This window comes from Actinacidiphila sp. bgisy145 (assembly GCF_057708125.1).
In genome coordinates this window covers 57,672-114,632 of the sequence record NZ_JBYIRL010000023.1, presented here as the reverse complement: position 1 = coordinate 114,632, position 56,961 = coordinate 57,672, and the positions used below count along the sequence as shown (strand labels likewise).

Below are 56,961 nucleotides of genomic sequence, written 5' to 3'. Positions count from 1 at the left end.
AGCGCCGTCGTGGTGCCGCTGGTGGTGGACGGCCTGGTGGTGGGCGCGCTGTCGGTGTACGCGCGGCAGGTGTCGGCCGGACTGGTCCGCGCCGCGGGCGAGGTCGCGCACTGGGTGATCTCGCAGCTCGAACTCGCCGAGCTGGACCGCTCCCGGACCCGGGTGATCGAGGCCGAACTCAAGGCGCTGCGCGCCCAGATATCCCCGCACTTCGTCTACAACTCGCTCACCGCGATCGCGTCCTTCGTCCGCACCGACCCCGACCAGGCGCGCGAACTGCTGCTGGAGTTCGCCGAGTTGACCCGATACAGCCTGCGCAGGCACGGCCAGTTCAGCACGCTCGCGGAGGAGTTGCACTCCGTGGACAGCTATCTGCGCCTGGAGCGCGCCCGGTTCGGCGCCCGGCTGCGGGTGGATCTGCTGATCGCCCCCGAAGTCCTGCCCGTCGCCGTGCCGTTCCTGTGCCTCCAGCCGCTGGTGGAGAACGCGGTCCGGCACGGCCTCGGCCCGAAGGCCAGTTCGGGCCGGATCACGATCCGGGCCGAGGACGCCGGTACGGAGTGCCGGATCAGTGTGGAGGACGACGGCGTGGGCATGGACCCTGAGCAGGTGCGCGCGCAGCTCGCCGGAAAGGCCGGCGGGGACTCGCTGGGCCTGGCCAATGTGGACGAACGGCTGCGCACGGTCTACGGCGACGAGTACGGGCTGGTGGTGGAGACCGCACCGGGTGCGGGGACGAGGATCAACGTCAGGGTGCCCAAGTACCGGAACGGGGTGCACGCTTCGTGAGACCGCTACAGGTCCTCGCGGTGGACGACGAGCCGCCCGCGCTGGAGGAGCTGACCTATCTGCTGCGCGGCGACCACCGGGTGGGCCGGGTGCTGGCGGCCGGCGGCAGCGAGGAGGCGCTGCGGCTGCTGGAGGACGGCAGCACCGACGCCGTCTTCCTCGACATCCGCATGCCGGGCCTTTCCGGCCTGGAACTGATGCGGGTACTGGGCCGGTTCGCGCACCCGCCCGCGGTGGTGTTCGTCACCGCCTACGACGACTTCGCGGTCTCCGCGTTCGCCCTCAACGCCTGCGACTACCTGCTCAAACCGGTCGGCCCGCAGCGCCTGGCGGAGGCGGTGCGCCGGGTGGCCGCGCTGATCGGGAGCGGCGGCGCGCCGGGCGGCGCGGTGCCCGACGGCGCCGGGTACGCCCGTCCGGCGCCGGAGCGGCCCGCGCCGCCGGCCCCGCCCGAGGACCGGATACCCGTGGAGGCGGGCGGGGTCACCCGCTTCGTCTCCCGCGACGAGGTGTCCTATGTGGAGGCCCAGGGCGACTACGTCCGCCTGCACACCCGCGGCGGCGCGCCCCTGGTCCGCGTCCCGCTGTCCGTACTGGAGGAGCGCTGGGCGCCGCACGGCTTCCTGCGCATCCACCGGCGGTTCCTGGTGGCGCTGGGCCATGTCGAGGAACTGCGCTCGGACGCCGGGCACTGGACGGTACGGGTCGCCGGCGGCGAACTCCCGGTCAGCCGGCGGCACTCACGCGAGCTGCGCGAACTGCTGACGCGGTGGGCGCCGCGCCCCGGCCCGGGGTACGGCAACCCCGCGGCCGGCCCCGGGACTTCGGAGTCCGGCCAGGGTCACGGCTCGGGGCACGGCCCGGCGTCCGGCCAGGGTCACGGCTCGGGTCTCGGCCCGGGGTCCGGCTCCGGTCCCGGCGGCCGCAGGTGACCGGCGGCCACCAGCCTCCCGCGCCGCCGCCCCGCAGGACCGCGGTGTCCGGGCCGCGCAGGCACCGCCCCGGCGGCTGGTCCGCCCGTACCCGCGCCGCCGACCTGCACACGCAGCCCCGGCTCGGGCAGGTCTACGTACGCTCCCTCGTCCGCGACCAACTACGGCTCGCACTCGGCGTGTTCGCGGTGCTGGTGGTGGTGCTCGGCGGCCTGCCCGCGGCGTTCGCCCTGCTGCCCGGGCTGCGCACCGCCGAGGTCTTCGGCTTCCGCCTGGCCTGGCTGCTGCTCGGCGTGGTCGCCTACCCGGTGCTGGTCGGCATGGCCTGGTTCCACATCCGGCACGCCGAGCGGGTGGAACGCGACTTCACCGACCTGCTCAACGGCCCCGACCCGGCGGCGGCACCCGGCACCGCGCGAGGAACCGCGAACCCGCCTACCGCGCAGGAAGGTTCCGCCGGCGCGGCGCCCGCGGGCGGGGCCGAGAACAGCGGTGCCGGGTGAACCCCGTGCTCGGGCTGGTCGCGCTCGGCGCCGTCCTGGTGGCGACCGTCGCCGTCGGCGTCTACGGGCTGCGGCTGTCCCGCGCCACCTCCGACTTCTACGTGGCCTCCCGCGAGGTCTCCCCGCTGTGGAACGCCTCCGCGATCAGCGGCGAGTACCTGTCGGCGGCGTCCTTCCTGGGCGTCGCCGGACTGGTGATGGCCTACGGCGTGGACATGCTGGCGTACCCGGTCGGGTACGCGGCCGGCTACCTGGTCCTGCTGCTGCTGATCGCCGCCCCGCTGCGCCGCTCCGGCGCCTACACGCTGCCGGACTTCGCCGAGGAGCGGCTCGGCTCCACCGCGGTGCGCCGGGTGGCCGGGCTGCTCGTCGCGGTGATCGCCTGGCTGTACCTGGTGCCCCAACTCCAGGGCGCGGGGCTGACGTTGCAGACGGTGACCGGGGCTCCGCGGTGGGCGGGGGCGGTGGTGGTCGCGGGCGCGGTGGTCGTGGTGTCCGCGGCGGGCGGCATGCGCAGCGTCACCCTCGTGCAGGGCCTGCACTTCTGGCTGAAGCTGGTCGCGATCGCGGTGCCCGCGCTGTTCCTGGTGCTGGCCTGGCACAGCGCGGGGTCGCCGGCGCTCACCGGCGGCGACGTGCCGCGCTTCGCGCACCGTACGGTGGTCCGCGTCCAGGACCCGGTGCGCTTCGACGTCCGCGCCCCGGTGACGGTCGCGGTCGACGGTTCCCTGGACGGGCGCAGGTACGGCCCAGGGCGCGAACAGCGGTCCGGCGGGCGGGAGTCGGCGCCGCAGGCCGTACGGCTGGCGGCGGGCGAGCACTCCGCCGGGGCCGGCGTACGGCTCACCTTCCCCGCCGGGGTGCCGGTGCCGCACCAGGCGGGCCTGGCGCCCGCGACCGGCGCGGCGTGGGCCCGGCCGCTGTCCGGCGCGGGCGGCCGCGCCCATCCGCTGTACGCGGTCTACTCGATCCTGCTCGCCACCTTCCTCGGCACGATGGGGCTGCCGCACGTCCTCGTCCGCTTCTACACCAACCCCGACGGACGGGCCGCGCGCCGTACGACGCTGCTCGTACTGGTGCTGCTCAGCGTCTTCTACCTGCTGCCGCCGGTGTACGGGGCGCTCGGCCGGGTGTTCGCGCCCCAACTCCTGCTCACCGGCAGGACGGACACCGCGGTGCTGGTGCTGCCGCAGATCGTGCAGGGCGGCGAGGCGGGGCGGCTGCTGGCGGCGCTGGCGACGGCGGGCGCGTTCGCGGCGTTCGTCTCCACCGCGTCGGGGCTGACCGTGTCGGTGGCCGCGGTGGTCTCGCAGGACCTGCTGCGCGGGTCGGCGCGCGGATTCCGGTGGGCCTCGCTGGTCGCGGGGGTGCCGCCGCTGGTGATGGCCACGATGACGTCCGGGCTGCCGGTCGCCGACGCCATCGGGCTCGCCTTCGCGGTCGCCGCGTCCTCCTTCTGCCCGCTGCTGGTGCTGGGGATCTGGTGGCGCGGGCTCACCGATCGCGGCGCGCTGGCCGGGCTGGTGGCCGGCGGCGGGCTCGCCGCGGCGGCCGTCGTCGTCACCACCGTGCGCGGGCCGGGCCACGGTTGGGCCGCCGCGCTCCTGGAGGAACCCGCCGCCTGGACGGTGCCGATCGCCTTCGCGGTCATGGTCGCGGGCTCACTGCTCACCCGCGGCCGCGTCTCGGCCGCCGCCGTGGACCGGGTGATGCTGCGGATGCACCTGCCCGAAGAAGTCACAGGACCCGCACCGGAATAGCCGCCGGGCCCACCGCCAATTCCTGGCGCGGGGAAACAGGTGTGGGCGGCGTAAGTAAATAAAATCGAGGTGAGCAATAGGCAGGTGTGAGCGCCGCCACCTGCACCGATGGTTCCTTTCCTTCGATTAAAACTCCCCGCCGGCCAATTAAGGCAGATCTCAGCGGATCTGGTGGATTTCACGCTCGAATCCATCGTAGATTTCTGGTGTCGCCACCGAACGGGGCAACAGAAAACACCGGACGAAGATCCACTGAGGAGAAATCATGAGCTTCCGCAAGATCGTTCCCGCCAAGCACAAGTCCACTCCCGCGCCGAAGCCGGCCAAGCGCAAGACCCGCAAGCCCGCGCCGGCGCCGCGTCCGAAGCACGCGCGCAACTGACGTCGACGCCGGCGCCCCCACCGGCGCCGGCGAGGCGGGTTCCAGGGCTCAGGGCCCTCGGAACCCGCCTCGGCGTGTGCGGGGCCGGAAAACCGGACGAGGAAGCAGAGGAAGAAGAGGAGGGGACGGATGGACACGCTGCTGGACGGCCGGGTGCCGGGCGCCTCGGACCGGCGGGGCCCCGCGGACGCGCCGCACGGGCTGTACCCTGCGGACGCGTCGTACCCCGCACACACCGTGGACGCGGCGGGCGGCACGGACCACGGCACGGACCCGGCACCCGCAGGGGAATCCGCCGAGGCGCCGGCCCCGCCCGAAGCGCCGGAGCCGACCGGCCCCGGCACCTCCGTACGGGCCGCGGCCCGCCGCTTCTGGCCGCTGACGGCCGGCGACCGCCGCTGGATGGTGCTGGTCGGCGCCCTCTCCCTGTGCACCGCGCTCGGCGAGACCGCCGCCATCCTGCTCTTCGGCGAACTGACCGACGGCGCGCTGCGCGACGGCGACCTCGGCGGCTTCTGGACGCCCGCCGCCCAGTGGCTCGCCGTGGCCGTCGCGACCGCCCTGTGCGGCTACCTCGGCAACACCCTGTCCGCGCTGCTGGCCGAGCGCTTCGTGCTGCGGCTGCGCGCCACCGTCTTCCGGCACCTCCAGACCCTCCCCCCGCACTACTTCCAGCGCCACCGCCAGGGCGACCTGGTCGAACGCCTCACCGGAGACGTGGAAGCCGTGGAGCAGATGGCGGTCTCCGGCGTGCTGCAAGGCGCCTCCGCCGCCCTCAGCGCCCTGCTCTACGCCGCCGCCGCGCTGTGGCTGCGCTGGGACCTGGCGCTGGCCACCTTCCTGACCGCGCCGCTGTTCCTGTACGCCGCCAAGGGCCTGTCCGGGCGGATGAGTTCGGTCTCCCGGCAGGAGCGGCAGGCCGACGGCGCCCTCACCTCCGTGGTCGACGAGTCGCTGGACAACATGATGTTCACGCAGGCGTACAACCGCGAACGCGCCGAGGAGCGGCGGCTGGAGGGTGCGGCCCGCGCGTGGCTGCGCGCCGCCGTCCGGGGCGCCCGGCTCGACGAGTGCTACCAGCAGTCGATCGAGGTCATCGAGACGCTGTGCGTGCTGGGCATCATCGGCCTGGGCGCCTGGGAGATCTCCGCGGGCCGGATGTCGCTGGGGCAACTGCTGGCGTTCGCCGCGTTCATCGGCTACCTCTACCCGCCGATCCGCTCCCTGGGCGGCCTGACGCTGACCGCCACGGCCGCCTCCGCCGGGGCCGAGCGGCTGGCCGACATCCTCGACGCACGCCCGGCGGTGGGCGATCCCGCACTCCCGGCGCCCGCGGCCGTACCCGCGGCGGCCCGCGGCGCCGGGCGGCTGGACCTGCGCGGTGTGCGCTTCGGCCACCCCGGCGCCGCCGCGCCGGTGCTGCGCAACGTCTCCTGCACCGTCACCCCCGGCGAGTTCGTGGTCGTCACCGGCCCGAGCGGCGCGGGCAAGTCCACGCTGCTCGCCCTGCTCACCCGCTTCTACGACCCGGACGCGGGCACGATCCGGCTGGACGGCACCGACCTGCGGGACCTGCCGCTGGACCGGCTGCGGCAGGAGGTCACGCTGCTGCCGCAGCGCACCCACATCCTCAGCGGCAGCGTCCGCGAGAACATCGCCTGCGGCCGCCCCGGCGCCACCGACGAGGAGATCGAGCACGCGGCCCGCGCGGCCGGCGCCCACTCCTTCGTCGCCGCTCTCGACGACGGCTACTTCACCGCGCTCTCCCCCCGCACCACCCGGCTGTCCGGCGGCCAGCTCCAGCGCATCGCGATCGCCCGCGCCCTGCTGCGCGACACCCCCGTCCTCGTCCTCGACGAACCGACCACCGGGCTCGACGCCCAAGCCGTCCACCACCTGCTGCCCGCGCTGCGCCGCCTGTCGGCCGGCCGCACCACCCTCGTCGTCAGCCACGACATGTCCCTCGCCGCCCTCGCCGACCGCGTGCTCGTGCTGTCCGGCGGCGAGATCGCCGAGTCGGGCACCCACGCCCAACTCCTCGCCCTGAACGGCCGCTACGCCTCCCTCCAGCCCTGACGGCCGGCCTGCCGGGGGGCGGCCGTACGCGCGAAGGCGCGCGGCCGGGTGGTGAACCCGCGCAACCCCCGACCCGGGCGGCCCCGGGGGCCATACTGGCTGGGTCACGCGTGACGGGTGAGGGAGACGCGGTGCGCCTGGGTACGAAGGTCGGCGAACGCTACCGCCTGACGGACGGTCCGATCCGGGGCGGCTCGGGCGAGGTCTGGCTCGCCCACGACGAGGAACTGGGCCGGGACGTCGTCCTGAAGAGAGTCCTGGGCGACGACAGCCCCACCGCCTTCGACCGGCTGCGCGCCGAGGCCCGCGTGCTCGCCCGCTTCTCCCACCCCCACGTCGTGACGCTCCACGACGCCGTCCGCGTGGGGCGCCGCACCCGCGCCACCACCTACCTGGTGATGGAGTACGCCCCCGGCGGCAGCCTCGACCGCCGCCCGCCGCTGCCGCCCCGCCTCGCCGCCCACCTCGGCGCACAGGTCGCGGACGCGCTGATCGCCCTGCACGCGGAGGGCATCGTGCACGGCGACATCAAACCCGGCAACGTCGTGGCCACCGGCCCCCGCACCGTGAAGCTCGCCGACTTCGGCGCCGCCTACCGGGTCGGCGGCAAGGAGACGATCACCCCGAACAGCGCCATCGGCTACACCCCGCACTACGCGGCCCCCGAAGTGGTCCGCGGCCGGCCCGAGCCGGCCTCCGACGTGTTCTCGCTCGCCGCGGCGGTCCACGCCCTGGTCACCGGCGACGCGCCGCGGCCCCCGGGCGTGCCCGGCGACGGCGCGAGCGCCTACCGGGCGGGCCCGCACGCCCGGGGAGCCGTCGAAGTCGCCGCCGATGTCGGTGAGTTGCGTGCGCCCCTGACGGCGATGCTGCGCCGCGACCCGGGCGCGCGGCCGACCGCGGCCGAGGCGCGGGAGCTGCTGCGTACGGTGGCGGGCCCGGTCGCCGAACTGCCGGAGCTGCCTGACCCGTTGCCGTCGGCATCGCAGGACTCAGTGGCGGCCGAGAGCAGTTGGGCGCCCGTGCCGTTCCGCTCGGTGCGCCGCCTCGACCGCGGCCTGCTGCCGCAGGGGGCGGGCCGCTTCCTGCGGGCCCACCTGCGGCCGGTGACCGCCGTGGCGGCGGCGGTCGCCCTGCTGGCCGTGGCCGCCGGCGTGTGGGCGGCCACCGGCGGCTCGGGCGGAGCCTCGGCCGCGCCGGACCCCGCGCCCGGTACGGGCACCGCCACCGGGTCCGCGTCCGCCGCCCTCTTCGGCGACCAGCGCACCGCCGACCCCTGCGCGCTCGCGAAGCCCGCCGCGCTGGCCCGCTACGGCGACGCCGAACTCGACCCTGCCTACGGCAACTTCGACCGGTGCGACGTCATCGTGGACACCGGCGCCGGGCCACGGATCGACATCGAGGTGGAGTTCGCCGACGGCTCCGCCCAGCCGCCCGGCACCGTCCGCACCGACGGCCGGGTGCGCGTCGTGGCCGAACCCGCCGACGGCGGCGAGTGCGACCGTACGCTCCTGCTCGACGGCGCCACGTCCAACGGCAGCGGCGGCGACGGCCCAGACGGCACCGGCACCGGCACCGGGAGCGGGAGCGGCACCAGCGGCTCCGGGCAGGGCGCACGGCACCGCACCGGCAGCGCCCACGCCGTCGTGACCGCGAAGCCCGCCGACGACTCCACCCCCTCCGCCGCGGTCCTGTGCGGCATGGCCGACACCGCCACCACCGCCGCGGTCGCCGCCCTCAACGCCGTGCCGCCCGGCGGCCGGCTCCCGCGCCGCCAACCGCCGCTGCCCGACAGCTCGCTCGCCGCCACGGACGCCTGCACCCTGCTGCCCGCGACCGCCCTCGAAGTCGTCCCCGGCATCGACGCCGACCACCCGGACGTCTCCTACGGCAACTGGGGCTGCTCCTGGCGGAGCACCACCAGCGACCTCGACGTCGACCTCACCTTCGACCGGGGCGAGCCGCCCACCGCCGAGGACGGCACCGCCACCCGCCTCGGCGGCCACCGCGCCTTCGTCGAACCGCCGGACGACGGCAGCGTGGTGGTCGACGTGGTCCACCGCACCTACACCGGCAGCCAGGGCGACCACCTCGCCGAGACCTTCGAACTCGCGGTCAGCGGCTCGGGCGGCGGCGCGCGGCTGCGCACCATGGCCACCCGCCTCGCCACCGCGGCCGCCGCCCGCCTACCCGCCGGCTGACCCCTCCCCGACCCGCTTGCGGAGGGGTCCCGGACCACCCGGGCACACTCGGACAAAGAGGTGCGCCACGGCAGGCAAGGCGCGCGGGGGCCCCGGGGCCGCGCACCGGAGGGGAGCGCGCGGCCCACCCCCGACCCGGCTCGAGGAGGAGACAGTGACCAGCCCGGACAGCCTCGCGCGGGGCGCCGCGCCCGCCAGCCCCGGCACGCTCCACGCCCGCACCGTGACCGGCGGCCTGAAGGTGGCACCGCGCACCGGTCTGGTGATCAGGTTCGGCCGCGGCGAGCGGCCGGACGACGTGGACCTGCCGGTCGGCGAGGACGACCTGCGGGTCAGCCGCCGCCACGGCGAACTCACCTACCGCAAGCGCCAGTGGTGGCTGCGCAACACCGGCCGCCAGCTGGTCCGGCTGCCGCACGGCCGCCTCATGCACAGCAGCACCGAACCCATCCCCCTCGCCCCCGGCTACACCCCGGTCTTCGTCCGCGGCTCCGGCTTCCGCGAGCACCTGGTCGAGCTCTACGTCACCGGCCACGACGAGCGCGGCGCCGTACCGCGCCGCCGCGCCGAGACCCTGCCGCCCAAGGTCTGGCCGCTGGACGACGACGAGCGGCTGCTCCTGGTCGTGATGGGCCAGCACTACCTGCTCTACGAGGACGGCCCGCGCCCGCTGGCCTACCGCCGCACCGCCGAGCAGCTCGCCTGCCTGCGCCCGGACGGCAACTGGAGCGTGCGCCGGATCGAGTACAAACTCGCCGCCCTGCGGCGCCGGTTGCACGACGGCGGCTTCCCCTACCCGCTGATGCACGACGGCGACGAGGGCACCCCCTGGGACAACAACCTCCTGCACAACCTGCTGCGCGGCCTGGTCGAGTCCACCACCCTCGTCCCCCCGGACCTGGACCTGATGGACCCGGACCTGATGGACCCGGGCCCGGCGGACCTCGACCCGCGTACCGGGAGCGGCGGCGGCATCGCCTAGTCCTGGCAGCCGTCGGCGCTTCACGGCCGGTTCACGCGGCGGCCAAGCGGGCGTGAGGACGCGACGGCACTCTGGCGGTTGGCCGTTACCCACTGGTAATACGGAGCGGGGCGCGCACCGGGCACACCCGGGGCCCGCCCCGACCACCCGCCAGGACCACCGTCAGGAGACTTGTCCATGCGCGCAGCCAGCAGACGCCAGTTCCTCTCCGGTGCCTCCGCCGCCGCGGCGGCGGCCGCCCTGACCCTGGCGGACAGCCCGTTCGCATCGGCGGCGGCCCACGATCGCGCGGTCGCCGCCACGGCCGCGCGTGCCGTCGCGGTCGAGGGCACCACCCTCGCCCAGGCCGCGACGGCCACCGGCAGCGGCACCTACAAGCGCCTCGCGGGCGGGCCCGGTTGGCCGCTGGTGGTGCGCACCGAACTGGCCGCGGGCGGCGCGGGCCGGGACACCACCCGCACCGGGCTCGCCTCGTTCGTGCAGTTCACCGACCTGCACCTGGCCGACACCGAGTCGCCGGTGCGCTTCGAGTACCTCGCGCAGTACATCGACTCCGCCTACCGCCCGCACGAGGCGCTGACCGTGCGCGGCGCCGCCTCCCTGGTCGACCGGGTCAACTCCCTTGCCGGCGGCCCCTACACGGGCCTGCCCTTCTCCCTGGTGATGGCGACCGGCGACAACACCGACAACCACGAGCAGGTCGAACTCGACTGGTACCTCACGGTGATGAGCGGCGGCGCGATCACCCCGAACACCGGCGACACCTCCCGCTACGAGGGCGTGCAGAACTCCGGCTCCGCGCAGTACTGGAACCCCGAGTCCGCCTTCCAGGACACCTACAAGAAGGCTGGCTTCCCGCAGGTGCCGGGCTTCCTGGCCGCCGCCGGACGGCCGTTCACCGCGAGCGGGCTGCGCACCCCCTGGTACACCACGGTCGGCAACCACGACGACAGCATCGAGGGCACCCTGCCCGACCTGGGCCTGCTCGGCTCGCTCTACACCGGCGGCAGCAAGATCGAGGGCGTCGACGACGCGACCGCGGCCAAGCTCGCCGACGCCGTCCAGCACGACCCGGCGACCGCGGTCACCATCCTGCTCGGCCTGATCGGCGGCGGCGGCCCGGTCCGCTCGGTCACCCCCGACGCCCGCCGCGCCCCCTTCACCCCGAAGCAGTTCGCGCAGGCGCACCTCGCCACCGCCGTCACCGGCCCCGGCCCGTACGGCCACGGCTTCACCCAGGCGGCCGCCGACAGCGGCAAGCTCTACTACACCTTCCCGATCGCCGACGGCGTCCTCGGCATCAGCCTGGACACCACCAACCGCGCCGGGTGGGCGGACGGCTCCATCGGCTCCGCGCAGCTGAAGTGGCTGGAGGCGGTCCTCCAGTCGTACAGCACCCACTGGTACGACACCGACGGCAACGTGGTGCGGCGCGGCTCCCAGGACCAGCTGGTCGTCCTGTTCAGCCACCACACCAGCACCACCATGGGCAACACGCTGCCCGACCCGTACAACCTGTTCGACGGCCGCCACACCGGCACCGAGCTGGTCACGCTGCTCCAGCGCTACCCGAACGTGGTGGCCTGGGTGAACGGCCACACCCACGCCAACCTCATCACCCCGCACGGCCACGCCGTGCCCGAGCGCGCGTTCTGGGAGATCAACACCGCCTCCCACGTGGACTTCCCGCAGCACGCGCGGCTCATCGAGATCGCCGACAACCAGGACGGCACCCTCTCGCTGTTCACCACGCTGGTGGAGTCGGCCGCTCCGTACGCGACCGACTTCACCAGCACCGGCGAGGCCGACCTCGCAGCCCTCTACCGCGAGCTGTCGTTCAACGACCCCTACGCCACCCCCGCCGCCAAGCTCGGCACCTCCGCCGACCACAACACCGAGCTTCTGCTGGCCAAACCGGGCGCCTGACCCCGCGCCCGACGGGGGCGGCTCAGTGGTGCGTGACCGCCAGCACGGCGGTGTGCCCGCGCACCGACACCACGCGGACCGAGATGCTGTTCAGCGCCGCCGTGCCCCCGGGGCTGACGCCCGACTCCAGGTGGGTGCCGCCCCCGTCGGCCGTGACGGTCACCCCGTCGGCGCCGACGTGCGTGACCTTGAACGAGGAGAAGCCGAACCGGCTGTCCACCGGGACCGTCACCGGCCCGGCGACGGTGATCTCGCAGCTGCCGTCGTAGCAGGACCGCAGGTCGGCGGCGCCGCTGGTCCGCGCGGGCGCCGCCGTACGGACCGGAGCTTTCGTACGGACCGGCGCTGTCGTTCGGACCGGCGCCGTCGTACGGACCGGCGACAGCACCGGTGCGGCCGCCGTGCTGGTGGCCACGGGGAGCCCGCCGCCCGCCGGGTCCGAGGAGGCCGGGGCGGCCCCCTGACCGGCCCCGGCCCCGTCCGACCCGCACCCCGCCAGCGCCAAGGCGGCCAGCACCCCGGCCACGCCGTATCCCCACCGCGTGTGTCCGGCCATCAGCTCGACCCCTTTCGCGCCACCGGTCCGGCGGCTCTCCCCAGGTCTACCCGTTCCGGCGCGGGACCGGTCCCGTACCGCCCCGCGTACGGGTGAAGGCGCGCGGGCCGGTGCGCCACCGGGTCCGGCGGGATCGGTCAGTGCGGGATCGGCACGGCCGCGCCGCGCACGCTGACGCCGGCGGCCGGGTCCGCGGGGACGCCGACGGTCAGCACGCTCGGCCGGCCCATGTCCTCGCCCTGGTGGACGGTGAGCACGGCCGGCCGGTCGACCAGGCCGAGTTCGCCGAGGTAGCCGCCGAACGCGGCCGCCGCGGCGCCGGTGGCCGGGTCCTCGACCACCCCGCCGGGCGGGAAGGGGTTGCGGGCGTGGAAGACCGCCGCCGACTCCCGCCACACCAGGTCGACCGTGGTCCAGTCCCGGCGGCGCATGAGGTCGCCGAGCGCGGCCATGTCGTAGTCCAGCGCGGCCAGCCGCTCCCGGGTTGCCGCGGCGATCACCGGGTGCCAGGCACCCGCGTAGGCGACCCGGGGCGGCAGCGCCGGGTCCAGGTCGGCCGCGGACCAGCGCAGCGCCGCGAGCAGCTCGGCCAGGTCCGCCGCGGGCAGCTCCCGGGAGCGGGGCGGCACGCTCACCAGCTCGGCGGTCATGACGCCGTCGGGCCCGAGCGCGGCCGCCACCCGGACCGGCCCGGCCGCGGTGTGGAAGTCCCGCTCGCCCGGGCCGTGTTCGTACGCGTGGGCGACGGCGGTCGCGATGGTCGCGTGCCCGCAGAAGGGCACCTCGGCCAGCGGGCTGAAGTAGCGGACGTCCAGGCCGCCGTCCGGGCGCGGCACCGCGAACGCCGTCTCGGAGTAACCGACTTCGGCGGCCACGGCCAGCATCTCCGCCGCCCCCGCCCCGCCCGCGTCGAGCACCACCCCCGCGGGGTTCCCCCCGGCGGCGTCGGTGGCGAAGGCCACATACCTCAGCACGTCCATGCCCGCACGCTAGCGCCTCCCCGGCGCCCGTCCAGGAGTCGGGCCTCAAGCAGCCGCGGACGCCGACGCCTTGGCCTGGCGCACCCCGCGCAGAGCGCCGGACCAGGCGATCACCTGGTCGAGCATGCCGCCGACGGCGGTGTCGAGGCCCTCCTGGGGGACGAAGGCGCCGGTGTGGAACGAGGGATGGGTCGAGATGGTGGGCTGGGCGCGGACCGTGGCCACCTGGAGTTCGGCGAGCACGAGTCGCAGCGCCTCGGCGGCCCGGGCCCCGGCGACCCAGCCCCCGTAGCTGATGATCCCGGCGGCCTTGTCGTTCCACTCCCGGTAGACGTGGTCCAGGGCGTTCTTCAGGGCTCCGGGGTAGGAGTGGTTGTACTCGGGGACGACGAACACGTAGCCGTCGAAGCTGTCGACGAGTGAGCCCCAGGCGCGGGTGTGGTCGTGCTGGTACTGCTGGAAGTTCGGGTTGCCGGGCTCGTCGAGGTTGCCGAGGCCCTGGTCGGCGAGGTCGACGAGTTCGTAGTCGGCTCCCCCGTGGGCCCGGGCGGCCTGAAGTGCCCAGGCGGCGATCTGGTCGCCGCGGCGTCCGGGGCGGGTGCTTCCGAGGATGAGTGCGATGCGGAGCGGCATGGCTTCCTTCCGAGTGAGTTGTCACGTCAACTCTAGGTCGAGATGAGTTGAAACGACAACTCCGCTGGTCGCGGTATCCTCGACGGCATGACGGAGACGCGGTCGCTGGAACCCGAGGACTGGGAGTTCTGGAACGTCTGGATGCGCGCGCAGCGCCTGCTCACCCGGGAGCTGGAGCGCGGCCTGCAAAGCGACTGCGACATCTCGAAGGCCGAGTTCAGCGTGCTGGTGACGCTGTGGCAGGCCACCGGCCGCGAGGTGCGCGTCGGCGAGCTCGCCGAGTCGCTCGACTGGGACAAGAGCCGCGTCTCGCACCAGCTGACGCGCATGGAGAAGCGCGGCTTCGTCGAGCGCACCCGCTACGGGGCCGACGGCCGCCGCGCGGGGGTCGGGCTGACCGCCGAGGGGCGCCGCGCCGCCCAGAGCGCCGTCCTCGTGCACGGTCGCAACATCCGCCGCCACTTCCTCGACCCGCTGCCCCCTGAGCAGGCATCAGCCATCCGGGAGTGGAGCGAGCGGGCGGTCGACCGCCTGGAGCCGCGTCGCAGCGAGGCCGCCGGCGACGACGCGTCCTAGACCCGCCGCACCGCACCCCAACCGCCGCCGATCCGGCCACGGCACCCGCCCGGACCTCGTGCGTACGGGGCACCGCCCCGATTCTGCTACGCTGATCCAGCGACATCAGCCCGCCGAAATGTCCGAACGGAAACAGGAAGTCCCCCGGGATTTCCGGTGACCGGGACGGCATGGTCCGGGCGTCGCGAAAAACCGGTGCGGGAGCGGGGCACATCATGTGTCACACTTGTGCCGCACCAAGCAAGGTCCTGTGGAGCAGTTTGGAGTGCTCGCCACCCTGTCAAGGTGGAGGCCGCGGGTTCAAATCCCGTCAGGACCGCTGCGGCTGGGTAGCTCAGTTGGTACGAGCGACCGCCTGAAAAGCGGTAGGTCGCCGGTTCGACCCCGGCCCCAGCCACCGCACGACGAAGGGCCCTTCTCCTCGGAGAGGGGCCCTTCGTCGTGATCCGCGTCACCCCGGCCGCGCTACCCGCCGGGCCCGCTCCCGCGCCGCACCCGCACCGGCCGCGCACCCCCGCGAACCCGCGGAAAAATGGGTTCGCCCGTCCTCCCCGGCAGGTGCGATGCTGGATCGCGTATGTCTACGCAACCCTCCTCCCCCGCCGAGTTCGCCGGACTCGCCGCGCGGCTGCCCGCGCTCTCCTCGCGCGACGAGCAGCGCCTCGGCCGGCGGCTCGACGGCGCCCGCCGCATCCGCAAGCCGGAGGCGCGCGCCGCGGTGCTCGCCGAGCTCGACACGGAGATCGGCCGGGCGGAGGCCCGGATAGCCGCCCGCCAGGCCGCCGTGCCGCGGATCACTTACCCCGAGGCGCTGCCGGTCAGCCAGAAGAAGGATGAGATCCTGGCGGCCGTCCGCGACCACCAGGTGGTGATCGTCGCGGGCGAGACCGGCTCCGGCAAGACCACCCAGATCCCCAAGATCTGCCTGGAGCTGGGCCGGGGCGTGCGCGGCCTGATCGGCCACACCCAGCCGCGCCGGATCGCGGCCAGGACCGTCGCCGAGCGCGTCGCGGAGGAACTGCGCACCCCGCTGGGCGAGGCGGTCGGCTGGAAGGTCCGCTTCACCGACCAGGTGGGCGACTCCACCCTGGTCAAGCTGATGACCGACGGCATCATGCTCGCCGAGATCCAGACCGACCGCGAGCTGCGCGCCTACGACACGATCATCATCGACGAGGCCCACGAGCGCAGCCTCAACATCGACTTCATCCTCGGCTACCTCGCCCAGCTGCTGCCGCGCCGCCCCGACCTCAAGGTGATCATCACCTCCGCCACGATCGACCCGGAGCGCTTCTCCCGGCACTTCGGCGACGCCCCGATCGTGGAGGTGAGCGGCCGCACCTACCCGGTCGAGGTGCGCTACCGGCCGCTGCTGGAGGAGGGCTCCACCGAGGCCGACCGGGACCAGATCACCGCGATCGCCGACGCGGTCGACGAACTCCAGGCCGAGGGGCCCGGCGACATCCTGGTCTTCCTCTCCGGCGAGCGGGAGATCCGCGACACCGCCGACGCCCTCACCAAGCGGCAGTTGCGCGGCACCGAGGTGCTGCCGCTGTACGCGCGGCTGTCCTCCGCCGAGCAGCACCGGGTCTTCCAGGCGCACAGCGGCCGGCGGATCGTGCTGGCCACCAATGTCGCGGAGACCTCGCTGACCGTCCCGGGCATCCGCTACGTGATCGACCCGGGCACCGCCCGCATCTCCCGCTACAGCCACCGCACCAAGGTGCAGCGGCTGCCGATCGAGCCGATCAGCCAGGCCAGCGCCAACCAGCGCAAGGGCCGCTGCGGCCGTACCTCCGACGGCATCTGCATCCGGCTGTACGACGAGGACGACTTCCTGGCCCGCCCGGAGTTCACCGACGCGGAGATCCTGCGCACCAACCTCGCCTCGGTGATCCTCCAGATGACCGCGGCCGGGCTCGGCGACATCGCGAAGTTCCCCTTCATCGACCCGCCGGACAGCCGCAACATCAAGGACGGCGTCCAGCTCCTGGAGGAACTCGGCGCGCTCGACCCGCAGCAGAAGGACCCCCGCAAGCGGCTCACCCAGACCGGCCGCAAGCTCGCCCAGCTCCCGGTCGACCCGCGGCTGGCCCGCATGGTGCTGGAGGCCGACCGCAACGGCTGCGTACGCGAGGTGATGGTGATCGCGGCCGCCCTGTCCATCCAGGACCCCCGCGAGCGCCCCGCCGACAAGCAGGCCCAGGCCGACCAGCAGCACGCCCGGTTCAAGGACGAGAGCAGTGACTTCCTGTCCTTCCTGCACCTGTGGGCGTATCTGCGGGAGAAGCAGAAGGAGCTGTCCTCCTCCGCCTTCCGCCGCACCTGCCGGGCGGAGTTCCTCAACTACCTGCGCATCCGCGAGTGGCAGGACATCTACAGCCAGCTCCGCCAGGTCGCCCGGTCGCTCGGCATCACCGTCGGCCCGGAACCGGCCGGCGACCAGGACGCGGCCGACCCGCAGCGCGTGCACGTGTCGCTGCTGGCGGGGCTGCTGTCGCACCTGGGCCTGAAGGACACCGAGAAGAACGAGTACCTGGGCGCCCGCAGCGCGAAGTTCGCGGTCTTCCCCGGCTCGGCGCTGTTCAAGAAGCCGCCGCGCTGGATCATGTCGGCCGAGCTGGTGGAGACCTCCCGGCTGTGGGCGCGGGTCAACGCGAAGATCGAGCCGGAGTGGGTCGAGCCGCTGGCCCAGCACCTGGTCAAGCGCAGCTACAGCGAGCCGCACTGGGAGAAGGACCAGGCCGCGGTGATGGCGTACGAGAAGGTGACGCTCTACGGCGTCCCGCTGGTCGCCCAGCGCAAGGTGAACTACGGCCGGATCGACCCGGAGACCTCCCGCGAGCTGTTCATCCGCAACGCCCTGGTCGAGGGCGACTGGCGAACCCACCACCAGTTCTTCCACGACAACCGCAAACTCCTCGGCGAAGTCGAGGAGTTGGAGCACCGCGCCCGCCGCCGCGACATCCTCGTGGACGACGAGACGCTCTTCGACTTCTACGACGGCAAGCTGCCCGAACACGTGGTGTCCGGCGCCCACTTCGACTCCTGGTGGAAGCACAAGCGGCGCGAGGAACCGGAGTTGCTCAACTTCGAGCACTCCATGCTGATCAACGAGAACGCGGAGGCGGTCACCAAGGCCGACTACCCCGACTCCTGGCGGCAGGGCGCGCTGAAGTTCCGGGTGACCTACCAGTTCGAGCCGGGCGGCGACGCGGACGGCGTGACCGTCCACATCCCGCTCCAGGTGCTCAACCAGGTGGTGCCCGACGGCTTCGACTGGCAGATCCCCGGCCTGCGCGAGCAGGTCGTCACCGAGCTGATCCGCTCGCTGCCCAAGCCGATCCGCCGCCACTACGTCCCCGCGCCGAACTACGCGAAGGCGTTCCTGGAGAGGGTCGCGGCCGGCCCGGACCCGCTGCCGGCGGTGCTGGCCCGCGAGTTGCAGAAGATGGTGGGGGTGCGGGTCGACCCGGAGGACTTCGACCTGTCGAAGGTGCCCGACCACCTGCGGATCACCTTCCGGGTGGTGGACGAGCGGCGCCGCAAGGTCGCCGGCCCCGCGGAGGACAAGGACCTGGAGGCGCTCAAGCAGCGGCTGCGGCCGAAGACGCGGGCGGCGATCACCAAGGCGTTCGAACGGGCCTCCGACCCGGCGCTGGCCACCCTGGAGCAGCGCACGGGCCTGACCGACTGGACGCTGGGCGCCCTGCCGCGCACCTTCGAGACCCGGCGGGCCGGCCAGCCGGTCAAGGCGTACCCCGCGCTGGTCGACGAGGGCGCCACGGTCGCGGTGCGGCTGTTCGACACCGAGCCGGAGCAGACCGAGGCGATGTGGCGCGGCACCCGCCGGCTGATCCTGCTGAACGTCCCGGTCAACCCGGCGAAGTTCGCCGCCGACCAGCTCTCCAACCAGCAGAAGCTGGCGCTGTCCCGCAACCCGCACGGCAGCGTGCAGGGCCTCTTCGAGGACTGCGCCACCGCGGCCGCGGACCGGCTGATCGCCGACCACGGCGGGCCGGCCTGGGACGAGGAGAGCTACCGCAAGCTCTTCGACGCGGTGCGTGCCGACCTGGTCGAGCTGACCGGCCGGGCGGTCCGGCAGGTCCAGCAGGTGCTCGCCGCCTGGCACTCCTGCGAGAGCCGGCTGAAGGACACCGCGAGCCCGGTCCTGCTGGCGAACGTGCGGGACGTCAGGGAGCAGCTGAGCGGCCTGGTGTACCCCGGGTTCGTCACCGCGGCGGGCCTGAAGCGCCTCCCGGACCTGATGCGCTACCTGGTGGCCGCGGACCGCCGCCTCCAGCAGATGCCGACGGGCGTCCAGCGCGACACCACCCGCATGGAGAAGGTCCGCGAGATCCAGGCGGAGTACGCCGAACTGCTGGCTTCCCAGCCCGCCGGGCGCCCGGTGCCCGCCGCGGTCCGCGACATCCGCTGGATGATCGAGGAGCTGCGGGTCAGCTACTTCGCCCACGCCCTGGGCACCGCGTTCCCGGTCTCGGACAAGCGCGTCTTCAAGGCCCTCGACGCCGCCTGGTCCTGACCCCGGTCCCGAGTTCGACCGCACCCCCTGACCTGCTGTACAGTCTGTCTCGCAACGAGGTCCTGTGGAGCAGTTTGGAGTGCTCGCCACCCTGTCAAGGTGGAGGCCGCGGGTTCAAATCCCGTCAGGACCGCAGCAGATGAAGCATCTTTGAAGCCCGCTCCCGGGAGACCGGTGGCGGGCTTCTTGCTGTTCAGGGGCCGTCCGCAGGCGCGTGGCCCGTCCGCACGGGCAACGGCCGCCACTCTCCGTACGGGGTCCAGGAGGCCGTGTGCGGGCCGTTCCGGGGGCGGGGTGGGCCGTTACCGTCCGAAGCAAGTCCCGCCCGTCACAGGGGAGTTGGGAGCCGCCGTACCGCACTCGGGCGACGGCGGGACGGCCCGCGGGAGAAGCCGCTCCGTCAAGTCCCCGACGCACAGGATCGTTTCTCTACCGCATCGCAGGGAAGACCCTCAAGTGCCGCACATGTGACGGTAGTCACGCCAAGTTGTGCGCAGCATAAGGAGCTCGGGACCCCTCACGAGGGGCTCAATTTAATATGTGCAATGGTACGTCCCGCTCACCCATGTGATCGGGCGCACAAAAAAGAAGATCGCACCGAGCCCGGCGGAGCCCGATGCGATCTTCTTACGGTCATACGGTCATACGTCCTGCTGTTCCACCCTCCCCGCCGGCCACCCGATGGGGGCGGACGACCGTCGGACGGCGACGTATGGGGTAGGGGCCCCACAAGCCGCCCAAAAGGGCTGTCAGGCCTCGCTGCGCTGCTGCGGGATCCCCGCAAGCAGCGCGCGGACCTCCGCCTCGCGGTAGCGGCGGTGCCCGCCGAGCGTGCGGATCGACGTGAGTTTGCCAGCCTTGGCCCAGCGCGTGACCGTCTTCGGGTCGACGCGGAACATGGTGGCGACCTCAGCAGGGGTAAGCAACGGCTCGGCATCAGGGGTGCGAGCGGTCATGAGCGGCCTCCTCGAGAGAACCGAACCAACGCGGTTCTTTCCTCTTAAATTCTGCACCTTGACCCGCGTTGCCCGATATGGGCGAACGCGGGCCGAGTCGGTAATAGGACGAACGGCTTGTCCTCGGCACTACAACTACACCATCCGTCCAGCCGCGTCGGCCAAACCGATGGATTTGCCCTCTCAGGTGTTCAAGCTCGACGGAAGCCGATGGACCGGGCCATAGCGGACAGTCACACCAACGTGACGATCAGTCACAGCGCGATCATCCGCCCCATCCCCACCGTCGGTGCGAGCCCGAGACGGACCCGATGTCCCATTTTGGCATGACAGATGGTGATGCAGGCAAGAGTCCGCTTACGTGCTCTGCGTCACGCTTGGGCCAATAGCACCATCACCAGGGGCAGAAGCACCGCACCGGCCGGACCGGAGACAACACCCGGCCCACCCGGAGACAACAGCCCGTCAGATCCACGACGGCCCCGCCGCGCGCCTCAGTTGGCGAACTGCAACTCCCGCACCGCCCGCCACCGGTCGGTCAGCCGCTCGTACGCCGTACCGGCCGCCGCCGAGTCGCCCTCGCGCAGCGCCGCCAGCCCCTCGGCCGCGTCCGCCGCCGAACGGTCGGCCGCCAGCGCCTCCGGGCCGATCACGTGCACCAGGCCGCCGTAGTCCAGCTCGACCAGGGAGCGGGGGTGGAACTCCTCCAGCCAGCGCCCCACGTCGACCAGCCCGTCCACCAACGGGCTCTCGTCCAGCGCCTCCCTGAGCACCCGCAGGCCCCGCGCCACCCGGCGCCGCGCCTGCACCATCGGGGTGCGGTAGCGCATCACCGGCTGCTTCGAGCCGCCCGCGGAGTCCGCCGCGCCGACCGGCTCGTACTCCCGCTCGTCGTCGCCGACGAGGATGAACCAGCGCACCGGCACGTGCCAGGTCGCCGAGCGAATCCAGGGCCGCGCGTCCGGGTGGCGCTCCCGCCACGCCTCGTGGTCGGCCGCGGCCTGCCGCCGGACCACCGGCGGCACCATCGCGTCCAGCACCGGCCCCGGCAGCTGGCCCTCCAACTGCTCCAGCGCCATCCAGCCGCGCAGCCGGGTCCGCCACGGGCAGACGTGGATGATCCCGCCCACCTCGGCGACGAACGCGTCCGGGCTCTCGTGCACCGGCACCGCGATCGGCGGCACCGGCACCAGCCCGGCCAGCGACTGCCGCAGCTCGTCCTGGGCGCCACGGGCCCGGCCCGCGACCGCGTAGCGGTGCCAGTGGGTCCGTTCGGGCTCGGGAAAGGCCGCCAGCGGCTCGTACACCCGCAGATACGACGTGTACGGGACCTGAACCGCCGAATCGCCCACGCCCGCTCCTCACCGCCGTGCCGCCTGCCGACGCCTCCGATCGTCCCACGGGTCCGCCACCGCCGGAGGTGATCCCGGCCACTGCGCCCAGGGCTACGCTGTGCCCATCGAACCCTCCGCCACCCCTACGGGGGGCGAGACGACCCGAACCCAATGGGACCGCACGCACCACCGGACTATGGGAGTCACCACCGTGACCGACGTACGTCAGACCGACGGCGGCAACGGCGCCGCCGTCATCGCCAAACTGTTCCGATCGGACCAGGGCGGACACGAACAGGTCGTCCTGTGCCAGGACCGCCCGACCGGCCTGCGGGCCGTGATCGCACTGCACTCCACCGCCCTGGGCCCGGCCCTGGGCGGTACGCGTTTCCACGCCTACGCCTCCGACGAGGAGGCCGTGGACGACGCCCTCAACCTCTCCCGCGGCATGTCGTACAAGAACGCCCTGGCCGGCCTCGACCACGGCGGCGGCAAGGCCGTCCTGATCGGCGACCCCGGCACCCTCAAGACCGAGGAACTGCTGCTCGCCTACGGCCGGTTCGTCGCCTCGCTGGGCGGCCGCTACGTCACCGCGTGCGACGTCGGCACCTACGTCGCCGACATGGACGTGGTCGCCCGCGAGAACCGCTGGACCACCGGCCGCTCCCCCGAGCAGGGCGGCGCCGGCGACTCCTCGGTGCTCACCGCGTTCGGCGTCTTCCAGGGCATGCGCGCGGCCGCCGAGGCCCAGTGGGGCGAGCCGACGCTGCGCGGCCGCCGGGTCGGCGTCGCGGGCGTCGGCAAGGTCGGCCACCACCTGGTGGGCCACCTCGTGGACGACGGCGCCCAGGTGGTGGTCACCGACGTACGCGCCGACGCCGTCGCCCGGATCACCGCCCGGTACCCGGGCGTGACCGCCGTCGCCGACGCCGACCGCCTGGTCCGCACCCCGCTGGACGTCTACGCCCCCTGCGCGCTGGGCGGCGCGCTCGACGACGCGACCGTGGCCGCGCTGACCGCCACCGTGGTCTGCGGCGCGGCCAACAACCAGCTCGCCCACCCCGGCGTCGCGAAGGACCTCGCCGACCGCGGCATCCTCTACGCCCCCGACTACGTGGTGAACGCCGGCGGCGTCATCCAGGTCGCCGACGAGCTGCACGGCTTCGACTTCGAACGGGCCAAGGCGAAGGCCGCGAAGATCCACGACACCACGTTGGCCATATTCGAACGGGCGAGGGCCGACGGAGTGCCGCCCGCGGTGGCCGCCGACCGCCTCGCGGAGCAGCGGATGGCCGAGCGCACCCCCGCCGCCGAGTGGCTGCGGCCGAGCCTGGGCTGAGCCCGGCGGGCCCCGGGCCGTGCCGTCGGCGTGACCGACAGCACGGCCCGATAGCAAGTTCGCGCTAGAAGAAGGTAAAATCGGGCCTGACCAGGAACGACAGGGCCGCAAATATCCCCTGTTCCGACGCGCGTCGTGCGGGCGACGTACCGTGCGGCGTCGGAAGCAGGTACCGTTGAGGCCCTACGGACAGGTCTCTCTCCGCGGAGGCCGTCCGGATCATGAACGCGTGTCAAGACTCGGGGCCGTCGAGCCCCGCCGTTAAGGGGGTCGAGCCATGGGGCGCGGCCGGGCCAAGGCCAAGCAGACGAAGGTCGCCCGCCAGCTGAAGTACAACAGCGGCGGCACGGATCTCTCACGTCTGGCCGACGAGCTGGGCGCATCGCCGTCGAGGCCGGTTAATCCGGAGCCAGTCGAGGACGATGACGAGTTGGACGACGACCCGTACGCTCAGTACGCGGATCTCTACAACGACGATGACGAGGACGACGACCAGGACGAACAGTCCGAGCCGTCACCGTCGTCTCAACGCCGTCGCGCTTGACGCCGTCAACGCTTGAGGCCCGGCCCGGGGTCCGCCCCGGGCCGGGTTTCGTCGTGGGCGCGCCCGCGTACCGCGGGTAGTCGGCACCTCACGCGCGACCCGGCCGGGTCAGCCGGCGGCACCATGGTCGCCGGTCAGCTCCACGGCCGGCGCGCCGCTTTCGCGTGCCCGGATCTCGCCGGCCACCCAGGCGTCCACATCGCGGTCGGCGAGCACCGCCAGCGCCACGTCCACCGACGCGCGCGGCAGCACCGCCATCATGCCCACGCCCATGTTCAGCGTCTTCTCCAGCTCCGCGCGGGGCACTCCGCCCAGCTCGCCGACCAGCCCGAAGACCGGCCCCGGCGTCCAGGTGGCCCGCTCGACGACCGCCTGGAGGTGGTCCGGGATCACCCGGGCGAGGTTGTTGGCCAGACCGCCGCCGGTGATGTGCGAGAAGGCGTGCACCTCGGTGGTGCGGGCCAGCGCCAGGCAGTCCAGCGAGTAGATCCGGGTCGGCTCCAGCAGCTCCTCGCCGAGCGTCCGGCCGAACTCCGGCACCTCGCGGTCCAGCGCCCAGCCGGCCCGGTCGAAGAGCACGTGGCGCACCAGGCTGTACCCGTTCGAGTGAAGTCCGGAGGAGCCGATCGCGAGCACCGCGTCGCCCGGCCGGACCCGGTCCGCGCCCAGCAGCCCGTCTGCCTCGACCACGCCGGTGCCCGCGCCCGCCACGTCGAAGTCGTCGGGGCCCAGCAGCCCGGGGTGCTCGGCGGTCTCGCCGCCGACCAGCGCGCAGCCGGCCAGCACGCAGCCCTCCGCGATGCCCTTGACGATCGCCGCGACCCGCTCCGGGTGGACCTTGCCGACGCAGATGTAGTCGGTCATGAACAGCGGCTCGGCGCCGCACACCACCAGGTCGTCCACGACCATGCCGACCAGGTCGTGGCCGATCGTGTCGTAGACCCCCATTCGGCGGGCGATGTCCACCTTGGTGCCCACGCCGTCGGTCGCCGACGCGAGCAGCGGGCGCTCGTAGCGCTTCAGGGCCGAGGCGTCGAAGAGCCCGGCGAAGCCGCCGAGCCCGCCGACCACCTCGGGGCGGGACGCCTTGCGCACCCACTCCTTCATCAGGGTGACGGCGCGGTCGCCCGCCTCGATGTCGACGCCCGCGGCTGCGTAGCTGGCACCGGTTGTCTCAGACATGGCTGGGGGAACCTTCGTGTCGGTCGTACGGGTCGGATCGGCGCGGGCTCACGGCCGGCGGAGCGCGTCGGCGGCGTCGGCGCCACCGGCCAGCTCGACCTCCAGCAGCTGCTTGCCGAGCAGCTCGGGGTCGGGCAGCTCCATCGGGTACTCGCCGTCGAAGCAGGCCCGGCACAGGTTGGGCTTGGCGATCGTGGTCGCCTCGACCATCGCGTCGATCGAGATGTACGCCAGCGAGTCCGCGCCCAGCGACTGCCCGATCTCCTCGACGCTCATGCCGTTGGCGATCAGCTCGGCGCGGGTGGCGAAGTCGATGCCGAAGAAGCAGGGCCACTTCACCGGCGGCGAGGAGATCCGCACGTGCACCTCGGCGGCGCCGGCCTCGCGGAGCATCCGGACGAGCGCGCGCTGCGTGTTGCCGCGGACGATCGAGTCGTCCACCACGACCAGCCGCTTGCCGCGGATGACCTCCTTGAGCGGATTGAGCTTCAGCCGGATGCCGAGCTGCCGGATCGTCTGCGACGGCTGGATGAAGGTCCGGCCGACGTAGGAGTTCTTCACCAGGCCGGAGCCGTACGGGATGCCGCTGGCCTCCGCGTAGCCGACCGCGGCCGGCGTGCCGGACTCCGGGGTCGGTATCACCAGGTCGGCCTCGACCGGGGCCTCGGCGGCCAGCCGGCGGCCCATCTCGACCCGGGACAGGTAGACGTTGCGGCCGGCGATGTCGGTGTCGGGGCGGGCGAGGTAGACGTACTCGAAGACGCAGCCCTTGGGGCGGGCCGCGGCGAAGCGGGAGGAGCGCAGCCCCTGCTCGTCGACCGCGATCAGCTCGCCGGGCTCGATCTCCCGGACGAAGGTGGCGCCGCAGATGTCCAGGGCGGCGCTCTCCGAGGCCACCACCCAGCCGCGCTCCAGCCGGCCCAGCACCAGCGGGCGGATGCCCTGCGGGTCGCGGGCCGCGTACAGCGTGTGCTCGTCCATGTAGACGAGGCTGAAAGCACCCTTGATCTTCGGCAGCACCTGTGGTGCCGCGTCCTCGACCGACAGCGGGGTGCCGTCCTCGCCGACCTGGCCCGCCAGCAGGGCGGTGATCAGGTCGGTGTCGTTGGTCGCCGCGACCTTCGTGGCCCGTCCGGGCCCCTGCGGCAGCGCGGCCACCATCTCGGCCAGCTCGGCGGTGTTCACCAGGTTGCCGTTGTGGCCGAGCGCGATCGAGCCGTGCGCGGTCGCGCGGAAGGTGGGCTGCGCGTTCTCCCACACGGACGCGCCGGTGGTCGAGTAGCGGGCGTGGCCGACGGCGATGTGGCCGGTCAGCGAGCCGAGGGAGGTCTCGTCGAAGACCTGGGAGACCAGGCCCATGTCCTTGAAGACCAGGATCTGGGAGCCGTTGCTCACTGCGATGCCCGCGGACTCCTGTCCGCGGTGCTGCAGGGCGTACAGCCCGAAGTAGGTGAGTTTGGCGACCTCTTCTCCCGGGGCCCAGACACCGAAGACGCCGCAGGCGTCCTGGGGGCCCTTCTCACCGGGGAGCAGGTCGTGGCTGAGTCGTCCGTCACCACGAGGCACGTTCTCGAGTCTAGGGCAGGAATGCCCCTCATCCGAACGGACGAACCTTCATTTCCTCGGGTCTACGCGCGTCATCCCTTACGCCGCAAGCAATGTGATGTTCACCGTACGCCCTCCCGGCGACCGCGCCCCAACGTCTCTTTCCAGCCACCCGCCCCCTCGTGGAGCCCGCGCCAGGGGCGCGAGGAACCGCGCGACAAGCCCCCCCCACCGGCAGGCGACCCCCCAACCCACAGAACCAGGCAACCCCCGGGGGCAAAGGGGCGCGAGGAACTGCGCGACCAGCCCCCGCCGCCATGTGGTCCCGGAACCGACAGCACCAGGCACCCCGGGGGGTCCGGCTCGGCCACCCGCATGGGTCACCCCAGGACGGGGAGGTACGGCGCGAGGTCGGCCCGTTCGCCGGAGGCGGAGACGCGGGCGGCGTCCACCTCGTCCGCGAAGCCCGCCCGCCCCGCCGCCAGCCGCAGCCAGGTCATGGGGTCGGTCTCGACGACGTTCGGCGGTGTCCCGCGGGTGTGCCGCGGCCCCTCCACGCACTGCACGGCCGCATACGGCGGCACCCGCACCTCCACCGCGTTCCCGGGCGCCTTCGCGGCCAGCGCGTCCGCCAGCACCCGCACCGCCCCGGCGACCGCGTGCCGGTCGAACCCGACCTCGACCCCGGCGGCCCTCGCCAGGTCGTCACTGTGCACGACCAGCTCCACCAGCCGCGTCACCAGGAAGTCGGCCGCCCGCATGGCGCCAAAGGGGCTCGGCACCAGCCGGTCGCTCCCGGTCGCCTCGTCCGCCAGCGCCGCCAGCCGGTCCGCCGCGGTGTCGAGCGCGGCGAGCGGATCGGCGGTCCGCGCCTCCTCCGCCCGGGTGGACGCGTCCAGCTCCGCCGCGATCCCGGCGGTGGACAGCGCCCAGGTGTCCAGGCCCACCGTCCTCGCCCCGGCCGGCGGCGGCTCCTCGTCGAGCAGCACCCCCACGGCCTCCACCTGCCGCACCATGTGCACCACCAGCAGCCGCACGTCCCAACCCGGCAGCCCCGACGGCCACTTCCACTGCTCCCCGGTCAACCCGCGCACCGCCACCCGCACATGGCCCACCTGCGCACCCAACGCCCGCCACGTCCGCGCGGGGTCGTACGTACGAACACGGCGGCGGCTCTCACTCGGGCTCGGCATACCCCCGAGCTTAGCTTTCGGGCGCCGAGGCCCAGGTCAGCAATTGCTGGGTGTCCAGCTTGATCCCGACCGGCTCGGGCAACAACACGACCTTGCCGAACGGGATGAGGTACTGCTCGTGGTACTCCCCCGCCGCCGGTTCGCTGTAGACCTTCGTGGCACGGGCATCTCGGTCGATCAGCAGGTAGACAGGAATGCCGGACTCGGCGTACGCACGCGGCTTGTCGATACGATCGCGCTGCTCGGTGTCACGGTCGTAGGACGTGACCTCAAGGACCATCAGCACGCCATCGGGGTCAACCCACTCTCCACTCTGCCCCACGAAGTTCGCGACCGGCGCGAGTACGCCGTCAGGGATGGCCCTGCCTTCCCGGTACGTCTCGATCCGCAGCCCTTGTCCGATGTGAAGATCCCACTGCGGCTTCTGCTGCATGCACTGCCGAAGCAGCCACATCGTGATCGCCGTGTGAACCGCGTCCGGCACTGTCTTGAACCCCAACTTTCCGCCGATGAACTCAAGGCGGAGACCCTCGACGTCACGGGCCGCGTCGGCAGCAATGATCTCGAACTCCTCAGGTCGGAGTTCCCCTTGCACCCGCGCTCGCGGCCGGTCATCCACGGCGGTCACCCTGTACCTCCCTGTGCCCGGATTCTCACGCTCGGCTTCTGATCGTATAGACGTCCATCAGCCGAACGTGACCACGCGGCCACGCTCACGTATGTCCATTCACCTGGACAACGAGCGTAGCCGCGCGGGTCGCGGAGCGTGGGGCGGTCGGCCCCGGGTCAGCCCTGGCGGGGCCGCTCGAAGGTGATGAGCAGGCCGTCGACAGCACCGGGGCCGATCCGGCCCTTCACGTCGCCGGACGTGATGTCCTTCAGCACCCAGCCGTCCTCGGCGTGCTTGTTGAGCGTCTTCTCCAGCTTGTCGCTGTCGAGCGCGTCCCCGATCAGCGCTTCGCGGAAGGTGACGACCTTGTACTCGTACATGTACGGCCTCTCTCGGTGGTGCGGAACGCCATGCCCCGTCACCCCCTGCTGACGCCCCACCCCCACCCAAAGGTTCCCTCCCCGGCGCCGGGGGTCAGGCGAGTCCGGGAGCCGCAGTGCGGGCCGTCCGCGCACCTCGCCCGGCCCGGCGTCCGACGGCGGAATCAGATAGTCTGATTCCATGAAGCTAATGACCGCCACCGAAGCCTCGCGGAACTTCGCCTCAATCCTGGATGCCGCGGAGCACGGCGAGACCATCGTGATCACCAGGGCCGGACGCCGCCTCGCCCAGATCGGGCCCGCCAGCGCGGGGAACGGCGCCGCGCTCAACGAAATCCTCACGACCCTCCCGACGGACGACGCGTTCGCCGCCGACGTGGCCGCGGCCCGAGAGCTGCTGACCGACGAGATGACGGCAACGTGGCCCGACGCCTGATCCTCGACACCGGTGTGCTGATCGGCATCGAGCGCACCGGCACCCCTGTCACCTTCGCCGACGACGATGACGTCGCCATCGCCGCGGTGAGCGCGGCCGAGTTGCTCCTCGGTGTCGAACTCGCCGACGAGGTCCGCCGCCAGCCGCGCGAGGACTTCGTCACGGCCGTGCTCGCGGTCGTACCGGTCGAGGAATACGGCCTCGATGTCGCCCGGGTCCACGCCCGCCTGCTGGCGCACGTACGGCGAGCGGGCAAGCCGCGCGGAGCGCATGACCTGATCATCGCCGCCACAGCGGCAGCCACCGCCCGGGCCGTGGTGACGCGCGACCGCAAAGCGGCATTCGCCGACCTGCCCGGGGTACGGATCGCGGATCTGACGCCCTGAGCGGTCCGCGCCGCGCAAAGGGGCGCCCCGCCGGAAGACCGGCGGGGCGCCCCTTTTACCGCGGATACGACGGACCCTCAGGCGAGGAGCTGCGGGATGGCCGTGTGGTGGGCCTCGGAGAGCTCTTCGAGGGGGATCTCGAACTCGCCCTGGACCTCCAGGGCCTGCCCGTCGACCACACCGACGCGGGTGGCCGGCAGGCCCCGCGCACCGCACATGTCGGTGAACCGGAGCTCCTCGGAGCGCGGCACCGCGACCAGCGCACGGCCGGCGGACTCGGAGAGCAGGAAGGTGAACGCCGACAGGCCGTCGGGGACGACCAGGCGCGCCCCGTGCCCGCCGCGCAGGCAGGACTCGGTGACCGCGGCGAGCAGCCCGCCGTCGGACAGGTCGTGGGCGGCGTCGACCATGCCGTCCCGCGACGCGGAGATCAGGATCTCGCCGAGCAGCCGCTCCCGCTCCAGGTCCACCGCCGGCGGCAGCCCGCCGAGGTGGTCGTGCACGACCTGCGACCAGACCGAGCCGCCGAACTCCTCCCGGGTCTCCCCGAGCAGGTAGAGCAGGTGGCCCTCGTCGCCGAACGCCATCGGAGTGCGGCGCGCCACGTCGTCGATCACGCCGAGCACCGCGACGACCGGGGTGGGGTGGATGGCCGCCTCACCGGTCTGGTTGTAGAGCGAGACATTGCCGCCGGTGACCGGCGTGCCGAGCTGGAGGCAGCCGTCGGCCAGCCCGCGGATCGCCTCCACGAACTGCCACATCACGTCCGGGTCCTCGGGCGACCCGAAGTTCAGGCAGTCCGAGATCGCCAGCGGCTTCGCGCCGGTCGCCGCCACGTTGCGGTACGCCTCCGCGAGCGCGAGCTGCGCACCGGTGTACGGGTCGAGCTTCGTGTAGCGGCCGTTGCCGTCGGTGGCGATGGCGACGCCGAGACCGGTCTCCTCGTTGACCCGGATCATGCCCGCGTCCTCGGGCTGGGCCAGCACCGTGTTGCCCTGCACGAACCGGTCGTACTGGTCGGTGACCCACGCCTTCGAGGCGACGTTCGGCGAGGAGAGCACCCGCAGCGCCTGCGCGCGCAGCTCCGCACCGGTTTCCGGGCGGGCCAGCGCACCGGCGTCGTCCGCCTGGAGCGCGTCCTGCCAGGACGGCCGGGCGTACGGGCGCTCGTACGTCGGACCCTCGTGCGCGACCGTACGCGGGTCCACGTCCACGATCTTCTCGCCGTGCCAGAAGATCTCCAGCCGGTCCCCGTCGGTGACCTCGCCGACGACGGTGGCGATGACGTCCCACTTCTCGCAGATCGCCAGGAAGCGTTCGACCTTCGCCGGCTCCACCACCGCGCACATCCGCTCCTGCGACTCGCTCATGAGGATCTCCTCGGGCGAGAGCGTGGAGTCGCGCAGCGGTACGTCGTCCAGCTCGACGCGCATGCCGCCGGAGCCGTTGGAGGCCAGCTCGCTGGTGGCGCAGGACAGGCCCGCCGCCCCCAGGTCCTGGATGCCGACCACCAGTTTCTCGGCGAACGCCTCCAGGGTGCACTCGATCAGCAGCTTCTCCTGGAACGGGTCGCCGACCTGCACCGCCGGCCGCTTGCTCGGCTTGGTGGCGTCGAACGTCTCCGAGGCGAGGATCGAGGCGCCGCCGATGCCGTCGCCGCCGGTCCTGGCGCCGTACAGGATCACCTTGTTGCCGGCGCCGGACGCCTTGGCGAGGTGGATGTCCTCATGCCGCATCACGCCGATCGCGCCCGCGTTCACCAACGGGTTGCCCTGGTAGCAGGCGTCGAAGACCAGCTCGCCGCCGATGTTCGGCAGGCCCAGGCAGTTGCCGTAGCCGCCGATGCCCGCGACCACGCCGGGCAGCACCCGCTTGGTGTCGGGGTGGTCGGCCGCGCCCATCCGCAGCGGGTCCACCACGGCGACCGGCCGCGCGCCCATCGCGATGATGTCGCGCACGATGCCGCCGACCCCGGTGGCCGCGCCCTGGTAGGGCTCGACGTACGACGGGTGGTTGTGCGACTCGACCTTGAAGGTGACCGCGTAGCCCTCGCCGACGTCGACCACGCCGGCGTTCTCGCCGATGCCGACGAGCAGCGCGTCGGTCTGCGGGGCCTTGGCGCCGAACTGCTTCAGGTGCACCTTGCTCGACTTGTACGAGCAGTGCTCCGACCACATCACCGAGTACATCGCCAGCTCGGCCCCGGTCGGACGGCGCCCCAGGATCTCCCGGACCCGCAGGTACTCGTCCTCCTTGAGACCGAGCGCCTTCCACGGCAGCTCCACCTCAGGCGTCTGCTCGGCATGCTGGACTGTATCGAGACTCACGCGCCTACCAACTTCTTGAGTACCGAGGTGAAGAAGCCCAGCCCGTCGGTGCGGCCGGTGCCGATCAGCGACTCGACCGCGTGCTCCGGGTGCGGCATGAGGCCGACCACGTTGCCGGCCGCGTTGGTGATCCCGGCGATGTCGCGCTGCGAACCGTTCGGGTTGCCGTAGCCGTCCGCGGCGGGGCCGTCGGTGGCGTAGCGGAAGACCACCCGGCCCTCGGCCTCCAGCTCGTCGAGCACGCGCTCGTCCGCGGTGTAGCGGCCGTCGATGTTCTTCAGCGGGATGGAGATCTCCTGGCCCGCCGCGTAGTCCGCAGTCCACGCGGTGCCGCTGGTCTCGACCCGCAGTTTCTGGTCGCGGCAGACGAAGTGCAGCTCGGTGTTGCGCAGCATCGCGCCGGGCAGCAGGTGGGCCTCGGTGAGCACCTGGAAACCGTTGCAGATCCCCAGGACGGGCATTCCGGCCCGCGCCTGCTCGATGACCGACTCCATCACCGGCGAGAAACGGGAGATCGCCCCCGCCCGCAGATAGTCGCCGTAACTGAACCCGCCGGGCAGGACCACCGCGTCGACCTGCTTCAGGTCCTTCTCGCGGTGCCACAGCGGGACCGCCTCGGCGCCCGCCACGCGCACGGCGCGCTGGGTGTCGCGGTCGTCAAGGGTCCCGGGAAATGTGACGACACCAATGCGTGCAGTCACGACTCCACCTTTACGGTGAAGTCCTCGATCACGGTGTTGGCGAGAAAGGTTTCCGCCAACTGCCGAATACGGGCGAGCGCTGCGTCGTCGACGGGACCGTCGACCTCCAGTTCAAAGCGCTTTCCCTGACGGACGTCGGAGATCCCGTCGAAGCCGAGCCGGGGCAGCGCGCGCTGTACGGCCTGGCCCTGGGGGTCGAGGATCTCCGGCTTGAGCATGACGTCGACGACGACGCGTGCCACTGGCACTCCCGATGGTGTGGTGCGTGAGGTTCTCTCAGCCTACCGGGTGAGGAAATCTACGCGAGTAGATATACCGCAACGTGACATCGGTCGCAGATCGCCGATCACGTTTGGATATCGGCTGACGAAATACCTGGGTTACCTGGCGGCGGAAAACATAGGGTCCCGGAAGCGAAGAGGCTTGCGGCGTGGATGCAGCGGGAATTAACAGCAGTAACGGGTAACCCCACCGCCCCATTCCCCCCTCGGGCGCCCCGGTCGCGGACCCCGCCAGGGTCCGCCCCCGACGCGACCGCAGGCAGCCGGCTCGAGAAAGGACCGATCCCGATGGCGCAGCGCGTACTGGTCACCCTGGCCGACGATCTCGACGGCGGCACCGCCGAGGAGACCATCGCCTTCGGCGTGGACGGCCAGTGGTACGAGATCGACCTCTCGACGCAGAACGCGGACAGACTGCGCCGGGAACTCGCTCCGTACGTCGAGGCCGGCCGCCGCCGCACCCTCTCCGGACACGCCTACAAGCGCACCCCGATCGCCCCCACCCCGGCGACCGTCCGCGCCTGGGCGCAGTCGAACGGGTTCGAGGTGCCCGCCCGCGGCCGTATCCCCAAGAAGGTCTACGAGGCGTTCAACAAGGCGAGTTGAGCCGCCGGGCGGTCCGCCGGCCCGGAGCGGCGGCCCAGGCCGCCGCTTCCCAACGCCCGTTCGCCGCGCGGGCGGTGTCGATTGGACAGGCCCCCCGGGTCGTCCGCTAATCTAAGGGCACACCGCAGGACGGGGCCGAAAAGCCCAGGTCAGCGGAGGTCACGCGGGTGTAGCTCAGTAGTAGAGCGCCCCCCTTCCAGGGGGGAGGCGCAGTGTGCGATCCCTGTCACCCGCTCTGATCACCGGCTCGTTCGGCCCACTGGGCCGATCGGGTACAGTGGTCGCAGCACCTGCGGACGTGGCTCAGTTGGTAGAGCATCACCTTGCCAAGGTGAGGGTCGCGAGTTCGAATCTCGTCGTCCGCTCCAAGGGAGAGCCCCGGATCGATCACCGGTCCGGGGCTCTCTGCTGTGCAGGGCCCCCGGGTGCGACGGTCCGGTGTGCGGTCGGAAACCGTTTTTCCGCTGCCCTGGCGGATCGGGTAGAGTGTGGACACGCCCTGCGGACGTGGCTCAGTTGGTAGAGCATCACCTTGCCAAGGTGAGGGTCGCGAGTTCGAATCTCGTCGTCCGCTCCAGCAGGAGGAAGGCCCCGGTCGGTTTGACCGGGGCCTTCGTCGTACGCTCGGCCGACTCGGCGGCGCGGGGGCCTCAGCGGCGCGGCAGCCGCGCGGTCAGCGCGTAGAAGCGGGTGACCTGCGTGGCGCCCGCGTTGTCGTCGCTGACCAGCATCAGGCGCAGCCCGCCGCCCGCGGTGTGCCCGGTGACGGCCACGCCCTCGATGTTGTCCAGCAGCGGGTTCGGCTGGGCCTGCTTGGCGGTGGCGCCCAGCGACGGGCAGGAGCCGATGTCGGCGAGCAGCGTCTTCGGCATGACCTTGACGCTCTTCTGCCCGGTCAGGTCGGTGACGCGGCTGACATCGGTGGCGCGGGACGGGTCGGCCAGGTAGAGCCGCACGGTGTTGCCGTAGCCCGAGGTGTAGCCGCGCTCCAGCACCAGCAGCCGGCCGTCACCGGTGGGCGCGATGTCGGAGACCCCGAGCAGGGTGCCGTTGGGGTCGGTGTCGACCTGGTACGCCAGCTGCCGGCCGAGCGCGAAGTCCTGGCCGTTGCCCTTGCGCTGCCAGGTCTGGAAGCGCACCAGGTCGGAGTTGTCGCCGGACAGCGCGCCCTCCATGGACGCCACCAGGGTGCGGCCGCCGGGCTGGAGCGCCAGACCCTCGAAGGTCAGGTTGGAGGTGGCCCGCCCGGCGGGGGCGACCTCGAGCGCGCCGGGTACCGGCAGGCTGCCGAGTATCGTCGCCCCGTCCCGGCTGTAGCGGCGGATCGACGGCTCGGTCTCGGAGGTGATCAGCCGGGTGCCGTCCCGGTCCACGACCAGGGCCTCGGAGTCCAGCTCCTTGCCGTTCTCGTCGGCGAGCTGCACCACCTTCTGCGGGGTGAGGTCGTCCAGCGTGTGGCCGCTCAGCGTGAACAGCGAGGAGCGGTCGGACAGCGCGTCCAGGGTGCCGTGCGCGTCCATCGCGAGCGCGGAGAAGTTGCCGACGAAGGTGCCGTCGAAGGTCGTCTTGTCCAGGGCGTCGGAGTAGCCGTCGATGCCGACGTTCGCCGAGCAGGTGCCCGCCGCCGGCTGCCCGGGACGGCCGGCCGGTCCGCCGCCGTGGGCCTGGGCGGTGCCCGCGCCGCCGAGGCAGGCGAGCGCGGTCAACAGGACGGTCGGGGCGGCGAGAAGAGCCTTCGTGCGCACAGGTGACACTCCACGTTCGGTGGCAGGAGTCATTACGCCGCACGATTCTGCACGACCTTGCGGGCCGCGGGGTGAAACGGAGCACGACGAGCAGTCGAACGCCCGCGGCGGGCCGCCGTGCGCCGCCGCGGGTGCGGGCGGTGGCGCACGGCCTCGCACCGCTACGACCAGGGCAGGCCGGTCAGCCGCTCGTACGCCTCGAGGTAACGGGCGCGGGACTGCTCGACGATGTCCTGCGGCAGCTCCGGCGGGGGCAGCTGACCGTGCCGGTCCCACCCGGACGCGTCCGAGGTGAGCCAGTCCCGGATGAACTGCTTGTCGTACGAGGGCTGGGCGTGGCCGGGCTCCCAGCCGTCCGCGGGCCAGAACCGGGAGGAGTCCGGGGTCAGCACCTCGTCGGCGAGCACCAGGGGCGCGCTGCCGTCCTGGGCCGCGGCGCCGTCGTCGTAGCCGAACTCGAACTTCGTGTCCGCGAGGATCAGTCCGCGCTCGGCGGCGATGTCCCGGGCCCGGATGTACACCGCGAGCGTGTTCTGCCGCAGCAGCGCCGCGGTCTCCGCGCCGACCTGCCGGGCCACCTCCTCGTACGACACGTTCTCGTCGTGCTCGCCGACCGCGGCCTTGGTCGCCGGGGTGAAGATCGGTGCGGGCAGCTGCGAGCCGTCCACCAGGCCCTCGGGCAGCGCGACCCCGCAGACGGTGCGGCTGCGCTCGTACTCGGCCAGGCCGGAGCCGGTCAGGTAGCCGCGGGCCACCGCCTCGACCGGGACCATCCGCAGCGACCGGCAGACCATGGTGCGCCCGGCCCAGTCGGCGGGGGCGCCCGCGGGCACCTCGGTGGAGACCACGTGGTTGGGCGCCAGGTCGGCGAGCTGGTCGAACCACCACAGGGACAGCCGGGTCAGCACCCGGCCCTTGTCCGGGATGAGGCTGGGCAGCACCCAGTCGTAGGCGGAGGTGCGGTCGCTGGCCACCATCACCAGGTCGCCGGCCTCGTTCCGGTACAGGTCCCGGACCTTCCCGGTGTGCAGGTGGGTCAGGCCGGGCACCTGTGCGGGCTCGGGCTTGTCGACGAATCCGGGCATGTGCGGGTCCTCCCCAGTCGGTGGCTCGGCTCCGATTCTCGCCTACGGGGGCGGCCGCGGCGCGCGAGGGCCCGCCCGGCCGGGCAGGTCCGGGGTGGCAGGTCCGGGTGGCGGGGGCGGGGGCGGTCCGAGGGGGGCGGCCGGTCCCCCGTGCGGAACGGGGTCAGTCCCGCTTGCAGATCCGGTCGAGCAGGTTCGCGGTCGCCCGCTGCACCCGCGCGTCCACATGGCCGGGCCGGTCCAGCGCGGGCGACCAGGCGAAGGTGCCGGACGCGAAGACGTACGCCCCGCTGGGCGCGCGGTACAGCGACGTCTCCTGGTGGCACATCCGGCCGTCGGTCGCCTCGTACGGGGAGTGCGCGAGCAGGATGCGCTCGGTGGAGTCCGGCAGCGGGACCCGCGGGAAGTAGCGGTCGGCCTCGCCCGCGACGAGCCCGGGGATCTCGGTGCCCTCGGTCGCGCCGGTGGCCTCCCACAGCCAGTGGTCGGCGTTGCGCACCACCAGCGGCGCGGGCTGCGGGACCCGGCCGGCGTACTGCACCCCGATCAGCAGCTGCTCCGGCTCGCCCTGGTCGCGCCACAGCGCGGTCCGGCCCTTCGCCGCCTCGCCCTGGCCGCCCTCGCCGCGGCGCTTGCGGCAGGTCAGCAGCCGGTCCGGGCCGCCGTCCGCGGCCGGGGCCAGCTCCACCTGCCAGAACATGGTGTTCGCCGAGAGGAAGACCAGCGAGGTGCCGCCCTCCCGGGCCTGCTCGGCCGCCCGGCGCATCGGGGTGGACCAGTACTCGTCGTGCCCGGGGAAGACCAGCGCCCGGTAGCGGTCGGGGGCGATCCGGCCCGCGTGCAGGTCGCGGGCGTCGGCGTACGCCAGGTCGTAGCCGTAGCGCTCGGCGAACCGGACGAAGTCGTAGGCGTGGCCGATGTGCAGGGGCAGGCCCGCGCCCGCGTAGGGGCGGTCGAAGGAGACGGTGGTCGCCGCCTCCTCCTCGCCGAGCAGCCGCCCCTCGTCGTCCCACGCGTGGTACAGGCTCGCGCCGGTCCGGCCGTCCTCCGGATAGAGGTTGTACGCCTGCCAGGTGATGTCCGGCAGCAGGAGCAGCAGATCGGCCGGGGCCTCCAGATCCCGCACGGTGAACGGCACATGGCTGCGGTAGCCGTCGGCGGTGGTGAGCACCGCGACATAGGCGCCGGTCTTCCAGTACGGCGGGATGTGCAGCCGCCACGACTGCCACCAGTGGTGGCAGGAGACGGTGCGGCCCGCCACCAGCGGGGCGGGCTGCGCGATGCCGGACAGCCGCGGGCTCGCGGTGACCTGGGCGGCGCCATCGCCTCCGTAGTGGCCGATCCGGTAGACGTCGACGGTGAACTCCTGCGGCGGGTCCACGGTGATCCTGAAGTCGATCGCCTCGCCGGGCGCCGCGGCCGACTGGGCGGCGAACCCCTTGATCTGCCGGCGCACGTCGTCCGCGGTGCGCGGGCCCGGCAGGTGCGGTTTGCGCGGCGCCTTCCCGTTGCTCGCGGCGAGGTCCACGTACCAGGGCACCACGCGGCCGTCGTCGCCCGGGTACTGGGGTTCTCCCGTCAGCCACGGAAGCGGGCCCTGGCCGAACGGGTCCGAGACCCCGTGCGCCAGCGCGCCCGACTCCCAGCGTCGTACTTCCCCCACGACATCGCCTCCCGCGTCTGCGCTCCGCGCGGTGCAACCGTGCGGTGTGCTCACGCTCAGCACATCACACATTGCAGCGCGTCAGTCACGTTTCGTAGAGTTTCCCTTTTTCGTGTGGTGTACGGCCTCGCCGGGGTTCCGCCGGGGTTCCGCCGGGGTCCCACCAGGGCTCTGCCGCTACGGCAGCCGCAAGGGCTTGGTGGGGCGGATCGGGGTGGAGGTCAGCCACTCGTGCAGCGGGCTGGGGTCGCCGGACTCGACGAGGTGGAGGACGGCCGAGCTGAGCTCGGTGCGGCGCACACCGGCGAGGCGCAGCGCGGGGCCGTCGAGCCAGTCGAGCCCGGCGCCGGCGCCGGCGGTGTCGACGGCGGCGCAGCAGACCACGGCGACGACGTGGTCGGCGAGGAGTTCCCGCCCGGTGCGCTCGGGCACGAGCGGGTAGGCGGTGGCGGGCTCCGCGTACGGCCCGGGGGGCGGTGCGGCGGCGAGCCGGGCGGCGACGGCTTCGCCCTCGTGGCCGCCGGGCACGGCGAGCCGGTCGATCACCCGCTCCAGGGTCACCGCGCCGAAGGGCGCCTCGTCCTCCCCGCCGACCAGCAGGGCGCGCCCCGCGGCGGCCGGGAACGACCGCGCGGCGGCGGGCTCGACGGAGGGCCGCATCTCGTCGATGACGCGTATGAGGCGGCCGGCCTCCTCCCGCCAGAGCCGCTCGACGACCTCCGCCGGGTAGCGGGCCCAGCTCACCGGCTCCCAGCCGGGCCGGGACCGCTCCGGGCCGCCGTGGAAGATCCGCGCGGCGAGCAGGGAGACCGCCTCGTCCACCGCGCCGGGCTCGTCGAGCAGGTCGCAGGCCGGGCGTTCGCCCAGCCGGGTCTCGAAGCCGTCGGCGAGCCGGTCCCGCCGGGACAGCTCGGTGAGCGCGGCGACGACACCCGCGTGCAGCCGCGACGGCCAGCGGCCGGTCCGCCAGGCGGGCAGCGCGACCCGGGTGAGCAGCCGGTCCCAGCCCGCGTAGGCGAGCCCGACCTGCTCCTGGGCGACGATCCGCAGCCCGTAGTCGACGGCCTGGGCGCGCTCGGACGCCGAGGCGGCCACCCCGCGCTCCATCTCCGCCGCATGCCCCCGGCAGGCGCGCAGCAGCAGCCGTACGACACCGCCGAGGGCGGCGTACAGCGGGCGGCCCAGCACGCCCCGCCCGCCGGTACGGGCCCGGCCCTGCGCGGCGACGGCGGCCGCCGCGTCCAGGCCGCGGACGAAGCGACGGGCCGCGGATATCTCGGGGTCGGCCGAGGGGGCGGTGCCGGCGACGACGGGAGCGAGCAGCGCGCGCAGCTCGCCGACCCGCATCCACCACATGAACGGCGAGCCCACCACGAGGACCGGCCCGGGGCGCCGCTCGGTGCCCCAGCCGCCGCCCGAGGGCCGATCCTGCCGCTTCTCCGGCTTCTCCCGCTTTTCCTGCTTTTCCCGCCGGCGGTCCTCCAGCCAGCTGTCGCAGTCCGGGGTCAGCTCTATCCCCGAGGGCGGCGGCACCTGGAGGCGGTCGGCCAGGTCGCGCACCATCAGATACAGGTCCGGCGCGGCCGACTCCGCGACCGGCACGGTGGGGCTGACCGCGGGCTCGGCCCGCACGATCACGGCGCCGACCGCCGCGGCCGCGGCGAGCATCAGCACCGCGGCGGCGGTGACGCCCCACCGCACGCCGCTCCACCCGGCCCCGTCGATCCAGCCGGTGGCCGCGCCGACGTGCAGCACCACCGCGGCCGCCGCGGGCAGCAGGGCCACGGCGAGCGCCGACCCGCGCAGCCGCAGGACCGCGCCCGCGCGTGCCCGCGCAGCGGCCTCACCTGCTTCTCCGGCCATCGGCTGGCACCCCCTGCGCTGGCGGTGGCCGCCCCGGTGACGGCCTCTCCCCACTGTCGCACCGCCCACGGACATCGCAATGCCGCGCGGCTGTTTGCCGCAATGCCCCCGGGGTGCGCCTTTCGGGCACCATAGTTGGGCGCCGCCGAGGAGTCAGCCGTATGGCCCACGCATCACTCCTTGGAGTGGCTTTCGCGCGGGGCCTTGCGCTTTTGGGGTGGGGGTGGGGTGGGGGCGGGGTACGGGGGGCCGTTCGCACGTACCGCTCGGGTCACGTGGGGGCCGTTCTTACGCGGCGCTCGGGGTACGTGCGAGCCGTTCTTACGCGGCGGCACCGCTCAAGCCCCTTTTTTTGCCGCCGGTTCACCTCCGGGGGCTTTAACCCGGTGTCGACGGTCGATCATGCTCGGTTCGCTCGTTCCTCGCGAACCTCCGCGTGTTCTCCCTTTCGACACCGGCGCCCCCTTCGGCTCACCGGCTACCACGGGCCGGCCGGGGGGAGGGTGGGTGCCCGAGTACGGAGGAAGGGCTACTGGTGGGGCGGGGTGGCGGCCTTGGCGGCGATGTCGGTGCGGTGGTGGCTGCCGTCGAGGGTGATGCGGGCGACGCCGCGGTAGGCGCGTTCGCGGGCCTTGGCGAGGGTGGAGCCGGTGGCGGTGACGGACAGGACCCGGCCGCCGGCGGAGACGATTTGGCCGTCCTGGGCCGTACGGGTGCCGGCGTGGAGGACGTAGGCGTGGTCGTCGTGGGCGGCGACGTCGGCGAGGCCGGTGATGGGGTCGCCGGTGCGGGGGGTGTCGGGGTAGTTGTGCGAGGCGATGACGACGGTCACGGCGGCGCCGTCGCTCCAGCGCAGCTCGGGGAGGGTGGCGAGCTGGCCGGTGGCGGCCGCGCGGAGCAGCCCGGCGAGCGGGGTGCGCAGGCGGGCCAGCACGACCTGGGTCTCGGGGTCGCCGAAGCGGGCGTTGAACTCGATGACCCGCACCCCGCGGGAGGTGATCGCCAGGCCGGCGTAGAGCAGCCCGGCGAAGGGGGTGCCGCGGCGGCGCAGTTCGTCGACGGTCGGCTGGAGCACGGTCCGCGCCACCTCGTCGACCAGCTTCGGGTCGGCCCAGGGCAGCGGGGAGTAGGCGCCCATGCCGCCGGTGTTGGGGCCCTCGTCGCCGTCCAGGGAGCGCTTGAAGTCCTGTGCGGGCTGGAGCGGGAGCACCGTCTCGCCGTCGGTCACCGCGAAGAGCGACACCTCGGGGCCGTCGAGGTACTCCTCGATCACCACCCGGTCGCAGGCGAGCGCGTGCGCGCGGGCGACGGCCAGGTCACCGGTGACCACGACGCCCTTGCCCGCGGCGAGCCCGTCGTCCTTGACGACGTACGGGGCGCCGAACGCGTCCAGCGCCGTGTCGATCTCCTCGGGCGTGGTGCAGACGTACGACCGGGCGGTGGGCACCCCGGCGGCGGCCATCACGTCCTTGGCGAACGCCTTGGAGCCCTCCAGCGCGGCGGCCTCGCGGGACGGGCCGAAGCAGTCGACGCCCCGCTCGCGTACGGCATCGGCGACCCCGGCGACCAGCGGCGCCTCGGGGCCCACCACGACCAGGTCGGCGCCGAGCCGCACAGCGAGGTCGGCGACGGCGGCACCGTCCAGGGCGTCGACCGGGTGCAGCTCGGCGACCTCGGCGATGCCGGCGTTGCCGGGGGCGCAGTGCAGCGAGGTGACCTCGGGGTCGAGGGACAGGGAGCGGCACAGGGCGTGTTCGCGGGCACCGCCGCCGATGACAAGGACCTTCACGCGCACCAGGGTAGTGGGCCCGGCCGGGCCCGGGCGCCGTCACTCTTTCGAGGGATCACGACAAGGGCCCCATACCTGATCACGGACCCTTTTCAGGTTGAATTCCGGATATCGGTGCTTCCGTCTCAGCCGTTCGGCGGTAAGAAGAGGGCTTCAACCGGCGCGTGCCGGGGAGTCGTGTGCGCCCGGAACGCCTGGCCGCCGGTCTGCCCGGTACGCAGCGGTCGAGGGAGCACTCGCAGTGAGCCAGCCTGACACGTTTCCCGAGGGGGCGCCCCGCTCCGGGGACCTGCGGGCGCAGCCCTTCCCGCCCGGCGACTGGACCGAGCCCGCCGCGCGCCTCGAAGCGCTCTACCGCTGGGCCGAGGAGAGCGCCCTGCGCACCGCCGACTGGTACCTGCGCGGCCGCCTTCCCAAGCGGCGCGCCGCCCGCGCGCTGCGCCTGGGCACCACCGTCTGCGGTGCGGCCGCCGCCGCCCTCCCCCTCATCGAACTCGCCAGCAGTCAGGGTGCCTTGGCCCGCTGGGGCTATCTCGCCCTCCTCCTCGCCGGCGCCTGTGCCGCCGCCGACCGCCTGCTCGGGCTCACCACCGGATGGATGCGGGACATGGCCACCGCGCAGGCCGTCCAGCGCCGGGTCGACGCCTTCCGCTTCGACTGGGCCGCCGAAGGGGTCCGCGAGGTCCTGGGGCCCGCCGAAGGGACCGGCGCCGAAGCGGTCGAACGCTGCCTCGGGGTCCTGCGCGGCTTCTGCGACGACATCGCCGACCTCGTCCGCGTCGAGACCTCCGACTGGATGTCCGCCTTCGGCTCCCCCTGCCCCACGGCCACCCCCGCGCCCCGTTCCCGCCCCGAACCCCGCCCCCGCTCCCCCCGCCCCACCCGCATCACCATGCCCCACCAACGCCCCCCGGAGCCCCCCCGCTTCTAATGTCTCCGGGCACCCACCCTCCCCCCGGCCCACCCGTGGTAGCCGGTGAGCCGAAGGGGGCGCCGGTGTCGAAAGGGAGAACACGCGGAGGTTCGCGAGGAACGAGCGAACCGAGCATGATCGACCGTCGACACCGGGTTAAAGCCCCCGGAGGTGAACCGGCGGCAAAAAAGGGGCTTGAGCGGTGCCGCCGCGTAAGAACGCCCCCCACGTACCCCGCACCTCACGCCCGAACGGCTCCCACGTACCCCCCACCCCCCTACACCAACCGTCCGCCCCCTCAGCTGAACACGATCATCGAACCCTGTGCCAGGGATCGGGTCACCGCGGTGTGGAGGCCCTGCCAGACGTGGTGTTCGCGGGCGAAGGGGCCCGTGGCGGCGGGGGCGAGGGCGGGCTCTTCGAGGGTGGTGTGGCGGGCGGGCGGTTCGGGGGCGGCCGGGGGGCGGGCGGGGTCGATACCGATCGCGGGGGCCACGAACTCGAGTTCGCGCAGCAGCCCGTGGGAGGAGCCCAGCGGGCCGCCGCCTTCGAGGAGTTCGTCGTTGACGACGGGGTGCGGGAAGTCGAGCGGCACGTAGGCGCCCGCGTGGTCGTAGTGCCAGACCAGGTGGGAGGACTGCGCGGTGCCCTCGAACATCTCGAGCAGTTCCTCATAGTCGCCGCCGAGCGCGTCGACCGGGGTGACGGCGAGGCCCTGGAGGGCCAGCAGGTAGGCGCGGCGCAGGAAGTGCAGGGCGTCGTAGTCGAAGCAGGCCACGGGGGCCACGTCGCCGGACAGCCCCGGCATGTAGCTGTAGACCGGCACCGGCGGTTGGCCCGCCTCAGCCAGCGCCTTGTCGTAGCGGGCGAGTTCCTCGGAGAACGGGTTTTCCGGGCTGTGGCACAGCACATCCACGAGCGGCACGAGCCACAGGTCACAGGCCACGAAGCAACTCCATCCGGTCGGGAGCGTACAGCCTAAGGCGGGGGGACCGGCCGCGTCAGGAGTGCGCCGTGGCGAGCCGCTCGACCAGTGCGAGGGTGTGCTCGCCGTAGGCGCGGGTGAGGTGCAGCGCGGTGGTGATGTCGCGGCCGGCGAGGGCGTCGGCGAGGGCGACGTGGTCGGACCAGTAGACGCCGGCGAGGTCGTCCAGGGCGCGCAGGTGGGGCACCGCGTAGATCCACGCCTGGGCGCGGACCCGGTCCAGGAACTCGCTGAGGTGCGGGTTGCCGCCCATGGCCGCGAGCTCGCGCCAGAACCGCAGGTCGCAGCCGATCAGTACGTCCAGTACGCCGGCCTGTGCGGCGCGCGCGGCGGCCTCGGCGCGGCGCCGTGCGGAGGCGATCGCGTCAGGCGGGGGGTCGGCGGTGCCGTACTCGGTCATCCAGCGGAAGGCCGCGTCGACGACGAAGGCGCGGGCCTCGGCGAGGGAGCGGAAGTCGGCCGCGGTGAACTGCCGCACCTGGAACCCGCGGTGCTGCTCGACCTCCAGCAGGCCCTGCGCAGCGAGGTCGACGAGTGCTTCGCGGACGGGGGTGGCGGAGACGCCGTAGGTCTCGGCGATCTCCTTGACGGTGAAGCGGCGCCCGGCCTGGAGGCGGCCGGTGAGGATCTCGTCGCGCAGCGCGTCGGCGATCTGCTGGCGCAGGCTGCTGCGCCGCACCTGCGGCCCGTCGCCGTCCCGCATGTCGCCTCCTTGGCGTACCGTCCTGTTCCGCGGGCGCGCCCGCGGCACCCTCGGACACCATAGGCGACCGGCGTTCGTATGCTTATTCTTCGCCGTAATGGGTGTGCCGCGATGACCGGCGGCGGCCCGCGGCCGGGCGGGGAGCGGGAGCGGACGGGGCGATGGACGAGCTGAAGGCCGACGATCCACGCTGGATCGGTGCGTACCGCCTGCTGGGGAGGCTCGGCGTCGGCGGTATGGGCCGGGTCTACCTGGCCAGGTCCGAGCGGGGCCGTACGGTCGCGGTGAAGCTGGTGCGGCCGCATCTGGCCGAACAGGACGAGTTCCGCACCCGGTTCAGGCGCGAGGTGCGGGCCGCGCGGCGGGTCGGCGGGCGGTGGACGGCGCCGGTGCTCGACGCCGACACCGAGGCCGACATCCCGTGGGTGGCCACCGGCTACGTGCCCGGACCGTCGCTCCAGCAGGTCGTCGCCAAGGAGTACGGGCCGCTGCCGGAGCGCTCGGTGCGGGTGCTGGCGGCGGGGCTGGCGCACGCGCTGGCGGACATCCATGACGCGGGCCTGGTGCACCGCGACCTCAAACCGTCGAACGTGATGATCACCATCGACGGCCCCCGGGTGATCGACTTCGGCATCGCCCGCGCCCTGGAGACCGTCACCGACGCGTCCCTGACCGGGCCCGGTGCGATGGTCGGATCGCCCGCGTTCATGTCGCCCGAGCAGGTGCGCGGCGACCGGGTCACCCCGGCGTGCGACATCTTCTGCCTCGGCTCGGTGCTCGCCTACGCCGCCACCGGGCTCCAGCCGTTCGGCGCGGCCGCCAGCGGGGTGCACGCGCAGATGTTCCGGATCGTGCAGGAGCCGCCGGACCTGACGGCCGTGCCGGAGGGGCTGCGCGGCCTGGTGGCCGCCTGCCTGACCAAGGACCCGCAGGAGCGGCCGTCGCTCGCGGACGTGACGCGGATGCTGGGCACCGAGGGCGTCGAAGGCTCCGGGGGCTCCGAGGGCTCCGGCGGCACGGCGGAGGGGCGCGACGGCGATGGCGACGGGGAGCCGTGGCTGCCCGGGGCGATCGTCGCGCGGCTGGGGCGGCACGCGGTGCAGTTGCTGGAGTTGGAGGCGGAGGCCGACGAGCCGGCCGAGGCGGCGGAGGAAGACGTGCGGACCGCGGTGCTCGCCCAGGTCCCGCCGCCCGCGCCGGCGTCCGTGCCGGCGTCCGCGCCCGATTCCGGCGCGGATTCCGGGGCCGGGCCCCGGGTCGAGTCCGTGGCCGGGCCGGGCGGACCGCCGGCCGAGGGCAGGGCCGTCACCGAGGTGCCCGCGGGCGCTTCCGGCGTCCGGGTCCCGCAGGAGTACGAGGCGACGCCGACCCCCACCCCGCCGCCGACGGCCTACTCACCGACGTACACGTCCTGGCCGGAGCAGCCGACCCCGCCCGGGGCCACCCTCCCGCCCGGCGCGGCCGTCCCGCCCGGCGCGGCCGTCCCGCCGCCCCGGCTGCCTGTGCCCGAGCCCGCGACCGCCGCGCCGCCGGGCAAGCCGCGGCGGCGGATCGTGCCGGTCCTGGCGTCGGTGGCAGCGCTGGTGCTCGTGGCCGGCGGCGTCACCGCGTACGTCGCGCTGCGCGACGGCGGGAGCGCGGGCGCGGCACCGAAGCCGAACCCGACCGCGAGCACGCCGTCCCCGACCGGGACGGGCACGCACACCGCGGCGGCGGCCAACGGGCTGAAGGCCATGATCGGCACCTGGCAGACCTCGTTCACCAGCGCCGACAACGGCGACAACACGCGGACCCTGACCGTGCACGCCAACGGCGTCGTGGAGCTCTACGGCGCCGGCGCGTCGTACTCCTGCACCTGGAACATGATGGTGACCGAGGCCGGGCCGCCGGTGGAACTCAGCGCGTCGAAGGTGGTCACCGGCTCGCCCGCGTCCTCCTGCTCGCCCGGCGACGCCAGCACGCTGAGCCTGGTGGACGCCACGCACCTGCGGCGCAGCGACGTGGACGACGGCAAGGCGCCGCTGACGTACACGAAGGTCAGCGGCTGAGGGTGGGGGCCGGCTGACGGAGGTGGCCGGCTGGTGCGCCGCGGTCATGGGTAAGCCCCGCGCACCAGGGTGGGCGGGGCTTACCGGCGGGCGTGCTCCTCGAGGCGGGCTTCAGAGGAAGGAGTTGATCTCGATCGTCTGGTTCCGGCCGGGGCCGACGCCGATCGCCGAGATCGGCGCACCGGACATCTCCTCCAGCGCCTTGACGTAGTTCTGCGCGTTCTTCGGCAGGTCGGCGAGCGTCTTGGCTTCGGTGATGTCCTCCGACCAGCCGGGGAGGTACTCGTAGACCGGCTTGGCGTGGTGGAAGTCGGTCTGGCTGTAAGGGAGTTCGTCCACCCGGCGGCCGTCGACCTCGTAGGCGACGCAGACCGGGATACGCTCCCAGCCGGTGAGGATGTCCAGCTTGGTGAGGAAGAAGTCGGTCAGGCCGTTCACCCGGGTCGCGTAGCGGGCGATCACCGCGTCGAACCAGCCGCAGCGGCGGTCGCGGCCGGTGGTGACGCCGAACTCGTGGCCGACGGTGCGCAGCTTCTCGCCGTCCTCGTCCAGCAGTTCGGTGGGGAACGGTCCGGAGCCCACGCGCGTTGTGTACGCCTTGAGGATACCGATCACCCGGGTGATCTTGGTGGGGCCGACACCGCTGCCGGTGCAGGCGCCCCCGGAGGTCGGGTTCGACGAGGTGACGAAGGGGTAGGTGCCGTGGTCGACGTCGAGGAGCGTGCCCTGCCCGCCCTCCATGAGCACCACCTTGCCGGCGTCCAGCGCGTTGTTCAGCACCAGGGCGGTGTCGGTGACGAAGTCCTTGATCTGCGCCGCGTAGCCGAGGTACTCCTCGACGACCTGCTCGGTGGTGATGGCGCGCCGGTTGAAGATCTTGACCAGGATCTGGTTCTTGTCGTGGAGGGCGGCCTCGACCTTCTGCTGAAGGATCGATTCGTCGAAGAGGTCCTGGACCCGGATGCCGACGCGGTTGATCTTGTCCGCGTACGCCGGGCCGATGCCGCGCCCGGTGGTGCCGATCTTCCGGTTGCCGAGGAACCGCTCGGTCACCTTGTCGATGGTCTGGTGGTAGGGCGTGATCAGATGGGCGTTACCGCTGATCAGCAGCTTGGACGTGTCGACGCCGCGTTCGTTCAGCCCGCTCAGCTCGGAGAGCAGGACCTTCGGGTCGACGACGACGCCGTTGCCGATCACCGGGACGCAGCCCGGTGACAGGATTCCGGAGGGGAGCAGGTGCAGTGCGTACTTCTGGTCGCCGACGACGACCGTGTGGCCGGCGTTGTTGCCGCCCTGGTAGCGCACCACGTAGTCCACTGAGCCGCCGAGCAGGTCGGTGGCCTTCCCCTTGCCCTCGTCACCCCACTGAGCACCGAGCAGCACAAGTGCGGGCACAGGCGTACACCCCTTCCGGGCGGGGCATGTCCAACGTGCAGAGAGCCGTCGAACCTGCCCCGGAATAGACGAAGCCCCTGACGCAACGGCGCAAGGGGCTCTTGCACCAAGACTTTACCTGAGGAAGGACGAAGGTGTCGGCTCACGTCCCGGCCGGGCATTCCCTGCTCGTCGTCATCGACCCCGCCGCACGCGCCACCGACGGCGAATCCGTCCGGATCGCCAAGGACGTGCTGTGTGCCGGCGCGGCCTCGGTGAAGGTGGTGTTCCCCGAGTCCGCGGAGGAGGCCGAGCGGGCGCTGGCGCACCGCGGGCGGCGCCATCCGGTGGTGCTCGGCGACGATGCGGCCCTGCTGCGCACGGTCCGGGCGCTGCGCCGCGAGCAGGCGCTGCGCGACGCACCGCTGTCCATGGTGCCGATCGGCCCGCGGTCCACGCTGGCGCACGCGCTGGGGCTGCCCGCGCAGGTCCCCGCGGCGGCCCGGGCGGTGCTCGACGGGGTGGCGCGCGAGCTGGACCTGCTGGTCGACGAGAGCGGCGGGATCGTGCTGGGCACGCTCAGCCTCCCGTACGGCATGCCGCTGGCGCACACCGCCGCGCACTGGTGGACGCCGGTGGAGAAGACCGCGCGCTCGCTGGTGCGCACCCTGACCTCGCCGATCCCGGTCAACGGCAACGCGCCGCAGCACCGGCAGCGGCTGCGGGTGGAGGCCGACGGGGTGGTGCTCGCCGACCTCGACGAGCCGGTGCACGAGGTGTCGGTGCGGCCCGCGCCCACCGGGCTCGCGGAGGTGTCCGTGCGCCGCGCTCCGGGGGCGGCGCAGGTGTGCGCCCGGGCGCGCAGCATCACCGTCTCCGGCCGGGACTTCCGCTACCGGGCCGACTCGGCGATCGCCGGGCCGGTGCGGACGCGGACGTGGACAGTGGAGCCGTCGGCGTGGCGGCTGACGGTGCCGCGGTAGGGGCCTCGGTAGGGGCCGCTGCCGGTCCGGCCCCGGGGCGCGTCGGACGCGTCGGGCGCGTCACCAGGTGACGAGCAGTTCCTCCGGGCCGCGTATGACGTAGCCGGGGTGCCAGGCGGGCTCCTCGACCAGCCGCATGCCGGGGGCGTCGCGCAGGAAGGCGCCGAAGGACGCGGTCAGTTCGAGCCGGGCCAGCGGTGCGCCCAGGCAGAAGTGGATGCCGGCGCCGAAGGTGACGTGCTTGTTGGCGGCCGCGGGGCGGGTGATGTCGAAGCGGTCGGGGTCGGGGAAGCGGGCCGGGTCGCGGTTGGCGGAGCCGAAGAGCAGGGCGACCTCGGAGCCGCGCGGGATCGTGGTGCCGCCCAGTTCGATGTCGTCCAGCACCCAGCGTTCGAAGAGCTGGAGCGGGGTGTCGTAGCGCAGCATCTCCTCGACGGCGCCGCGCAGCAGTTCGCCGCCCGCCGTGCTGGTGCCGGTGCCTGGGTAGGTGCCTGGGTAGGTGCCGGACGGGACGGCCTCGCCGAGCAGGCGGAGCTGGTCGGGGTGGCGGAAGAGCTGGAGCCAGCCGAGGGTCGTGCTGTTGACGGTGGCCTCGTGGCCGGCGTTGAGCAGCAGTACGCAGGTGGAGACCATCTCCTGCTCGCTGAGCACGTCCCCGTCGTCGTATGCGGCGATCAGCGCGCTGATCAGGTCCTCGCCCGGGTCGCTGCGGCGGGCGGCGATCAGGCCGCGCAGGTAGGCGGAGAACTCCTCGCTGGCCCGGACCGCGCGCCGGGCGGTCTCCTCGCTCGGGTTCAGCTCGAACATGCCGGTGATCGCCGAGGACCAGGGGCGCAGCAGGCCGCGGTCGGCGGGCGGCACGCCCAGCATCTCGGCGATGACGGCGACCGGCAGCGGCTCGGCGACGCGGGCCAGCAGGTCCCCGCCGCCGTCCGCGCGCAGCCCGGCGATCAGCTCGGCCGCCAGCCGGTGCACCGTGGGCGCGAGGTCGTCCACCATGCGCGGGGTGAACGCCTTGGCGACCAGGCGCCGGATACGGGTGTGCACGGGCGCTTCGAGGTCGAGTATCCCGTTGCCGTTGAGGGTGGTGAACGGTTCGTGCTCCGGCGGCGGGGCCGGGCGGCCGAACTCCTCGTGGGTGAAGCGGTGCAGGTAGGTGCGGCCGAGGCGGCGGTCCCGCAGCAGGGCGCTGACGTCGTCGTAGTGCGGGACGAGCCACTGGTCGGTGGGGTCGAACCGGTGGGCGCGGCCGGCCGCCCGCAGGGCCGCGTAGGCGGGGTAGGGGTCCTTGACGAACGACGGCGACCAGGGTGCGAAGAGGGCGGTGGCGTCGTCCGGAGCCGGGGCGTGGTCCTGGGCCTGGGCGGGTGTGGTCGGGGCGGCCGCGGGCGTGGGCTGGGAGGTCGAGGTCATGGCAGTTCGATGAGTCCGTGTTCGCGCAGGTAGTCGAGTTGGGCGAGGACCGACAGCTCGGCGGCGGGCCACAGGCTCCGGTCGACGTCGGCGTAGACGTGGGCGACCACGTCGGGGGCGGTGCGCAGGCCGGACTCGACGGCGGTCTCGACCTGGGCCAGGCGGTGCGCGCGGTGGGCGAGGTAGAACTCGACGGCGCCGCGCGCGTCGTCGAGCACGGGGCCGTGGCCGGGCAGGACCGTGTCCACCTCGGCGTCCTGGGTGAGGGCCTGGAGCCGGCGCAGGGAGTCCAGGTAGTCGCCGAGGCGGCCCTCGGGGTGCGCGACGACCGTGGTGCCGCGCCCCAGCACGGTGTCGCCGGTCAGCACCGCCTGGTCCGCGGGCAGGTGGAAGGAGAGCGAGTCGGCGGTGTGCCCGGGGGTGGCGATCACCCGCAGCTCCAGGCCCCCGGTGGTCACGGTGTCCCCCGCCGCCAGCCCCTCGTCGCCCAGCCGCAGCGCCGGGTCGAGGGCGCGGACCGGGGTGCGGGTCAGCTCGGCGAAGCGGGCCGCGCCCTCCGCGTGGTCGGGGTGGCCGTGGGTGAGCAGGGTCAGCGCCACCCGGCGGCCCTGCTCCTCGACGGTGGCGGCGACCCGCGCCAGGTGCGCTTCGTCCAGCGGCCCGGGGTCGATGACGACGGCCAGCAGGGAGCCGGGCTCGGCGACGATCCAGGTGTTGGTGCCGTCGAGCGTCATCGGCGACGGGTTGGGCGCCAGGACGCACGTCGCCCGGGCGGTGGCGGGGCCGCCGACGGTGGGCTGCGGGCGGCCGGGCGGCTGGGTGGTGGTCATGGCTGCTCCCGGGTGAACTCGTCATGGCCCGGCCAGGTCAGCACGACCCGGCCCTCGTCGTCCAGGTGCGCGCGTGCGATCACCGGCGCCAGGTCGCGGTCGGCCGCGGCGGCCAGCGCGTCGGCGGCGCGGCCGTACGGCAGCAGTGAGCGGAGCGTGGCCAGCGTCGGCGGGAGCAGGGCCATCTCGCCGCGGGTGTGCCCGGCCAGCGCCTCGGCGGGGCGCAGCCACACGGTGCGGTCGGCCTCGCCCGAGACGTCCCGGGTGCGCTGGCCCGGTGGCAGGAGGGCCAGGAAGAACCAGGTGTCGTACCGCCGCCGCTCGAACTCGGGGGTGATCCAGCGCGCCCACGGGGCGAGCAGGTCCGAGCGCAGCACCAGGTCGCGGGCGGCCAGGAAGTCGGCGAAGGCGAGGTCGTGGGCGACCAGGGCGGCGCGGTCGGCCTCCCACCGCTCCCCGGTGGTGTCGGCGACGACGCTCGCGCCGTCCGGCCCGGCGAGCAGCACCCCGGCTTCCTCGAAGGTCTCGCGGACCGCCGCGCAGACCACCGCCTGCGCCTGCCGCTCGGGCACGCCGAGCGCCCGCGCCCACCACTCCAGGGGCGGCCCGGCCCAGCGCACCGGCCGCTCGTCCCGCGGATCGACTCCGCCGCCCGGATACGCGTACGCCCCCGCGGCGAACGCCATCGACGCGCGGCGGCGCAGCATGTGCACGGCCGGGCCGCCCTCCCGCGCGGGATCGGCACCCGCCGCGAGGGCGGCGCCCGCCTCGGCATCGCGCAGCAGCAGAACGGTCGCGGCAGGACGGGCCGCGACCGGGACCAGCTCACCGCGCGCCAGGGCGCGGACGCGGTCGGCCCAGTCCGCGCCGAAGGTTGCACCGTTGTTGCTGCTCATGGCCGGAGCCTACGTCGCCCGCGGCGGTTTGTTCGAGGGTCACCCGAACGGCTGTGGACAAACCCCCGGCCGGCTCGGCGCTACGCCACCGGCCACGGCTCGACGCCGACCACCGCGTCCACCCGCAGCGGACCGTAGACGTGCGGGAACTCCTCGCCCCCGGGGACCGGCGGCTCGTAGCGGACCGGCACGTCGAGCCGCGCCACCTCGATCACGAGGACGACCAGGTCGGTGCGGTCCGGCTCGGCGCCGTAGAGCAGCGCGGCGACCCCCGGGAGCTGGTGGCGCAGCGAGCAGTGAATGAAGCCGACGTCGCCGAGGGTGCGGCCGCGGGTGGACATCTCGTAGCTGCCCACCGCGCGGGCCTCGTCCCACAGGGCGCGCTCGGTCAGGTGCAGGATCAGGTCCGGCCGCGCGCCTTCCGGACGTACGGGCGCGGCCTCGGGGCCGGTGTGGGTGTCGGCCTCGGTGCCAGGGCCGGTGCCGGTGCCCGGGCCGGTGCGGTCCGCCGTGCTGTCGCCCATCGTGCGCTCCTCACGTCGTTTCCCGTACGTCACGTACGGCACGTGCGTCACGTGCACTGTGTGCGTCCGGTACGTGCCGCCCGCACCGGGCGTGCGCCCGCCGTGCGCCGGGCCGGCACCGGCCACCAGGGGCCGGAAACCGGCCGGGACCAGCTTCCACCAACCGGGATCAGTCGGCCAGTTCGACCTGGATCTCGACCTCGACCGGCGCGTCCAGCGGCAGCACCGCGACGCCGACCGCGCTGCGGGCGTGCACGCCCTTGTCGCCCAGCACCGCGCCGAGCAGTTCGCTGGCGCCGTTGACGACCGCGGGCTGCCCGGTGAAGTCGGGCGCCGAGGCGACGAAGCCGACCACCTTGACCACGCGGGCGATCCGGTCCAGGTCACCGGCGACCGAGCGGACCGCCGCCAGGGCGTTCAGCGCGCAGGTCGCGGCGAGCTCCTTGGCGCGCTCCGGGCTGACCTCGGCGCCGACCTTGCCGGTCGCCGGCAGCTTGCCCTCGACCATCGGAAGCTGCCCCGAGGTGAAGACGTACGCGCCGGAGCGGACCGCGGGCTGGTAGGAGGCCAGCGGCGGCACCACATCGGGCAGCGTCAGCCCCAGCTCGGCCAGGCGCGACGCGACCGCCCCGCTCACTCCTTCTCCCGCTTGAGGTAGGCAACGAGCTGCTCGGTGTTCGGGCCCGGGACGACCTGGACCAGCTCCCAGCCGTCCTCGCCCCAGTTGTCCAGGATCTGCTTCGTCGCGTGCACCAGCAGCGGTACGGTCGCGTACTCCCACTTCTTCGCCATACCGCGACCTTAGTGCCTCGCCGGGCCCGGCCCTCCCGCCACCCGGCCGCGGCGGCGCCGCTGTCCGCCGCCGGTCCTGCTCGGGCCCTGCGTCTGCCCTGCGGCCACCCTGCTGAGGCCCCGCTGCGGCCGCGCTGAGGCCCTGCCGAGGCCCCGCTGCGCCGAGTGAACCGGCGGCCGGAGGGGTGACCGGGCCGCCGAATGGTTAGGCTCGCAAGGTGAGCCCTCAACAGTCATCAGCCGTCAGGCTCCACGTCGTGACGGGCAAGGGCGGCACGGGCAAGACCACGGTCGCCGCCGCGCTGGCGCTCGCCCTCGCGGCCGAGGGCCGCCGGGTGCTGCTGTGCGAGGTCGAGGAGCGGCAGGGCATCGCCCAGCTCTTCGAGACCGAGGCCCTGCCGTACGAGGAGCGCAGGATCGCTTCCGCATCGGGCGGGGGCGAGGTGCACGCCCTGGCCATCGACGCCGAGCTGGCGATGCTCGACTACCTCGACATGTTCTACAAGCTCGGCCGGGCCGGCCGGGCGCTGAGGAAGCTCGGCGCGATCGACTTCGCCACCACCGTCGCCCCCGGCCTGCGGGACGTGCTGCTCACCGGCAAGGCGTGCGAGGCGGTCCGCCGCAAGGACAAGGCGGGCTGGCCGGTGTACGACTCGGTGGTGCTCGACGCCCCGCCGACCGGGCGCATCACCCGCTTCCTGAACGTCAACGACGAGGTCGCGGGCCTGGCCAGGGTCGGCCCGATACACAACCAGGCGCAGGCCGTGATGAGGGTGCTCAAGTCCCCGCAGACCGCGATCCACCTGGTGACGCTGCTGGAGGAGATGCCCGTCCAGGAGACGATGGACGGCGTGGCGGAGCTGCGCTCGGCGGGGCTTCCGGTGGGCGCGGTGATCGTCAACATGGTGCGGCCGGTGCTGCTGGCGGACGCCGAGCTCACGGAGCTGGCCGCCACCGAGGGCGGCGCCGAGGGCAAGGGGACGGCGTCGGGCACGGCGTCGGGGCCGGTGTCCGGGCCGGGCAACGGCAAGCGCCGGGCCGCGGTCGCCAAGGCGCTGTCCCAGGCCGGGCTCGGCGGCGCGCGCCGCGGCGGTGTCGCCGAACGCCTCGTCGACCCGCTCTTCGCCCAGGCCCACGAGCACGCCCAGCGGGTGGTGCTGGAGCGCGAGCAGCGCGCCGAGATCGCCGCGCTCGGCCTGCCGGTGCGGGAGTTGGAGCTGCTCGGCGACGGGGTGGACCTCGGCGGGCTCTACCGGCTCGCGGAGAGCCTGCGCCACCAGGCGGTGGCGCCCGCCCGCGAGGACGCCTTCGCGCCCGTGGCGCCGGACGAGCCGGACCTGGCGGAGGAAGCGGAGGAAGCGGTGGCCGCGGACGATGACTGAGCCCCCTGGCCGCAACAGCCGCACCAGTCACACCACTACCCCCGCGCGCGACGCCCGACCCGGCAGCACCACCAGCCCCGGCAGTCCCACCGGCACCACCCCGTCAACCCCGCCGCCCCGCGTGTCCCGCCCGCCCCGCGTACCGCGCACCCGAGTCCTGAGGTCGTACGGATGAGCCTGGAAAGCCCCCTGCTGGAGATCGACCCGCTGCTCGACGACCCCAAGGCCCGCATCATCGTGTGCTGCGGTTCCGGCGGTGTCGGCAAGACCACCACCGCGGCGGCGCTCGGGGTGCGCGCCGCCGAGCGCGGGCGCACGGCGGTGGTGCTCACCATCGACCCGGCGCGCCGTCTCGCGCAGTCGATGGGGCTGACCGAACTCGACAACACCCCGCGCGAGGTGGCTGGAATCGATCGGTCGGCCGGTGGGTCCCTGCACGCGATGATGCTGGACATGAAACGGACGTTCGACGAGGTCGTGGTGCAGCACTCCGACCCCGAGCGGGCCCGCGCCATTCTGGAGAACCCGTTCTACCAGTCGTTGTCGGCCGGATTCGCCGGCACCCAGGAGTACATGGCGATGGAGAAGCTGGGCCAGCTGCGGGCCCAGGACGCCTGGGACCTGATCATCGTGGACACCCCGCCGAGCCGGAGCGCGCTGGACTTCCTCGACGCCCCCAAGCGGCTCGGCTCGTTCCTGGACGGCCGCTTCATCAAGCTGCTGATGGCGCCGGCGAAGGTGGGCGGCCGGGCCGGGGTGAAGTTCCTCAACATGGGCATGTCGATGATGACCGGGACCCTGAGCAAGGTGATGGGCGCCGGGCTGCTGCGCGACGTGCAGACGTTCGTGGCCGCCATGGACACCATGTTCGGCGGGTTCCGCACCCGGGCGGACGCCACGTACCGGCTGCTCCAGGCGCCCGGGACCGCGTTCCTGGTGGTCGCCGCCCCCGAGCGGGACGCGCTGCGCGAGGCGGCCTACTTCGTGGAGCGGCTGGCCGCGGAGGACATGCCGCTGGCCGGGCTGGTGCTCAACCGCGTGCACGGCAGCGGTGCCGACCGGCTCACCGCGGAGCGGGCGCTGGCCGCCGCCGAGGCGCTGGAGGACGCGGCCGCGGAAAATGCGGCCGACGGCGGCATTGTCGATCTCCCCGCCGGGAAAGCTGACTTCGGCGGGCCCGGCAGCCTTGAGGGCGCCGCGGAGGGCGCCGGGAAGAGCACCGCGCAGGGGGGCGCGGACGGCGCCGCGGACAGCCGCACGGACCGCAGCGCGCATCGGGCCCAGGGCCGTACGGAGCTGCTCACGGCCGGGCTGCTGCGGTTGCACGCCGAGCGGATGCAGGTGGTGGCCCGCGAGCGGCGCACGCGGGACCGCTTCGTGTCGGTGCACCCCGACGTCCCCGTGGTCGACGTCAGGGCGCTGCCCGGGGACGTGCACGACCTGGCGGGGCTGCGGGAGATCGGGCTGCTGCTGGGCGGCGGTCAGCCGGCCGCGGCGTAGTCCTCGTCCGCCTCGTCGCCGATCGGCAGCAGTCCGGTGCTGCGCTCGTACTCGGTACGGGCCGTCTCCAGCAGTCTGCGCCAGGACGTCACCGTCGGACGGCGGCGCAGCAGAGCGCGGCGTTCACGCTCGGTCATACCCCCCCACACACCGAACTCGACCCGGTTGTCGAGCGCGTCCGCCAGGCACTCGGTCCGCACCGGGCAGCCGGTGCACACCGCCTTCGCCCGGTTCTGGGCCGCACCCTGGACGAACAGCTCGTCCGGATCAGTCGTCTTGCACGCGGCCTGCGTGCTCCAGTCCGCTACCCAGCTGCTCATGCTGGCGCCGTCCTCTCCCGAATCGAGGCTCCCCCACGGCGGCGAACGGCATATTCACCGTTGCCAGTTGAGGACGTTACGGAAGGTAGGCGCGACGCAACAGCCCTTTCAGGCCCAATCTTGCATGGCCCGAATGGACTATGCGTGCGCGGCAGATCACCCAACGGAGTGAGCCGCGAAGAAAACGGACGAACGGGAGGTTTCGGGATCTCCCGTCGCCCGGGGGGAGCCAAGTCCCCCGGCATATACCAGAATTCGGGCAGTTCTCATCACTCACAAGAGTGACGATGGAAGGTAAGGGGCAGCGATGCCCTCGCGCCCCACTTGCTCCAGGGTAGGCGACCACCCCGCCGCGCGTCCGGGAAACGGCGAGGCCCGTACGGCGTGGGGTCGCGTACGGGGTCCCGTGCGGCGCCCGCCCTGCCATACGCCGGCGCACAACCGGACGGTCCGGCCCACCGCGAGCCGGCGCGCGCCCCGCCGCCCGCGATCATCTGCGGCGGCCGTCCGTGACCCGATTCCGTCACGAAGGTCACGGCATCGCAATGTCACGGTCTCGTACGCGTCCGCCCGGAAAGCCACCAAGGCCTCGGGAACACTCAGGATGGGGGTTTAGGCTGCTCTGCATGGCTCACAAGCGTTCCGGTGGGGGAGTGTCGACGGCCCAGCAGGTCGCGAAATTCCTCGGTGTCAGCGTGTTGGCCGGGGTGGTGCTCGCGGGAATCGCGTTGCCCGCCGCCGGTGCCCTGGGGCTGTCCGCGAAGGGCACCGTCAAGGGCTTCGACGACCTGCCCGGCGAGTTGAAGCAACCGCCGCTGAGCCAGGCGTCCAAGATCCTCGACGCCGACGGCGGCCTCATCGCCACCGTCTACTCGCGCGACCGCACCGTGGTGCCGATCACGCAGATGAGCCCCAACATCCTCAACGCGCTGGTCGACATCGAGGACTCGCGGTTCTACGAGCACGGCGCGATCGACCTCAAGGGCATCCTGCGCGCGCTGAGCCACAACGCCTCCGACAGCGGCACCCAGGGCGCCTCCACGCTCACCCAGCAGTACGTGAAGAACGTGTTCGTGGAGGAGGCCGGCGACGACCAGAGCAAGGTCGCCCAGGCCACGCAGCAGACCGTGGGCCGCAAGATCAAGGAGATGAAGTACGCGATCCAGGTCGAGAAGGAACTCGGCAAGAAGAAGATCCTGGAGAACTACCTCAACATCACCTTCTTCGGTGAGCAGGCGTACGGCATCGAGGCCGCCTCGGAGCGGTACTTCAGCACCCACGCCAAGGACCTCACCCTCCCGCAGGCCGCGATGCTGGCCGGGCTGGTGCAGTCCCCGACCGGGTACGACCCGATCACCTCGCCGAACGCCGCGACCGAGCGCCGCAACACGGTGCTGGCGCGGATGGCGCAGCTGAAGGACATCACCCCGGCGCAGGCCGCGGCCGCGGAGAAGGCCCCGCTGGGCCTGAAGACCAGCACCCCGAAGAACGGCT

The 56,961-nt window shown here is 73.2% G+C and carries 49 protein-coding genes and 6 tRNA genes (2 of these 55 running past the window's edge); 27 read left to right on the top strand and 28 right to left on the bottom strand.

All coding sequences use genetic code 11. The features are described from left to right. The 8 genes from AC3ERT_RS21585 to AC3ERT_RS21550 form a co-directional block, all read left to right on the top strand. Positions 1-789, top strand: the 3' portion of a protein-coding gene (locus AC3ERT_RS21585) for a sensor histidine kinase (RefSeq protein WP_335970279.1). The gene continues 393 nt to the left of window position 1, outside the view; 789 of the gene's 1,182 nt are visible here — the last part of the coding sequence; its start codon lies beyond the left edge, outside the window; the stop codon is at positions 787-789. Next, positions 786-1,721 carry a LytR/AlgR family response regulator transcription factor gene (locus AC3ERT_RS21580; RefSeq protein ID WP_435176163.1) on the top strand — a complete coding sequence of 312 codons (936 nt, stop codon included), beginning with the start codon at positions 786-788 and terminating at the stop codon, positions 1,719-1,721. Before AC3ERT_RS21585 ends, AC3ERT_RS21580 begins: the two co-directional genes overlap by 4 nt. 44 nt (positions 1,722-1,765) lie before the next feature. Next, positions 1,766-2,224, top strand: coding sequence for a DUF485 domain-containing protein (locus AC3ERT_RS21575; protein ID WP_435176161.1), 459 nt, complete (start codon positions 1,766-1,768; stop codon positions 2,222-2,224). Continuing rightward, positions 2,221-3,984 (top strand): sodium/solute symporter, encoded by a 1,764-nt coding sequence (locus AC3ERT_RS21570; protein ID WP_435134152.1) that lies wholly within the window; start codon positions 2,221-2,223, stop codon positions 3,982-3,984. Before AC3ERT_RS21575 ends, AC3ERT_RS21570 begins: the two co-directional genes overlap by 4 nt. A gap of 511 nt (positions 3,985-4,495) precedes the next feature. Next, positions 4,496-6,442 (top strand): ABC transporter ATP-binding protein, encoded by a 1,947-nt coding sequence (locus AC3ERT_RS21565; RefSeq protein ID WP_435176158.1) that lies wholly within the window; start codon positions 4,496-4,498, stop codon positions 6,440-6,442. A 110-nt stretch (positions 6,443-6,552) separates the two neighbouring features. After that, positions 6,553-8,643: a serine/threonine-protein kinase gene (locus AC3ERT_RS21560; RefSeq protein ID WP_435176156.1), complete on the top strand. Its 2,091-nt coding sequence runs from the start codon at positions 6,553-6,555 to the stop codon at positions 8,641-8,643. Positions 8,644-8,797: 154 nt separating this feature from the next. Continuing rightward, positions 8,798-9,625, top strand: a complete 828-nt coding sequence (locus tag AC3ERT_RS21555) for an FHA domain-containing protein (protein WP_435176153.1) — start codon at positions 8,798-8,800, stop codon at positions 9,623-9,625. Positions 9,626-9,802: 177 nt separating this feature from the next. Next, positions 9,803-11,551 (top strand): TIGR03767 family metallophosphoesterase, encoded by a 1,749-nt coding sequence (locus AC3ERT_RS21550; protein WP_435134141.1) that lies wholly within the window; start codon positions 9,803-9,805, stop codon positions 11,549-11,551. 22 nt (positions 11,552-11,573) lie between these two features. Here AC3ERT_RS21550 and AC3ERT_RS21545 read toward each other — a convergent pair whose 3' ends face one another. The 3 genes from AC3ERT_RS21545 to AC3ERT_RS21535 all read right to left on the bottom strand — a co-directional run bounded on the left by AC3ERT_RS21545 (position 11,574) and on the right by AC3ERT_RS21535 (position 13,720). After that, positions 11,574-12,107, bottom strand: coding sequence for a hypothetical protein (locus AC3ERT_RS21545; protein WP_435176151.1), 534 nt, complete (start codon positions 12,105-12,107; stop codon positions 11,574-11,576). A 137-nt stretch (positions 12,108-12,244) separates the two neighbouring features. Then, positions 12,245-13,087 carry a PhzF family phenazine biosynthesis protein gene (locus tag AC3ERT_RS21540; RefSeq protein WP_435134136.1) on the bottom strand — a complete coding sequence of 281 codons (843 nt, stop codon included), beginning with the start codon at positions 13,085-13,087 and terminating at the stop codon, positions 12,245-12,247. 45 nt (positions 13,088-13,132) lie between these two features. Next, positions 13,133-13,720, bottom strand: coding sequence for an NADPH-dependent FMN reductase (locus AC3ERT_RS21535; protein WP_435176148.1), 588 nt, complete (start codon positions 13,718-13,720; stop codon positions 13,133-13,135). Positions 13,721-13,807: 87 nt separating this feature from the next. Between AC3ERT_RS21535 and AC3ERT_RS21530 the strand changes: the two genes are divergently transcribed. The 5 genes from AC3ERT_RS21530 to AC3ERT_RS21510 all read left to right on the top strand — a co-directional run bounded on the left by AC3ERT_RS21530 (position 13,808) and on the right by AC3ERT_RS21510 (position 18,972). Beyond that, a complete protein-coding gene (locus AC3ERT_RS21530; RefSeq protein ID WP_435176145.1) occupies positions 13,808-14,296 on the top strand; it encodes a MarR family winged helix-turn-helix transcriptional regulator in 489 nt (162 codons plus the stop codon). Positions 14,297-14,540: 244 nt separating this feature from the next. Then, positions 14,541-14,615, top strand: a tRNA-Asp gene (locus AC3ERT_RS21525). 4 nt (positions 14,616-14,619) lie between these two features. After that, a tRNA-Phe gene (locus tag AC3ERT_RS21520) sits at positions 14,620-14,693 on the top strand. Positions 14,694-14,873: 180 nt separating this feature from the next. Further along, entirely contained in the window at positions 14,874-18,839 is a 3,966-nt protein-coding gene (hrpA, locus tag AC3ERT_RS21515; protein WP_435134128.1) for an ATP-dependent RNA helicase HrpA, read from the top strand. Between the two features lie 58 nt (positions 18,840-18,897). After that, positions 18,898-18,972 (top strand) — tRNA-Asp (locus AC3ERT_RS21510). 616 nt (positions 18,973-19,588) lie between these two features. Here AC3ERT_RS21510 and bldC read toward each other — a convergent pair. Next, entirely contained in the window at positions 19,589-19,795 is a 207-nt protein-coding gene (gene bldC, locus AC3ERT_RS21505) for a developmental transcriptional regulator BldC (protein ID WP_003949541.1), read from the bottom strand. Positions 19,796-20,289: 494 nt separating this feature from the next. Then, positions 20,290-21,147, bottom strand: coding sequence for a DUF8083 family protein (locus AC3ERT_RS21500; protein WP_335970250.1), 858 nt, complete (start codon positions 21,145-21,147; stop codon positions 20,290-20,292). A 178-nt stretch (positions 21,148-21,325) separates the two neighbouring features. Here AC3ERT_RS21500 and AC3ERT_RS21495 point away from each other — a divergent pair, with 178 nt between their 5' ends. Together AC3ERT_RS21495 and AC3ERT_RS21490 are read left to right on the top strand one after the other, a co-directional pair. Beyond that, complete coding sequence (locus tag AC3ERT_RS21495; protein WP_435134123.1) at positions 21,326-22,468, top strand: Leu/Phe/Val dehydrogenase; 1,143 nt, start codon at positions 21,326-21,328, stop codon at positions 22,466-22,468. A gap of 277 nt (positions 22,469-22,745) precedes the next feature. Further along, a complete protein-coding gene (locus AC3ERT_RS21490; protein WP_335970244.1) occupies positions 22,746-23,012 on the top strand; it encodes a DUF3073 domain-containing protein in 267 nt (88 codons plus the stop codon). Positions 23,013-23,120: 108 nt separating this feature from the next. Here AC3ERT_RS21490 and purM read toward each other — a convergent pair whose 3' ends face one another. From purM to AC3ERT_RS21465, 5 genes are all read right to left on the bottom strand, one after another. Beyond that, positions 23,121-24,194 carry a phosphoribosylformylglycinamidine cyclo-ligase gene (gene purM, locus AC3ERT_RS21485; protein ID WP_435134120.1) on the bottom strand — a complete coding sequence of 358 codons (1,074 nt, stop codon included), beginning with the start codon at positions 24,192-24,194 and terminating at the stop codon, positions 23,121-23,123. Positions 24,195-24,242: 48 nt separating this feature from the next. Continuing rightward, a complete protein-coding gene (gene purF, locus AC3ERT_RS21480) occupies positions 24,243-25,760 on the bottom strand; it encodes an amidophosphoribosyltransferase (RefSeq protein ID WP_335970239.1) in 1,518 nt (505 codons plus the stop codon). 359 nt (positions 25,761-26,119) lie between these two features. Next, positions 26,120-26,932 carry a maleylpyruvate isomerase family mycothiol-dependent enzyme gene (locus AC3ERT_RS21475; protein ID WP_435176142.1) on the bottom strand — a complete coding sequence of 271 codons (813 nt, stop codon included), beginning with the start codon at positions 26,930-26,932 and terminating at the stop codon, positions 26,120-26,122. A gap of 10 nt (positions 26,933-26,942) precedes the next feature. After that, the gene (locus AC3ERT_RS21470) at positions 26,943-27,560 is read right to left on the bottom strand and encodes a Uma2 family endonuclease (RefSeq protein ID WP_435134115.1); all 618 of its coding nucleotides are present in this window, start codon (positions 27,558-27,560) and stop codon (positions 26,943-26,945) included. A gap of 158 nt (positions 27,561-27,718) precedes the next feature. Continuing rightward, a complete protein-coding gene (locus tag AC3ERT_RS21465; RefSeq protein WP_335970233.1) occupies positions 27,719-27,922 on the bottom strand; it encodes a DUF4177 domain-containing protein in 204 nt (67 codons plus the stop codon). A gap of 181 nt (positions 27,923-28,103) precedes the next feature. Here AC3ERT_RS21465 and AC3ERT_RS21460 point away from each other — a divergent pair, with 181 nt between their 5' ends. Together AC3ERT_RS21460 and AC3ERT_RS21455 are read left to right on the top strand one after the other, a co-directional pair. Further along, on the top strand, positions 28,104-28,358 hold the full coding sequence (locus tag AC3ERT_RS21460) for a type II toxin-antitoxin system Phd/YefM family antitoxin (RefSeq protein WP_335970231.1): 255 nt from the start codon (positions 28,104-28,106) through the stop codon (positions 28,356-28,358). Then, entirely contained in the window at positions 28,343-28,744 is a 402-nt protein-coding gene (locus AC3ERT_RS21455) for a PIN domain-containing protein (RefSeq protein WP_335970228.1), read from the top strand. Before AC3ERT_RS21460 ends, AC3ERT_RS21455 begins: the two co-directional genes overlap by 16 nt. A gap of 77 nt (positions 28,745-28,821) precedes the next feature. Here the strand turns inward: AC3ERT_RS21455 and purL are convergent, their stop codons facing one another. From purL to purS, 3 genes are read right to left on the bottom strand one after another with little or no spacing between them, the layout of a single operon-like run. Beyond that, a complete protein-coding gene (gene purL, locus AC3ERT_RS21450; RefSeq protein ID WP_435176139.1) occupies positions 28,822-31,071 on the bottom strand; it encodes a phosphoribosylformylglycinamidine synthase subunit PurL in 2,250 nt (749 codons plus the stop codon). Next, the gene (purQ, locus tag AC3ERT_RS21445) at positions 31,068-31,772 is read right to left on the bottom strand and encodes a phosphoribosylformylglycinamidine synthase subunit PurQ (protein WP_335970223.1); all 705 of its coding nucleotides are present in this window, start codon (positions 31,770-31,772) and stop codon (positions 31,068-31,070) included. Before purQ ends, purL begins: the two co-directional genes overlap by 4 nt. Further along, positions 31,769-32,014 (bottom strand): phosphoribosylformylglycinamidine synthase subunit PurS, encoded by a 246-nt coding sequence (gene purS, locus AC3ERT_RS21440; RefSeq protein ID WP_335970220.1) that lies wholly within the window; start codon positions 32,012-32,014, stop codon positions 31,769-31,771. Before purS ends, purQ begins: the two co-directional genes overlap by 4 nt. Positions 32,015-32,341: 327 nt before the next feature. Here purS and AC3ERT_RS21435 point away from each other — a divergent pair, with 327 nt between their 5' ends. The 4 genes from AC3ERT_RS21435 to AC3ERT_RS21420 all read left to right on the top strand — a co-directional run bounded on the left by AC3ERT_RS21435 (position 32,342) and on the right by AC3ERT_RS21420 (position 33,236). Further along, positions 32,342-32,659, top strand: a complete 318-nt coding sequence (locus tag AC3ERT_RS21435) for a histone-like nucleoid-structuring protein Lsr2 (RefSeq protein WP_335970218.1) — start codon at positions 32,342-32,344, stop codon at positions 32,657-32,659. A 163-nt stretch (positions 32,660-32,822) separates the two neighbouring features. After that, a tRNA-Gly gene (locus AC3ERT_RS21430) sits at positions 32,823-32,894 on the top strand. A 57-nt stretch (positions 32,895-32,951) separates the two neighbouring features. Next, positions 32,952-33,027: transfer RNA gene (locus AC3ERT_RS21425), tRNA-Gly, on the top strand. Positions 33,028-33,160: 133 nt separating this feature from the next. After that, a tRNA-Gly gene (locus AC3ERT_RS21420) sits at positions 33,161-33,236 on the top strand. A gap of 73 nt (positions 33,237-33,309) precedes the next feature. Here AC3ERT_RS21420 and AC3ERT_RS21415 read toward each other — a convergent pair. The 5 genes from AC3ERT_RS21415 to purD form a co-directional block, all read right to left on the bottom strand. Next, positions 33,310-34,404, bottom strand: a complete 1,095-nt coding sequence (locus AC3ERT_RS21415; RefSeq protein ID WP_435176137.1) for an esterase-like activity of phytase family protein — start codon at positions 34,402-34,404, stop codon at positions 33,310-33,312. A 161-nt stretch (positions 34,405-34,565) separates the two neighbouring features. Beyond that, positions 34,566-35,489 carry a phosphoribosylaminoimidazolesuccinocarboxamide synthase gene (locus tag AC3ERT_RS21410; RefSeq protein ID WP_435176134.1) on the bottom strand — a complete coding sequence of 308 codons (924 nt, stop codon included), beginning with the start codon at positions 35,487-35,489 and terminating at the stop codon, positions 34,566-34,568. Between the two features lie 163 nt (positions 35,490-35,652). Further along, positions 35,653-37,152, bottom strand: coding sequence for a N,N-dimethylformamidase beta subunit family domain-containing protein (locus tag AC3ERT_RS21405; RefSeq protein ID WP_335970211.1), 1,500 nt, complete (start codon positions 37,150-37,152; stop codon positions 35,653-35,655). A gap of 177 nt (positions 37,153-37,329) precedes the next feature. Next, positions 37,330-39,015, bottom strand: a complete 1,686-nt coding sequence (locus AC3ERT_RS21400; protein WP_435176131.1) for a M48 family metalloprotease — start codon at positions 39,013-39,015, stop codon at positions 37,330-37,332. Between the two features lie 529 nt (positions 39,016-39,544). Further along, complete coding sequence (gene purD, locus AC3ERT_RS21395) at positions 39,545-40,804, bottom strand: phosphoribosylamine--glycine ligase (RefSeq protein ID WP_435176129.1); 1,260 nt, start codon at positions 40,802-40,804, stop codon at positions 39,545-39,547. A gap of 241 nt (positions 40,805-41,045) precedes the next feature. On the opposite strand from purD, the gene AC3ERT_RS21390 reads away from it, so the two are divergent. Continuing rightward, positions 41,046-41,735, top strand: a complete 690-nt coding sequence (locus AC3ERT_RS21390; protein ID WP_435176127.1) for an SLATT domain-containing protein — start codon at positions 41,046-41,048, stop codon at positions 41,733-41,735. 280 nt (positions 41,736-42,015) lie between these two features. Here AC3ERT_RS21390 and AC3ERT_RS21385 read toward each other — a convergent pair whose 3' ends face one another. Both AC3ERT_RS21385 and AC3ERT_RS21380 read right to left on the bottom strand, forming a co-directional pair. Beyond that, positions 42,016-42,663, bottom strand: coding sequence for a hypothetical protein (locus AC3ERT_RS21385; protein WP_335983832.1), 648 nt, complete (start codon positions 42,661-42,663; stop codon positions 42,016-42,018). A gap of 55 nt (positions 42,664-42,718) precedes the next feature. Beyond that, positions 42,719-43,405 carry a GntR family transcriptional regulator gene (locus tag AC3ERT_RS21380; RefSeq protein ID WP_335983834.1) on the bottom strand — a complete coding sequence of 229 codons (687 nt, stop codon included), beginning with the start codon at positions 43,403-43,405 and terminating at the stop codon, positions 42,719-42,721. 161 nt (positions 43,406-43,566) lie between these two features. On the opposite strand from AC3ERT_RS21380, the gene AC3ERT_RS21375 reads away from it, so the two are divergent. Then, a complete protein-coding gene (locus tag AC3ERT_RS21375) occupies positions 43,567-45,453 on the top strand; it encodes a serine/threonine-protein kinase (protein ID WP_435176125.1) in 1,887 nt (628 codons plus the stop codon). Positions 45,454-45,564: 111 nt separating this feature from the next. Here the strand turns inward: AC3ERT_RS21375 and AC3ERT_RS21370 are convergent, their stop codons facing one another. After that, complete coding sequence (locus tag AC3ERT_RS21370) at positions 45,565-46,848, bottom strand: adenylosuccinate synthase (protein ID WP_335983838.1); 1,284 nt, start codon at positions 46,846-46,848, stop codon at positions 45,565-45,567. Between the two features lie 134 nt (positions 46,849-46,982). On the opposite strand from AC3ERT_RS21370, the gene AC3ERT_RS21365 reads away from it, so the two are divergent. Then, positions 46,983-47,810 (top strand): diacylglycerol kinase family protein, encoded by an 828-nt coding sequence (locus AC3ERT_RS21365; RefSeq protein ID WP_335983840.1) that lies wholly within the window; start codon positions 46,983-46,985, stop codon positions 47,808-47,810. A gap of 60 nt (positions 47,811-47,870) precedes the next feature. Here AC3ERT_RS21365 and AC3ERT_RS21360 read toward each other — a convergent pair whose 3' ends face one another. The 6 genes from AC3ERT_RS21360 to sp36 form a co-directional block, all read right to left on the bottom strand. After that, positions 47,871-49,223 carry a cytochrome P450 gene (locus tag AC3ERT_RS21360; RefSeq protein WP_435176123.1) on the bottom strand — a complete coding sequence of 451 codons (1,353 nt, stop codon included), beginning with the start codon at positions 49,221-49,223 and terminating at the stop codon, positions 47,871-47,873. Then, the gene (locus AC3ERT_RS21355) at positions 49,220-50,053 is read right to left on the bottom strand and encodes an MBL fold metallo-hydrolase (RefSeq protein WP_335983844.1); all 834 of its coding nucleotides are present in this window, start codon (positions 50,051-50,053) and stop codon (positions 49,220-49,222) included. The genes AC3ERT_RS21360 and AC3ERT_RS21355 overlap by 4 nt, the downstream gene beginning before the upstream one ends. Then, positions 50,050-50,949 carry an NUDIX hydrolase gene (locus AC3ERT_RS21350; protein WP_335983847.1) on the bottom strand — a complete coding sequence of 300 codons (900 nt, stop codon included), beginning with the start codon at positions 50,947-50,949 and terminating at the stop codon, positions 50,050-50,052. Before AC3ERT_RS21350 ends, AC3ERT_RS21355 begins: the two co-directional genes overlap by 4 nt. Positions 50,950-51,029: 80 nt before the next feature. Then, positions 51,030-51,353 carry a DUF952 domain-containing protein gene (locus tag AC3ERT_RS21345; protein ID WP_335983902.1) on the bottom strand — a complete coding sequence of 108 codons (324 nt, stop codon included), beginning with the start codon at positions 51,351-51,353 and terminating at the stop codon, positions 51,030-51,032. 289 nt (positions 51,354-51,642) lie between these two features. Continuing rightward, positions 51,643-52,110 carry a RidA family protein gene (locus tag AC3ERT_RS21340; RefSeq protein WP_435176120.1) on the bottom strand — a complete coding sequence of 156 codons (468 nt, stop codon included), beginning with the start codon at positions 52,108-52,110 and terminating at the stop codon, positions 51,643-51,645. Further along, positions 52,107-52,265: a Sp36 family protein gene (gene sp36, locus AC3ERT_RS21335; protein ID WP_202234418.1), complete on the bottom strand. Its 159-nt coding sequence runs from the start codon at positions 52,263-52,265 to the stop codon at positions 52,107-52,109. The genes AC3ERT_RS21340 and sp36 overlap by 4 nt, the downstream gene beginning before the upstream one ends. A 218-nt stretch (positions 52,266-52,483) precedes the next feature. Here sp36 and bagA point away from each other — a divergent pair, with 218 nt between their 5' ends. Beyond that, entirely contained in the window at positions 52,484-53,647 is a 1,164-nt protein-coding gene (bagA, locus tag AC3ERT_RS21330; protein ID WP_435176118.1) for an ATPase BagA, read from the top strand. Between the two features lie 171 nt (positions 53,648-53,818). Then, positions 53,819-55,147, top strand: a complete 1,329-nt coding sequence (gene bagB / locus AC3ERT_RS21325; protein WP_435176116.1) for an ATPase BagB — start codon at positions 53,819-53,821, stop codon at positions 55,145-55,147. On the opposite strand, the gene AC3ERT_RS21320 is transcribed toward bagB, so the two are convergent. Beyond that, on the bottom strand, positions 55,129-55,467 hold the full coding sequence (locus AC3ERT_RS21320) for a WhiB family transcriptional regulator (RefSeq protein ID WP_335983855.1): 339 nt from the start codon (positions 55,465-55,467) through the stop codon (positions 55,129-55,131). The genes bagB and AC3ERT_RS21320 overlap by 19 nt on opposite strands. A 626-nt stretch (positions 55,468-56,093) precedes the next feature. On the opposite strand from AC3ERT_RS21320, the gene AC3ERT_RS21315 reads away from it, so the two are divergent. Then, positions 56,094-56,961 carry the 5' portion of a transglycosylase domain-containing protein gene (locus tag AC3ERT_RS21315; protein WP_435176114.1) on the top strand. It continues 1,493 nt past the right edge of the window, so the window shows 868 of its 2,361 coding nt (coding positions 1-868); it begins with the start codon at positions 56,094-56,096; the stop codon falls past the right edge of the window.

Bases quoted from the DNA above. Each gene is read 5' to 3' on its own strand.
- AC3ERT_RS21565 (WP_435176158.1), top strand. From the start codon at position 4,496: ATGGACACGCTGCTGGACGGCCGGGTGCCGGGCGCCTCGGACCGGCGG.
- AC3ERT_RS21550 (WP_435134141.1), top strand. From the start codon at position 9,803: ATGCGCGCAGCCAGCAGACGCCAGTTCCTCTCCGGTGCCTCCGCCGCC.
- AC3ERT_RS21545 (WP_435176151.1), bottom strand. From the start codon at position 12,107: ATGGCCGGACACACGCGGTGGGGATACGGCGTGGCCGGGGTGCTGGCC.
- AC3ERT_RS21540 (WP_435134136.1), bottom strand. From the start codon at position 13,087: ATGGACGTGCTGAGGTATGTGGCCTTCGCCACCGACGCCGCCGGGGGG.
- AC3ERT_RS21535 (WP_435176148.1), bottom strand. From the start codon at position 13,720: ATGCCGCTCCGCATCGCACTCATCCTCGGAAGCACCCGCCCCGGACGC.
- AC3ERT_RS21530 (WP_435176145.1), top strand. From the start codon at position 13,808: ATGACGGAGACGCGGTCGCTGGAACCCGAGGACTGGGAGTTCTGGAAC.
- hrpA (WP_435134128.1), top strand. From the start codon at position 14,874: ATGTCTACGCAACCCTCCTCCCCCGCCGAGTTCGCCGGACTCGCCGCG.
- bldC (WP_003949541.1), bottom strand. From the start codon at position 19,795: ATGACCGCTCGCACCCCTGATGCCGAGCCGTTGCTTACCCCTGCTGAG.
- AC3ERT_RS21495 (WP_435134123.1), top strand. From the start codon at position 21,326: ATGGGAGTCACCACCGTGACCGACGTACGTCAGACCGACGGCGGCAAC.
- AC3ERT_RS21490 (WP_335970244.1), top strand. From the start codon at position 22,746: ATGGGGCGCGGCCGGGCCAAGGCCAAGCAGACGAAGGTCGCCCGCCAG.
- purM (WP_435134120.1), bottom strand. From the start codon at position 24,194: ATGTCTGAGACAACCGGTGCCAGCTACGCAGCCGCGGGCGTCGACATC.
- AC3ERT_RS21475 (WP_435176142.1), bottom strand. From the start codon at position 26,932: ATGCCGAGCCCGAGTGAGAGCCGCCGCCGTGTTCGTACGTACGACCCC.
- AC3ERT_RS21465 (WP_335970233.1), bottom strand. From the start codon at position 27,922: ATGTACGAGTACAAGGTCGTCACCTTCCGCGAAGCGCTGATCGGGGAC.
- AC3ERT_RS21460 (WP_335970231.1), top strand. From the start codon at position 28,104: ATGAAGCTAATGACCGCCACCGAAGCCTCGCGGAACTTCGCCTCAATC.
- AC3ERT_RS21435 (WP_335970218.1), top strand. From the start codon at position 32,342: ATGGCGCAGCGCGTACTGGTCACCCTGGCCGACGATCTCGACGGCGGC.
- AC3ERT_RS21410 (WP_435176134.1), bottom strand. From the start codon at position 35,489: ATGCCCGGATTCGTCGACAAGCCCGAGCCCGCACAGGTGCCCGGCCTG.
- AC3ERT_RS21400 (WP_435176131.1), bottom strand. From the start codon at position 39,015: ATGGCCGGAGAAGCAGGTGAGGCCGCTGCGCGGGCACGCGCGGGCGCG.
- AC3ERT_RS21380 (WP_335983834.1), bottom strand. From the start codon at position 43,405: ATGCGGGACGGCGACGGGCCGCAGGTGCGGCGCAGCAGCCTGCGCCAG.
- AC3ERT_RS21375 (WP_435176125.1), top strand. From the start codon at position 43,567: ATGGACGAGCTGAAGGCCGACGATCCACGCTGGATCGGTGCGTACCGC.
- AC3ERT_RS21360 (WP_435176123.1), bottom strand. From the start codon at position 49,223: ATGACCTCGACCTCCCAGCCCACGCCCGCGGCCGCCCCGACCACACCC.
- AC3ERT_RS21355 (WP_335983844.1), bottom strand. From the start codon at position 50,053: ATGACCACCACCCAGCCGCCCGGCCGCCCGCAGCCCACCGTCGGCGGC.
- AC3ERT_RS21350 (WP_335983847.1), bottom strand. From the start codon at position 50,949: ATGAGCAGCAACAACGGTGCAACCTTCGGCGCGGACTGGGCCGACCGC.
- sp36 (WP_202234418.1), bottom strand. From the start codon at position 52,265: ATGGCGAAGAAGTGGGAGTACGCGACCGTACCGCTGCTGGTGCACGCG.
- bagB (WP_435176116.1), top strand. From the start codon at position 53,819: ATGAGCCTGGAAAGCCCCCTGCTGGAGATCGACCCGCTGCTCGACGAC.
- AC3ERT_RS21320 (WP_335983855.1), bottom strand. From the start codon at position 55,467: ATGAGCAGCTGGGTAGCGGACTGGAGCACGCAGGCCGCGTGCAAGACG.